This window comes from Paenibacillus sp. FSL R5-0810, from assembly GCF_038002285.1.
Taxonomy (GTDB): Bacteria; Bacillota; Bacilli; order Paenibacillales; family Paenibacillaceae; genus Paenibacillus_AQ; species Paenibacillus_AQ lactis.
In genome coordinates this window covers 5,365,583-5,423,253 of the sequence record NZ_JBBOCF010000001.1, presented here as the reverse complement: position 1 = coordinate 5,423,253, position 57,671 = coordinate 5,365,583, and the positions used below count along the sequence as shown (strand labels likewise).

Below are 57,671 nucleotides of genomic sequence, written 5' to 3'. Positions count from 1 at the left end.
TCACCCTTTCTGTCACACTTCTACATTATAAACCACGAAAACGCCCTGCCACACCTTAAAGATAGGTTCTTATCCCGGAGGACAAATGGATCAATTTTTCATTTCTCTATGCTTTTATCTCTTACACCTGATCCTTCAAATATTCTACGATCAAGAAGAAGTCGTTCTGATAAAAAAAGGAGTTGACGCAAATTGCCGATCAAGGACCAGCTGACGATCACCGTGGAGAAAGGCAGCCACCGGTATTCCTTAACCTCCCCGCTTGGCGGGATCGAACGGTTTACCGTCGTCGTGAATGATCAATTCACCAATGCGCCGAACACGACGCAAATCGCAAGCGGGGCAGGCAAGAGCAGCGCTGCCGGGAACAATGCCGCAATCCGCTCTCCGTTTACGTACCAGCAGCAAAGCGTCGGCGCAGGCGGCATCGCCAAAAACCTCGGCCTTAAGAACCCGCTGCATCATGGTGTCAGACCGGATGGTAAGCATCCTAAGTCCAAGAAACATCAGAAAGAAGTGGTCTTCGTCATTAATAAGCAGGTGGTCAGATTGCCGAGATCAAGTCGGAACGCCTCGGCCACCCAGATTGCGAGCGGCGCCGGAGACTTCAGTACAGGCGGCACCAACTCGGCGATTGAAAGCCGGGGCACCCGGCAGCAGCACGCCGTCGGTGGAGGGAGCGGCAGCAAAGCGATCAATCGGGATGTTCGCCGCAAGAAGGTTCAGTCCAAGCACCGCCGTCCGCATCACGGAAAGTGAAGCGTTTAGTGGCTGCATTCCAACAAAGAAGGGACCCTGATCAGGGTCCCTCTCGTATTGATATCAAGGATAGCCGTGCCTGTTGTCACGTGTTACACGGATTCTCCTTGGCCTGTCCGTTCTTTGCCCTTCGCGGTGGCCGCGAAGGATCTTGTCATCGTCTTGATCTGCTCCACCTTCCGGTAGCGGAGGGCCGACCAATCCTCGTCGATGGCGATCTGCCGCACCGGCTCATAGCCTTCATCCGCCAAAATGCCGGCGATGCTGTCCCGGCTGCAGTCGGAATTCTTGTAAGTTTTGGACGTCTTCTTCGGATAGCAGAGCCAGAGCAAGCCGTTATCCGCTACGGCGCTCGCTGCAATCTTGGCCAGCTCCCGCAGCTGCCCGTTGCTTGTTCCGAATGCCTGAACGAAATCATAGGGAGCTTGCACCGGCTCCGTATGAACCTCCCCTTGAAGCGAGCGAATAACCTCCTGATAGGCCTCCGGCGCGTTCAAGATCAGCACGGGCTGGCCCAAGTCTTTATACTGCAGCTTTTTCACAACCGGATGGGTTTCCAGCATATTGGTTCATTCCTTTCCGCCTGATGTGTCAGGGTCAATAGCAATCGAGGGCTCTCTAGCAGAAAAAAGCATACCGCTTCGTGAGGATATGCTTTTCCTACTACCCTAAGGCGAGCAGCTCTCCAGTTACTGCGCCTTCTTGATCTGCTTGCTCCGCAATTGGCCGCAGGCGGCATCGATATCGGTGCCGTGCTCTAGCCGTACGCTAACGCTGATGCCCTGCTTCTTCAATGTATCGTAGAATGCAGTGATCGTCTCCTTGGAGCTCCGCTGATATTGACTATGCTCATCCACCGGATTGTAAGGGATGAGATTGACGTTCGCCAGGCTGCGACGATCGCCGACCAGCTCCGCAAGCTCAAGCGCATGCTCTCGCTGATCATTGACATCCTTCAGCAGAATGTATTCGAGCGTAATGCGGCGCTTCGTTTTTTCCAAATAATAATCGATGGCCTCCATCAGCTTCTCGATCGGGATGGCCTTGTTAATCTTCATGATTCTCGTGCGCAGCTCATTGTTCGGCGCATGCAGGGAGATCGCCAGATTCGTATTCAGATCGCTGTCCGCGAACTCAATAATTTTGTTGGCCAGCCCGCTTGTGGACACCGTGATATGGCGTGGTCCGATAGCAAGTCCCTTATGGTCCTTGATCACCCGGATAAAGTTCGCCATGTTGTCATAGTTATCGAACGGCTCGCCGATCCCCATCACGACCAGGTGACTCACCCGCTCATCCTGGCCTCTGCGGTCCAGATGAAGCTGAACCTGCATCACCTGCTCGACGATTTCCGCAGCCGTCAGATCCCGGCTCTTCTTCAGAAGGCCGCTGGCACAGAAGCTGCAGCCAATGTTGCAGCCAACTTGGGTTGTTACGCAAACGGACAACCCGAATTTATGGCGCATGAGCACCGTCTCGATCAGGTTGCCGTCAGCAAGCCTGAACAGAAACTTGACCGTCCCGTCAATCGACTCCTGCTTCGTATGCTCCTCCAGCGTCACAATCGCAAAGTGCTCCTCCAGCAGCTCAAGGCATGAAGGATGCACGTCGGTCATCTCCGAAAATGCCGTAACCCGTGAGCGGTACAGCCATTCCCACACCCGGGTCGCCCGGGACTTCTTATGGCCCCGCTGGCCGAGCCAATCGACCAGCTGATCTAATGTCAATCCATAAATGGATGGTTTATTCATGATGGATATCCTCTTTCTATAAACAACATTTATTATGAGGCATATTGCAAAAATCCAAAGGGCGACTTTCAATCAGCAATATATAGACCGAATGGTTTAGTTCGTCTGTGTATTGTACCTGGAAGCGACCGGAATCGAATTTTGCAAATTCCTGATATATCAAACCTTACGGCGAGAAACGGACACCTGATAGCCCACTCTGTATTGTCCCAAAATTTCAACACGAACACAAGGGGAGTTATAGGCAATTCACGCTTCTTATACGCAAATCAGGATTGACATATCCAATAAATACCTTTATGTTTATCATTGACTGACTTAATCAATCATAAATATCTATAAGAGAAGGGAGACACTCAACACTCATTTCGTTATGGACGATCACCGCTATTTGTCCTGCACCTGTAATCTAAATTTGAATTTCAGAAGATATTTTTCGTTTATCATTGACTGATTAAATCAATCTATATTTGGAGGTTTCGTATGAAAACAAAAGGCAAAGCGCTCATTCTAGGCGGAGGCATAGCCGGACTATTCACTGCAACCGTGTTATCCAAGCATTATGAAGAGGTGATCATCACGGATCGGGATGAGTTTCCGGCAGGACCGGAAAATCGGTCGGGTACGCCGCAGGCCTATCATCCGCACCGTTTCCTTGCGCGCGGCAAAATGATCGTTGAAAGCTGGTTCCCTGGCATAACCGAGGAATTGCTTCAGCAAGGGGCGCATCCTCGAGAAATGAAATCCGTTAAGATGACCAATCGCTACGGCACGCTGGAAATGCCCGATGAGCCCAATGCAGGGTGCAGCAGATCCCTGTTTGAGTGGACCCTCCGCAACAGAGTGATCCAAATGCCTAATGTGACTCTCTTACCAAAGCTTGCAGCGCAGGAATTACTGCATGACGCGGACAGGAATGCCGTTACCGGCGTTGTTTTCCGGGACAAAAACGTCAGGGAATCAACGCTTGTTCAAATAAATGCGAATCTGGTCGTGGATGCAAGCGGACGCGGTTCCAAGCTCGCTGATTGGTTGCAGAACCTTGGTTACGCGGTACCGGAAGCAGAGAAACTGCACGTATCCCTAGGATATAGTACGCGGCACTATAGGGTTCCAGAAGAAATCCAGGCTGTATGGAGCACCATCCTGAATGATGGAGATCCCTCCCTTGGTATCGGCACGGCTGTGTTCAATCCGATCGAGAACCACATCGCAGAGGTTGTTCTGTACCGCGCGGGAGGAGCTTCCTATCCGACAACCGACCATCAGTTGTACGACCAGGAGGCGCAAAATCTGTTCGGTTCCACCATCGGAGATTTGCTTCAGCAGCTTGAACCAATCTCAAGCCCGCGGGGCTACCGGATTGAGGAATGCGTGAGACAGCATTTCGAGCAGATGGAGGATTGGCCTTCCGGTCTGCTGGTGCTCGGCGATGCCTTCTGCAGCTTCGATCCGATATTCGGCCAAGGCATGACGGTGGCGGCCATCCAGGCAGATGCGCTGGACCAGTACTTGCAATCGAGGCAAAATGAAGTCCTGCTTGAGGAGGGATTCGAACGCTTCGCCCTTCTAAAGATGCAATCCGCCATGGAGCCTGCATGGTGGCTTAGCACTGCCGCGGATCTCAGATGGCCGGGGGTGACATACGAAGGCCACCTGTCCGCCCAAGGGTTTTCTTTTGCCCAGAGGCTGTTCGATATATGCCAGGAGCTGGCTTATGCTCATAACGATATGGCCGTATTCGAACAGTATATGATGGTAACGGGTCTTTTCGCTTCGCCGCAGGCTTTGTTTAATGCAGAGTATATCAACTCGCTTGTGAATGCGGATCTATCGGGAAAAGGCAAAGCTTGGCTCCATCAGGTATTACAGGAGGTGAATTTGCCGCTGGAGGAACTACTCGCGCGGATCATCCCGGTTTTTAATAACGAATTTCTGCCCTTATCCATGGGATTGCCCGAATAAATCAAATGCGTTATTGTTGTTATCAGCACGAGAATACCAGGATGAGGGATGGACGCAATGACCCCTTTAAACGAAGAACAATTGCATCAAATACGCGACGAACGAAAAGAACAAATCATGCGAGCTGCCATCAAAGTATTTTCTAAAAGAGGAATCTTCGGAACCAAAATGAGCATGATTGCCAGCGAAGCCGGAGTCAGCCACGGCCTTCTCTATCACTACTTCAAATCCAAAGACGAGTTGTTCATCACGCTCGTTCAATGGTCGATGGAGGAAGCTCGGCAAGCGTTCTCCGAAATCTATAACGTACCCGGTACCCCTCTTGAGAAAATCGCTCTGCTAACCTCAATGATTCTCCAAGAGGATGATAATTCGCACTTTATGCTGATTCAGCAAGCACGCACCTCGGATGGCGTGCCCGAAGAGGCCAAGCGGATTATCGAGAACTATTCCATCCATGCTTTTGTTGACCAGTTGATGCCGCTGTTCGAAGCAGGGCAGGATGCCGGGGAGATTGCGGCTGGCGATCTGAGAGAGCTCGTAGCCTGTTATTTATCCGTGTTATCAGGATTAATGACGCTGAAGTCCCAAGAGGACCCGAGCTATACGCCCCCGAAGGCGGAGCTGCTGCTGCGACTGCTTAGGAACGGATAAGGATCATAACGCAAACCAAACACACCTCCCATGAAACCACCGGATCTTTTCCGCACATTTCATAAAAGGTGTGTTTTTGACTATTATCGTGTATCAGAGGGGCGTCTCGGGTTCATGCTTCTCCTGTTCCCGAATCTGCGAGCCGTCGCTCAGCGTAATCCAAGTGTCGAACTGCCGCTGTCCTTCATGCAGGCGAATAACCCTCGCACCACGGAGCATGCCTTCCCGGCCATATGTACCATAACCGGTAGCTCTGCCGTAGCAAAGCCGGATGCCGTAGAGCTCGCCCCAGTAATCGTTAATATGATCATGGCCCGCAAAGGTGCCCATGACATCCCCTCTTTCGAGCATCGCCGCAAACAAACCGGTGTTCAGCTGCGGGCAACACACCGCCTCAAACTTGTTTCCGTAACACGTCTTGCGTTCCCATACATCCCTGTACTCCGGAAGCGGGATGTGGAAGAAGGCCAATGCCGGCATGGATTCGCCGCCACGCTTCACGCCGTATGCGGCGAACGCCATCTCATACCAACGGATCTGATCGCGCCGGATCCAATCATACCCTTCGACGGCCGGATGCTTTGACATCTCGCCCGAATCGAAAAAATACAGCACGGCTTCAGCCGTATCTCCCCTCTTTCCGTATATAGGAAGTGTATAGTTGCCGACACCGCTAATTTCCGTCGGCCCGGGCTCCGCGCAGCAGCCGGGAATATCCATGGCAGCCTTCAATAATTCCTCCCGCGTAATATCGCCTTCCGTATCATGATTGCCGAATACGAATGCCCAGCGAATCCCCCGAGATGCCACCGCGAATACGGCATCCTTGAAAGCCTGAACGGGGTCCAGGCAGCTTGCGGAGCTATCCCCTGTCTCCCCTGTATAGATAATATCTCCAGTAAACACAACGAGATCGGGCTGTTCCAGGTCCAGCACCGTCTCCATGCACTGCCGGCTCGCCAAGTCTTGCGCATCGCCATTCCTCCAGTGAATGTCGGTAAACTGTACGATCTTAAACGTCTGATCTTCTTTAAAGCGGAGTATGGACTTCATATTGCAGCCTCCCTTAATTTCGGTTTGCGGTTTCTGTGTGAATTGTTGTTGTTTTATGTGTATATTAGAGGGGGTTTCATGATTCCGTCAATGATTTTTGTTGACATGATGAGGAAACTGCCATAATAATTAGTTGAAATCAACAACAATGGTCAATATCAGTCATACGTATGTGAGGTGAATCCGCAATGTCCGTAACCTATGAAGACCGGCGGCAAAAAATCCTGCATCAATTGGAGCTTGAAGGCAAGGTCCAGGTTCACGCCCTCGCGAAGCAGCTGGATGTATCTGCCGAAACGATCCGCAGGGATTTGGACCGATTGGAGAAAGAAGGCAGGCTCCGCAAAGTTTACGGCGGTGCCGTAAAATCTCGCTCCGGACAGATCGAACCATCCTTTCTAAGCCGCTCGCAGACGCATACGGAAGAAAAGGCCGCGATCGGCAAGCTGGCAGCTTCCCTTGTTAAAGACGGGGAGACCATTCTGCTGGATAACGGGACGACCACCATCGAAGTGGTACGTTACCTTCAGGACCGCCCGCATGTCACGCTCATCACGCACTCGGTGCCTATTCTCAATCTGGCGATGGAGATTTTTCAGGGGAAGATTATTTTTATCGGCGGGGATATGGACCGGACCAAACAAGCCGCAACCGGCCCGCTTACCGAAATGCTGCTGGAACAGTTCAAGGTGAATAAGGCGTTCATCTCTGTCGGGGGCATCTCGTTAACCGACGGCATTACCGATTATGATGTGGATGAAGCCTACATATCCCGAAAAATGCTGGAGCGTGCGGAGGAAGGCATCGTTCTCGCCGATCATTCGAAGCTCGGGGTAACCACATTCTCGAAGCTCGCGAAGCTGGAGGACATCTCCATGCTCATCACGGATCCAGGCTGCCCGCAGGAATGGGTGGATAATCTGTCTGCTCGCGGGATCGAAGTTCTTACCGGGCCGATCTGATGGAGCTTCTGGCCCTTCTTCTGGTCCTGTCATCCGGTCTGACGCATGCGCTCTGGAATCTGTTTACGAAGCGAAGCATTCATAAATCGGTATTTCTGTGGTGCATTCATTCGGTAACCTTAATCATTCTAATGCCTTATTTCTGGATCGAAATGTCGCAGCTCACGCTGAGCCCGAAAGTGTATGGCTTCATTCTGCTGTCCATGACCATACAAGGAGGCTACATCCTCCTGCTCTCCAAAGCTTATACGCATGGGGATATGTCCCAGGTCTATCCGTTTATGCGGGGACTCGGCGCCATGCTGACTTCCCTTTGCAGCCTGGTTCTATTTCACGAGCAAATGAGCACCGCCGGCGTCCTTGGGCTATCCGCCATTATTTTCTCTTTATTCGCTTTATCCGGAATCCGGGCCGGCTCACATCACAATGTGAATGGAAAAGCGCTTATTTACGCCTGTCTGGTGGGGCTCTGCATTTCAGGCTATACGCTCACGGACAAGGCGATTCTGGATGCCGGAGTTTCCCCCGTGCTGTTAATCCAGTTATCGAATATCAGCTATTTCATCGCGCTTATCATCCCTGTCCTGCGATCCGGACAACTGAAGCGGGAATGGTCCGTCAACTGGCGCACCATACTGCTCGGCTCTGTTCTGGCGCCAGGCTCGTACCTGTTATTTCTGTTCGCCATGAGGCTTACGCCGCTTGCCCATATTGCACCGATCCGTGAGATCAGCACCGTATTCGGCACGATATTCGGCATTCTCATACTCCGGGAACAGCAGGGCTCGCGCCGAATCGTGATGTCTGCGCTGATCACATTAGGCATCATCACCATCGCTATCTGGGGTTAGCTCTCATTCCGTCGGTAAGTCAACCATGTATGAGTCCTGAATCCAACACTGCCATTGTATGTATCATCAAAATGTACCGATCATGTACATAACAAGGAGGCTGCCACCTATGGCACAACGAGTCGTCATTCTTGGAATCGACGGGGCGGGGGGATTCATCCGTCAAGCAGACGCCCCACATCTGCATGCGCTTCTGCAAAGCGGAGCCTACACCTATGAGGCACGGACCGTGTATCCCAGCATCAGCGCAGAGTGCTGGGGCTCGCTCTTATACGGCGTGAGCCCGGAGCGTCACGGGCTTAACAACGACAAAGCGATTCATCGCAAGACCCCTTCCGACTTCCCTTACGCCTCGCTCTTCAAGCTGGCCCGCCGGAAGTGGCCGGATGCACCGTTAGCCGCGTTCAGCTGCTGGGAGCCGATCAACAGAGGGATCATTGAAAACGATCTGGGCGTCCACATGGAATCCATGCCGGACCCTGAGCTCGCGGAAGCCATCACCGCTTATGTACATCAGCATCCCGATTTCAAGCTGATGTTCATCCAGCTTGACCATCCGGACGCCGCCGGCCATCAACACGGCTTCGGCACTTCCGGTCAGCTCGCGCAGATTGCCGTCACGGATCAATACGTACAAAGGATTATGGACGGCTTGCGCAAGGAAGGACTGCTGGAGGATACCTGGGTCATCACCGTGAGCGACCACGGCGGAGGCGGTGCTCATTCGCATGATCACGGCAGCGACCATCCGATGGATATGACCATCACCTGGGGAATTACGGGCCCTGCCGTAAACGCCGGCCCTATCCAAACGCCGGTCGGCATTATGGATACGGCTGCCGTTACGGCGCATGTGCTGGGATTGCCCGTACAAGAATGCTGGGAAGGAACCATTCCCGGAGGACTGTTTTCATCAAATTTATGAATCGGCCAAACCTTTTTTAAATAGCCAACAGACCAAAAGCCGGCGATTACACGCCGGCTTCTTCGTGGAAATCGATCTCTTCCGTCCGTCGAATTGCCGCAAACCATCGCAGGACGTCATTATGATGATCTATAATCTGCTGGGCGGTCAGGGCCGAATTATTCCAGGTGCTGTGGGCGTCTCTTACCAGCGTGACCCGGTAGCCCAGGCTTACCGCCCTTCTGCATGTCGTATCCACGCACAGATCGGTCTGCATTCCGGCAAGCACGAGATGCTCGACGCCGTGACGCTTCAATTCATCCTCAAGCGTCGTTTGATAGAATGAATCCGGCTTCGTCTTGTGAACGATCGCATCCATCTTTGCAGGTGCAATATCGGCATGAATCTTCCATGCCTCCGACCCCTTCTCCAAGCCCTCATCGCTGTGTTGTATGTAGACCACGGGAACATTGTCCTTCCTGGCCTTAGCTATAAGCTGCTTGATGTTTGTCAGCAGCCGTTCTCCCTCAAATACCGGATCCCCTTCCTCAAACATCGCATTCTGAACGTCAATGACCAACAACGCCGTTTTCCCCATCCCGCCAGCCTCCCTGTTCATATTCCAATCTTTCTCCAATATAGAACGTATATTCCCGTTTTACAATACATAAAAGTATATTTCGGAAAACTCCCGGACATTTGAGCAGCAGAGCTGGCTAACCGGAAATGATAAGGGATCATTGAAAAACGGATTGAATAATCCGCGCCCCCTCAATTTGATATAACAACTGATACAAACTAAAATACCACAAATAAAGCAATACCACGCCCGCTCACCGTCCATCGAGGAAAAATGAAGTACTAAAACATTAGATTTCCCTCTTCCACCGACTTTTCAGGTTCGACATACCAACTTAAATGATGTAATATTAACCTATCGATTTTTCTGACGAATCCCGCATATATGATATATCAAATTATAAGGGGATATTCATGGAACAATTTCCGCTATACCAGCAAATCGCGAATGCGTTACGGGCAAAGATTGAATCCGGGGAGCTTCAGAGCGGGGATCAACTGCCAACCGAAGCTGAAATCTCGAAGACTTATAACGTAAGCCGCATCACATCCAAGCGGGCGCTGACCGAGCTTGAGAATGAGAAACTGATCTATCGGATCCAAGGGAAGGGCAGCTTCGTCAGTACATCGCCGCCTCCCCGCCAAGCTTTCGGCGGAAGCGGCAAGGACGTTCTGCTGATCCTGCCGTTTGCCCATAATCCCGGGCTCGGCGATTACGAGAAAGGGATTAATGAATATCTGGCTGCGACGGATTATACGCTGAACATCCAGTCGAATACGATTGTCGGGCAGCGCAGATTGCTGCAAAGCGCCCTTCAATCCTCCCACTCGGGCCTGATCTTCTACCCGGTTAACAGCGTATCGGATCTCGGGATTTTGTATCAGTATCATCTTTCCGACTATCCGCTCGTCACGATGGATAAATGCATCCAAGGGATTCCGTTCCTCTCCGTGGTCGCCGATAACTTCGACGGCGGCTACCAGGCTGCCCGCCATCTGATCGAGAACAATCACAAACGAATTGCCTTCCTCTCGTCCCAGAAGATCGAGGACTCATCGTCGCTCCGGGAGCGCTATTTCGGCTATTTGAAGGCGCTGTTCGAGGCAGGCCTGACCGATCCCGGCATGCATGATCTTACCGAACAGGGTCTGGCCCATGACAATCCTGCGTCGCAGGAATATTTCCTCCGGCTCCTCGAATCCGTGATGGAGCAAGGCATCACCGGCATCGTAGCCGAGAATGACCTCATGGCCATCGAGATCATTCAAGCTGCCAAAGAACGGGGGCTGTCCGTCCCGGACCATTTCTCCATCGTGGGCTTTGACGATATTCAGCTTGCCGGTCTCATCGAGCCGAAGCTGACCACCATCTCGCAGGATTTCGAGCGGATGGGGTACCTTGCGGCCGAAAGCCTGATCGGGCTCATCGAGCAGCAGCCCCGGGTTCAAGCCAAGGAGAATGTTGTGGTTCCGGTACGGCTCATTAAGCGCCAGACCGTCAAGAAGCTGTAACCTGCCATCTATTTTCAATTGATTAAAAAAGGAGATGTTACATATGCTGCAATACATCGATACACGACAAGGCTCCAACAGCAGATATCCTTATTCCAACGGAAACACGCTTCCTTATACAGGCGTGCCTTTCGGCATGAACCATTTCGTTGTGCAGACCCACAATGAAGGCAGCTGGTTCTTTAACCCGCATGACCGCATCTTCCAAGGCATTCGGCTGACGCATCAGCCAAGTCCTTGGATGGGCGATTTCACCCACTTTCTGATGACACCGATCGCCGATGACAAGATCAAAGGCTCCGTCTTCACTTGTCAGAGCTCGTACCGCCCGGAAGAGGCCGTATTTAAGCCGCACTATGTGCGGGTTAAGCAGCAGCGCTACAACATTACAACCGAACTGGTTCCGACCTGTTACGGAGCGGCGATGCGCATAAGGTACAATTCCAAGCAACAGGCCGGATTGGTGCTGAACGTGAGCAATAAGAGCGAGTTCCGTCTGGATGCTGCGGGGCGCAGGCTCACCGGATACGTCAGCAATTTTGCCGACTGCCACGACAAGGATTTCAGGATGTATGTGGCCATGAGCTTCAGCAAAGATGTGGACCTCTCCGCGTCCGGTTATTATGACGAAGAAGGCGCGTTCACTCCCGAGGTCTCACTGGGCGGCACCGATCAGCATACCGTCATTCGGTTCAAGGATTGCGAGCGGGAGGTCTTGGACGTGAAGCTGGCAACCTCTTTTATCAGCATTGAGCAAGCCGAGCTTAACCTTCAGCGCGAAGTAACGGGCACCTTGGATGAGCTGAAAGACCGCGCTGCCGAGGCATGGAATCATTACCTTGGCAAGATTAAGGTCACGCATTCTAATGAAGAGTATTTGCGCACATTCTATACCTGTCTGTACCGCATGTTCCTGTTCCCGCAGAAATTCTATGAACTGGATGCCGATTTGCAGCCGGTCCATTACGATACGACGGCCAAGGCGGTCAAGAGAGGGATTTTGTACACCAATAACGGATTTTGGGATACATACAAAACGGTATATCCGCTGTACTCCATCATTGCTCCGAGAGAGTATGAGGAAATGCTCGAGGGCTTCCTGAATTCCTACCGCGAGGCCGGATTTCTGCCGAAATGGCTCTCTCCGGACGAGCGCGGCCTGATGCCGGGGACGCTGATCGATGCCGTTATCGCAGATGCGGCCGCCAAAGGAATCGGCATGCACCTGATGCCTGAGCTGCTGCAGGCCATGCTGAAGGCGGCCACGACGCAGAGCGAGCAGAATTGCTACGGGCGCCAAGGGACGCTTGATTACCTCCAATACGGGTATGTGCCAAGCAGCTACCACGAAAGCGTGAACCATACCCTGGACTACGCCTACAGCGATTATTGCATCAGCCGTGTTGCCGACGTGCTCGGCGAGGAGGGAATTGCTAAGAAATACCAGAAAAGCGCATTGAATTACCGGAACATCTTCGATTCCGACACCGGCTTTATGCGGGCGAAGGATAAGAACGGACAGTTCCGCCAGGAATTCGACGATACAGCTTGGGGCCGAGATTATGCCGAAGGCAGTGCTTGGCAGAACAGCTTCGCCGTATTCCAGGATTTCGAGGGTCTGATTCGGGCGTACGGTTCAAAAGAACGCTTTTTCGACAAAATCACTGAATTATGCAACAAAGCGCCGGATTTCGACGTGCTCGGGTACGGCTTTGAAATCCATGAGATGAGTGAGATGGCCGCGATCGATTACGGGCAGCTGGCGATCTCCAATCAGCCGAGCTTCCATATTCCGTATCTGTTTAATTATGTAGGGCAGCCAGCCTCGTCCCAGGTCGTTCTGAAGCAGCTGATGAGCAATCTGTTCAACAGCGGCTATGACGGCTTCCCGGGGGATGAAGATAACGGCAGCATGTCGGGTTGGTACGTATTCAGCTCAATGGGCTTCTACCCGGTCTGTCCCGGCAGCAATGAATATGTGCTCGGTATTCCACTCTTCGACAGCGTCACCATTGAGCTGCCGGACGGGAAGCAAATGCGTATTCATACCGACAACAACAATCCGCAATCCAATTTTGTATCGAAAGTGGAGCTCGAGGGCGAGGAATACACCAAGCTGTTTATTACGCATGAGGATATCTTGGCAGGAAAGACCCTTGATTTCCGGCTTGGTTTGGCACCCAGCTACCGTTCCTATACTCCCGAGGAGCTCCCATTCTCCTTATCCAAGCAAGAGCGCTAAAGGTTCGCTTGTAACTGATACAAGGGACATCCTCAAGGCCGGATTCACGGCCTCCGGGATGTCCCTTTTCTTCGTTTGGGTTCACTTCTCTGAAAATGAAAAAAACGGAATGTTCAGTGCCGCGTCGGGTAACAATACACTTGATCTTCATTTATGACCGATAATCAGAGGAACTATGGGGGTGATATTGTTGTGGTCGACCATTTTGTACTACGTTCCAAAGTGGACTGTTTTTGCTCAAGCCTTTCTGCTCTTGTTAATCCCTCTCCTGCTCATACCCATGTTCAAGATGATCCGAAAATCCTTAAACTCCAGCTTTTCGTTGAAGCCGGACAAGTATTCCCCTCCTAGAACAAAAAGTCCGCTGGAGGGTATCCGGATGACAGGACAGTTCGATAAAGACGTAAAGGTCATCCGGAACGCTATCGGAAATCAAGCGGATGTTCGTTTCCGCGAGATTATGATTAAGGGAACGAAGTCGAGGGCCGTGATTCTCTATGTTGAGGGGTTGACGGACATCGACCTGATTGATTCCCATATTCTCAGGCCGTTGATGCTTCAAGGTGTACAGGAAGAACAGCGAAATTCCTTTTTCCACTCAAAAAATATAATGAAAAATTATGTAACTGAACAACTGATGACCGTCAGTGAACTTCAGCCTGAACCTAGCCTGAAGAAGTTCGTGGAATCGGTTCTTTTCGGCAAAACCGGATTAATCGTCGAAGGGATGCAGGAAGCTCTTATTATCGGAGCCGCGAAAGGAAAAAGCAGGAGCATCGAGGACCCGATCTCGGAGGCGCTTCTGCGCGGCCCCCGTTTCGGCTTTACCGAGCGCCTCGGAGATAACACGGGCCTGCTCCGGCTCCACGGACAGAACGAAAGTCTCGTCCTGACGAAGTTCGAAGTGGGGAACCGTGTAAAGAAGGACCTGGTTTTGGCCTACATGAGGGACATTGCCAATCCAAAGCTGGTTGAAGAAGTATCCTCCCGGATTCAGAAGATCGAAATCGATGATCCTATGGAGTCGGGATATATTGAGCAGCTCATTGAAGATAACGTGCTTAGTCCGTTTCAGCAGGTGCAGAACACCGAAAGACCGGACAGGGTGATTGCCGGATTGCTGGAAGGGAGAGTTGCCATTCTGCTGGACGGTACTCCATTTGCTCTCATCCTCCCGGTTACCTTCAGCATGCTGCTCCAATCGCCGGAGGATTACTATGATCGATGGCTGCCGGGCACTTTTATACGTGTGTTGCGGTTTCTGGCTGCTATGCTCGCCCTCCTTGCCCCGGCGCTCTATATCTCATTCATTTCGTATCACCCCGGCTTGATTCCGACCAAGCTGGCGCTTTCCATTACCGAGACTAGACAAGGCGTACCGTTTCCCTCGATCATCGAGGCGCTCATCATGGAGATCTCGATTGAAATCTTGCGGGAAGCCGGAATCCGGCTCCCGAAACCGATCGGGCCTGCGATGGGCATCGTCGGCGGTCTGATCATCGGCGATGCGGCCGTCAACGCGGGGATCGTCAGTCCGTTCCTGGTGATCGTCGTTGCCGTTACCGCGATCTCGTCCTTTACCATTCCGGTATACAGCGCCGGGATCACCCTTCGCATCCTTCGTTTCACCGGGATGTTCAGCGCCGCAGTACTGGGACTGTTCGGCGTCGTCTTGTTCTTCCTGTTAGTCTGCAGCCATCTGGTACGACTAAAGAGCTTCGGTGTTCCGTATGTCAGTCCTATGACACCTTACAACATCAGCGAGTGGAAGGACTTTATTATTAGGGCTCCGCTCAAAATGATGAAGAAACGGCCTTCTATGTTAAAACCGAATGACAGCGACCGAAGAAACTGAAGATATCCAAGCAGTGAAAAGAGGTTAGAACGATGAGCAGCTCCAACACGGGTCCGAAAGAGAATATCTCCACTTCGCAAGCGGCCGTAATGGTTATCAACTATATGCTTGGGGCTGGTATTCTTACTCTTCCCAGAACAACCGCAGAGGCCGTTCGAACGCCGGACGCATGGATCTCCATCATCGTGTCCGGACTTATCGTTTTGGCAGCAGGCTGGATCTTAGTATCGCTGTGCAAAAGATTCCAAGGAAAGACATGGTTTCAATTCGTCCCGGAAATTACGGGGAAATGGATTGCATTCCTCCTAAGCCTGCTGGTCATCGGATATTTCATGATCATAGCGGCTTCTGAGATTAGAATTTTGGCCGAGGTGACGGGGTTATTCCTACTGGAGGGCACTCCCATCTGGGCAATTGTCTTACCCTTCATGTGGATCGGCCTGTATTTGACGCTTGGGGGCATCAACTGCATCGCCCGTCTCTATGAAATCATTCTGCCAATCACGCTTGTGTTTTTGGTTCTCGCCCTCCTGCTAAGTAGTAAGATTTTTGACGCGGATAACCTGAAACCAGTACTTGGATCGGGGATTATGCCTGTATTGCGGGGAATAAAGCCAACGCTTCTCTCCTTTACAGGCTATGAAATTATGCTCGTAGCCACAGCATTCATGAAATTTCCCAAAAAGGCCACCAGAGCAGTGATCACCGGCATTTCGGTACCCGTCGTGATCTACACCTTTACCGTCGTTATGGTCATCGGGGGAATGTCAATTAACGGCGTGGAGAAGAGAACCTGGCCCACATTGGACCTGATGCGCAGCTTCGAAGTGCAGGGCTTGCTCTTTGAACGGTTCGAATCCCTGCTGCTTGTGATCTGGATCATGCAGATTTTCTCTACCTTTACAGTCACGCTTTATGCGGCTTCTCTCGGGTGGTCGCAAATATTAAACAGAAAATTCCGCACCTTTGTGTTTGCACTGCTTCCTGTCATGTTCCTGATCGCAATGATTCCTAAAGACGTTACGGAAGCCTTTAAGCTCGGCGATACGGTCGGTTATGCCTCCGTCTTTTTGTTCGGAGTTATTCCGCTGATATTGCTGCTCGTCAGCCTTGTCCGCAAGAAAGGAGCGAAGCCCAAATGAACAGACGGGTCCGCCAATCGCTGCGGATTATTGCAGCCATGCTGCTCGTCCTTAATACCGGATGCTGGAGCAGCCAGGAAATTGAAGATTTGAGCATTGTCGTAGGACTCGGACTGGATGTTGCAAACGAGTCGAAATTCGAGCGCGATCTTGCTAAACAAGGAGGAGCATACCCGAAGAGGAATGTGTTAACCGCGACGGTACAGATCGTTCCGCCTATATCCGGCCGGGGACAGCGACAGGGACAGGGGCAGGGACAGAGCCAGGGAGGCTCGTCGGGAGGCAAGGCCTATTTAAACGAAAAGCTGACGGGAGATTCCATTTTCCAGATTTTCCGCCAGTTCTCGGTCCGTAGAGACCGCCCGCTGATCGGAGACCATCTCAAGGTAATCGTCGTTGCATCCGAGTTGGCAAAAAAGTACAGCCTGGAGCAAATCTTCGATTTCATCCTGCGCGATAACGCCATACGTCCCAGCTGTCTTGTCGTCGTAAGCCACCAGGCCGCAATCGAGGCACTGAGCTCGACCGAGCCCGGGGAAGTCCCCGCCTTCTATTTGACGGGACTCGTCGATAACCGGAGCCGATCTAACAAAATCCTTCCTCCGGTGACCTTGATCAAGCTGGACAGCACCATGCAGTCGGGCACCAGCTTTCTGCTGCAAAATGTGGTTACATCTCAGGGGGAACACAAGTTTTCGGGGGCTGCCATTATTAAAGGCAGCTCCAAGAAGTGGATCGGGGAATTAACCCAGTTCGACGTGGAAGGCTTGTCCTGGATCAGAGGGGAAGCCCGGGGCGGAGCGCTTAAGGCATATGCTCCAGGCGGGTATACGGTATCCTATGAAATAGAGGATTCCAGCAGCAAGATCATTCCCAAGGTTAAGGATGGCGAGATTTCCTTTCATATTAAGATGGAATCGGAGGGTCGATTAATTGAGGACTGGAGTTTTCCGGAGATCCCCTCCACCGAAGGTTATCTTAAGGAGATGGAGAAGGTATTTGAGAAACAAGCCTCCAAGCAAATCGATCAGGTGCTGCACAAGATGCAGCATGTATACCATGTCGACGTTGGAGGATTCGATAAGGAGCTTCAGATCAAGCATCCAAAACTGTGGAAGAAGATCAAAGATCAGTGGGATGATACCTTTAGCCGCATCCCGATCACCTATGAGATCGATATAAAGATAACGGATGCCGGATCATCCACGGATTGAAAAGAGCGGAGCGCGGAGCTGACAGGCCCGCGCTTGTTTACGTTTCCCACATAGCCAATGCAGAGTATGCCTAGCGCTACGGCCCTGCCAATGATTGCTGCAGCAATTGTGCTGCAAATAGCAGATGCTCAGCAATACCCTTATATGAGGAACATCGCTACGCCCGTTGTGGCCGCAAGACCGATCAGCACAGGCTTCAGATTGCGTCTGGCCAGCTCGAACGGACTGACGCCGCATATAGCTGCCGCCGGAATAAGGGCCCAAGGAATCAGCGTGCCGCCTCCAACCCAGATGGCAGCCACCTGGCCGAGTGCAGTCAGCGTCTCGGCGCCGGAGCCGATCGCAGCAGCGAACAGCTGCGCAACCGAACCGGCCAGCGAGATCCCGGAGAAGCCGGAGCCGTCCAGACCGGTAATGATGCCGGTAATGGTCAAGGTAACCGCACCCGCCGCACCATTGAGCGGCACCACATGGGCAAGGGCAACCCCCAGATCGTTCACGATGCCGTGCGAGGCGGATGGCAGAACGGTTCCGAACAACTCCGCGAAAGCTGCATCGCCCAGGTAGAAGAAGGCCGCGATCGGGATCACGGGCCCGAAGACTTTGAAGCCGAACATAAGACCCTCGATTAAATATGAGGTGACTTTCTCAAGTCCCCGGTTACGGTGAGCGATCAAGGTAATGGCACCAAGAATGAGGACGGCCGTGCCGCCAACGAGAGCGGTTGCATCCCCTCCCTGCAGCTTCAGGAGGAACATCGCCGCAACATCTGCAGCGAACAGCAGCAGGATCGCAATCGCCAGCCATTTCTTCATCCCCGGCGATATAACCGCCGTCGCATGCTCCTCATCCGAATGGGTCGTGAGCGCATCTCCCGTGCTTTTAATCGTGACGAGTCCATCCCGCCAAGTGCCGTTTCTTAAATCCCTTCGCATCATCCAGAACGCGGTCACGGTTGTAACGGCTCCCATCACGATAACAAGCGGCACGCTGGCGGCCATGACACTGGCTACGGGCAGCCCTGCCGCATCGGCCGTCAGCTTCGGTGCTCCCTGGATAATATAGTCGCCCGATAGCGCGATACCATGACCGAACAGATTCATGGCTACCGCGGCCCCGAGGGCAGGGAGTCCGACCCGAATCGCCACCGGCAGCAGAACGGCGCCGATTAACGCCACGGCAGGCGAAGGCCAGAAGAAGAAGGAAGTGATCATCATAATGATGCCGATCCCCCAATAGGCCATCGCCGGCGTGCGGAGAAAGCGCGTTAACGGCGCCACCATCGTCTCGTTAATCCCGGTCTTGATCAGCACCCTGCTCATTGCCACAATAATGGATATAATCATGATCGTGCCCATCAGCTCTTTCGTTGCATAAATGAACGATTGGAACACGCCCGAGACCGAGCCGCTGATTGTCTCCGTCGCCAGCAGGCCGAGCGCAAAGATGCCGGTCACGCAAATCAGCGTCGTGTCGCGGCGCCGGATCAGCAGCGTCAAGATCAGCACGATAAACGCCAGGTACACCCAGTGAATCGCGGTCAGTTGAATTCCCATATGCCGTCACGCCCTTTCCAGGCAGTTGGTTTATTTGTGACTACATCTTATGCATGGGCCTGGGCAAGGGTTCAATGACCCGTACGACCGGACGTTTACGAAATCTGCACGATGCGTATGGTATATTGAATGCGAGCGGTGTTTTGCGAGGAAAGGAGTTGAATCGATGTACACCATTCTGATCGTGGAAGACGATGAACGCATCGCGGATAAATTAAGCTCGGCCATCTCCAAATATGATTTTAATGCACGCATCATTGATGATTTCAGCCGCGTCATGGACATCTTTACGGATACGAAGCCGGATCTGGTGCTGCTGGATGTTAATCTGCCGAAATACGACGGTTTCTATTGGTGCCGGCAAATCCGAACCCAGTCCCACTGTCCGATTATTTTCATCTCGGCACGCGACAGCGGCATGGATCAGATCATGGCGCTGGAAAACGGGGCCGATGATTATATTACGAAGCCGTTTGACATGGAACTCGTTCTGGCCAAAATCCGCAGCCATCTGCGCCGTGCGGTTGGCGCTTATGCGACCGGCCAAGAGGAGGAACATACCGTTGAAGGCGCCGGTCTCATCCTGTATCCGGAGCGATTCGTCGTGGCCTATGGGGACCGGTCAGCCGAGCTTACCCAAAAGGAGACGGCCCTGCTGATGATGCTGATGGAAAAGGACGGCCGCGTGGTCAGCCGCGAGCGGCTGCTGGATCTGATGTGGGAGGATCAGCATTTCATCGATGACAATACGTTAAATGTCTATATCACAAGGGTTCGCCGCAAGCTTCGCGAATTGGGCGCCGGAGACCTCATTGAGACCGTTCGGGGAGCAGGCTACCGGTTCGTGACGGGCAGGGAGCCCTTATGAGACTGTTCCTGCGGGAGCATCTCCCGCTCATCTTGTTTTTTACCGTGCAAATGCTGCTTGTCCCCCTCCTGTATTGGCTTACCGGGGAGGGCAGGCCCTTTGCCATCGTGCTGTACGGGATTCTGCTGGGCAGCGTCGTGCTGCTCGCCTATCTTGCGTACCGTTATCTTTCCCACCGCACGATGTATCAGGAGCTTTCTTCCGAGGATCTTTCGGAGGAGTTCTCCAACCCTCCCTTGGGTGAAGCGCCCCTGCCGGAGGCGATGCATGAGCGGATCAGCCATTATGAACGTTTATATCGCGAGCAGCTGTACCGGCATCAAAGCCAGACCGACCAGCATCTCGCCTTCATGAACCGCTGGGTGCATCAAATGAAGACCCCGCTGTCCGTGATTCAGCTCACTCTCGATGAAGTCGGAGAAGCACCCGCCGAGCACATTCGGGAAGAGCTCGAACGGATACGCAAAGGCCTGGAAATGGTGCTGTACACCGCCCGCTTAGACCGGTTCGAGCAGGACTTCGCCGTAGAATCCATCGGACTCCGTGCCGTGGTAAGCGAATCGGTCGTCGAGAACCGCAGGCTGTTCATTCGTAAAGGCATTACGCCGGTGTTCCAAATCGATGATCAGATCTCCGTCTATACGGATGCCAAATGGTTCAGGTTCATGCTGGGGCAGATTCTGACGAATGCCGTGAACTATTCGGGCAGCCCCGGTAAGAAGATTCATTTGACAGCCGAAGCGTCAGGAGCATTCGTTAAGCTGCACATATGCGATGAGGGGATCGGCATCGCGCCGGAGGATATCAACCGGGTGTTCCACCCCTACTTCACCGGAGAGCGCGGGAGGCAATACCATGAATCCACCGGCATGGGCCTTTATCTTGTCCGTGAAATCGCCCATAAGCTTGATCATTCCGTACAGCTGGAGTCCACGCTCGGTGAAGGAACCACCGTTACCTTGACGCTGCGCCGAGCTGATAACCAAGGCACACCTCGAGACTAGGTGTGTCTTCTTTGTATAGGCATAGGATATCGTGAGATCCATCGTCTAAAGAATACGAACAAAAAATACGAACATAACCTTATGGCAGATGTAAGCTCCGTTTCACCTAAATCCATAGCAGGGCCAGGGCAATATGCGATAGAGTTAGGTTACACTAAGAGGATGTTCAAAAAGTCGTCTTTTGATCACGTAGGGAGTCAAGAAGTAACTCGGCATCGAATCTTGAATTCAGCCGGGCCTTCCGGTGCTCACGTACCCAAAACGTACGCTCCGCTCCTCACTCCCTAGCTTCATCCAACCTTCTCGGTGCTGAAAATCCGACTTTTTGAACTCGCACACTAATTAGGCATATAGAAAGGAGCTTACGGGTTATGGCTATTCTTGAAGTCACAGCATTAAACAAAGTATATACGGGCAAAGTGGCGACACAAGCTCTTACCGATATTCACCTCACCATCGATGAAGGGGAATTCGTCGGCATCATGGGCCCTTCGGGCAGCGGCAAAACCACGCTGCTGAACATGGTATCCACCATCGATCGGCCAAGCTCCGGCGAGGTCAAAATCGGGGGAAAGAATCCGTACACCATGAAAAAGGGCGAGCTTGCCCACTTCCGCCGGAGACAGCTCGGCTTCGTATTCCAGGATTTCAATCTGCTCGATACGTTAACCGTTGCCGAGAATATTGTGCTTCCGCTGACGCTGGACCGTCGTCCGCTCAAGGACATGGAGAAGCAACTGCAGCAGACCGCCTCGCGGCTTGGCATCCGCGAAATTCTCAATAGACGCGTATACGAGATTTCAGGAGGCCAAAGGCAGCGTACCGCGATTGCCAGAGCGATCATCGGCGCGCCTCTGCTGCTCCTTGCGGATGAGCCGACAGGAGCGCTCGACTCGAATTCCTCGCGGATTGTGATGGAGTCGCTCGCCGAGATCAATGAGCGGGACCGTACCACCTTGATGCTGGTTACGCACGATCCTTTGGCCGCAAGCTATTGCAACCGCATCGTTTTTATTAAGGACGGCAAGCTTGCCGCCGAAATTCACCGCGGCGAGAACCGGCAGGCCTTTTTCCAAAAAATCATCGATACGCTATCGTTCTGGGGAGGGAATACAAGTGAACTTTCCTCAATTCGCGTTTAACAACGTCCGGCGGAATGCACGTCAGTATTTTGCCTATCTCTTAAGCAGCTCGTTCATGGTCATGATCTTCTTTACCTATGCCGTATTTATCTATCATCCGGCTATCGAGAATTCGCCAATGGGCGCCATGACGCGTACGGGCATGACCATTGCCACCGTAATCGTGTATGTGTTTGCCTTCTTGTTCGTGCTGTATTCGATCAGCGTCTTTCTGAAGTCGCGGAACCGGGAGTTCGGTATTCTTACGATCCTCGGGGCCGAAGCCAAACAGATCAATTGGCTGATCTTCCTGGAGAACACGCTGATTGGCGCCATTGCCATCGTGACGGGCATTGCCAGCGGAATGCTGTTATCGAAGGTGTTCTTGCTCATCAGCACCAAAGTGATTGATATGGACGAGCTGCCGTTCTATTGGCCGGTCAAAGCGATCCTGCTGACCGCCGGTGCGTTCGCCGCGCTGTTTCTCGTCATTTCGCTCTTCACCTTGCTGTTTATCCGGAAGAATCAAGTTTTGGAGCTTCTCAAAGGCACCAGCAAACCAAAGACCGAACCGAAAGCCAATCTGTTCCTGGTCCTCTTGGGCGTGATCCTGCTGACCATCGGCTTCTCCGTCCTTCGCGTCAAGGAGTTAGACCCTACAGGACTGATGATTGCTGCGGTTACCGGCATTCTGGGCACGTATTTCTTCTACTCCCAACTATCCGTATGGGTGGTTCGCATGCTGCAGCGAAATCGAACGACCACTTGGAGAGGGACGAACCTGCTATGGATCTCCGAAATGAGTTACAAGATCAAGGACAATGCCCGCATGCTGTTCCTGGTCACGGTTGTCGTGGCTCTGGCCTCCATGAGCACCGGCTTCGTGCTGGCCATGCAGCAATCGATTCGATCGGTATATTTGGATAACCCCTACGCGCTTAGCTACACCTACTACAGCAATGCCGACGAGACTAAGGTGCAGGATGAGTTGGCCCTGATTGAACAGCGACTCCAGTCAGAAGGGCTTAAGTATAAACGTGCGGAGGTCGAGACCATCTACTATCGCTTGTCAGCGAATGGGGAGGACTCCTTACACATCATGCCGCAGTCCCAATACGATCGTTTGGCTGCCATGATGAATACCAAGCCGGCTGGGACACTCGGCGAGAATGAAGCCTTATTGACGGAAACCCCGAATGCAGCGAAGAAGAGTAAAGGGAAGCTAATGGAAGCGGATATCGATTTATCCGGTCAGCCCTACTCATTCAGCTTGGAGAACCGCACAGACCGGATCGCGGCTTTGGTGTATAGCGGCAGATTGATGGTCGTTACGGACACCATGTTTGAAGAGCTGCGGAGCGGGAATAAAGCAGATAGAATCAGTGTGAATCATACGTATCCGTTTATTTTTCCCGATTCCCAAGGGCTCCCCCAGAAGGATGATCCTGAAACCAAGCTCGGTCTGGAGCTGTCGGAATGGAACGGAAGCGCAATCAGTGAAGGTTATATAGAATCCAGAGCGGAGAACTATTACACCAATAAACAGGGCTTCTCATTATTCAGCTTTATCGGGGTGTTTGTCGCCTTGATCTTCTCGATTTCAACCGCCAGCTTCCTGTATTTCAAGCTGCATACGGAGCTTTCAGCGGACCAGGCGATGTACCGTTCCCTGTCCAAAATCGGACTCAGCGCCCGGGAGATGAATATCTCCGCAACAATTCAGATTGCCGTACTGTTCCTTATCCCGATCTTGGTTGCCTCCGTACAGTCCTTGGTCGTGCTCGGTCCCGTTCTTGGATATCTGGATGCTCCGTATGTTAGCGGTCCTGTATTGGCGGCCTCATCGGCATTCTTGGCTGCCCAAACGATCTATTTTCTAATCGCCAGAGCCCGTTACATCAAGTCTGTGAATAGAATGATGGTGTAACACAATGGCTACAGTAAAAAATGAGACCGTGATGAAACGCCAGCCTGCCACTGGAACGGGACGATTACAATTTCTAGACCAGTTCAGGGGATTCGCTCTGCTTGGCCTGCCGTTTGTTAACGTACTGGCGCTCTGGCTGATCGCCACGCCTATCGTGTCCTTATTTTATCTAAGCTCGCTCTTGATGCTCGGACATACCCGCATAGGCGCCAAGGTCTTGCATCCGTTACAGGCGTACGGCAGGATGGCGCTTACCAATTACATTGGCCAAACGGTTTTTTTGGTCGGAATTCAACGTTTAATATTGAATGGATCCCCGAGCACGTATGTCGTCTCCACGCTCGTTTCCCTAGGGATTGTGGTCTTCCAGATCATCATCAGCAACCTGTGGATGCGTTGGTTCCAATACGGGCCTCTGGAATGGTTGTGGCGGTGCGGGACCTATTGGACCCTGGTGCCGATTCGCCAAAAAACAGGAAACCCGCAGGCCTGAGGCCTATAGGTCTCCTGTTTTTTCTTGTAGATGCCGCCCAGTGATCATGTAAATCCCGAAAAGTATCGTCCATATAAACACAGGGCCTGCGATGACCGGGTAGATGAACACGCTTAATTTCGGAAGCAGCAGTGCAACAGGTATTCCAATCGCCCCCCACACTCCTGCCGCTATGCCAATCCATGCCAAGACGGGCTTCATATTGCCTCCAGCAAGCAGCGCAAGGCCAAGCAGGCTTACTCCGATCCAGGCCAGCATCATGGCAAAGTCGCCGGCCATAATGCCGAAAGCAAATAATCCCACACCCAAGGCGGCTGTCCCAGGGTCCTGCACCGAACCCCACTCCTTGGCCAGGACCGGAAGAACGGTTAACTCCATCGCAAGTACGAGCACCCATATCGTGATCGCCGCAATGAACAAGCGGGATGCCAACATCGCAGCAGGGCGCCTGCTGGCGACGGCCTCCCCGAGCGACAGTCCTCCCAGCCACAATAATATGGCCGCCAGCATCAGGCTGTGATCCCATTGCCAATAGGTCAGCATGTCCGGAATCATCGATATGACATGGTGACCCGTCCACGGATCCGTAGCCGGCGGGTGCATCAGCGTAGCTGTAACAAACAACGCCCCGCCCAATAAAATGCTGATTCCCGCATAGCGGCTAATCCGCGATGCATCCTTCCATTTGCTCATGGGGGGTTCCCTCCTTGCTTCTTCGTCTACCTATCCTTATACTTCCCGCTCTGCGTTGAAACTAGAAGTTTAATATTTTGTCGCGGACATTCAAGCAGATATGCCTGATTCCACTGAAACCGGGCCATTTACGTCCGTTGAAGAGCGGGATATGATATCTTTATCCACACGGTTAAAAAACCTACATCGCAAGGAGGCGGCATATTGGATGATGAAGATCAGCGCTTTTGCCAAGGTCAGCGGACTGTCCATCAAAGCACTGCGCTATTATGACGAGCTGGGCCTGCTCAAGCCGGCCCATGTGGACGAACAAAGCGGATACCGTTATTACGCCGAGGAGCAGCTTCTGACCGTCAAGCGGATTGCCGCCTACAAGGAACAGGGGTTTACATTAGAACAGCTTAGGCCGTTTTTGGAAGACAATATAAGAGCCGATGCCGTTAGAGACAAGCTTTCCGAGAAAATGAAGGAGCTTCAGGAGACGGTGCAAAGTCTCCAGCTGCAGCTGGATGAGGTGAACAGCAGACTATCTCACCTGGAGCACATCGGGACGGGTGATCCCGAGGAGTCCATCCGGACCCGGAAAGTCCCGTCTCAACGCGTCGCTTCCCTTCGTGACCAGGTCCCCCGCAGCCAGCTATGTCTCTTGCTCGATGAGGTTATGAAATATGCGGCTCTACAAGGGGAAGAGGAGGCCGGGCAGCTCATCATCCTTTGGCATGACGACGGCAATGGGAATGCCGATGTGGCAGACATTGAAGTTGCCCTCCCTTTATCCAGGGATATACCTGCCAATGGCCGGGTGCGTGTGCATGTCCTGCCAGAGCTGGAGTCAGCCGCATCCCTTATCCATCATTGTGATCCGTACGGCTATGGCTGCCCCGTCATACCCGAGCTCAAGGCATGGATTTCGTCCCAAGGTCTCGTTCAATCGGACCGGGAGCCGATCCGCGAGATGTATCTCACTTCGGACAAAGATATCTATGGCAAGAAGCGCCCCTCGGAACTGCTTATCCCCTTACAAGCTAATGCGAAGTAACCATAACGTGATCGGATACCGCAGGAGCGCCGCGGCCCACCCTTCATCGCCTCAACTCGTACTTGGTGTGGTAGTAATCTGGCTTGTTTTTCATGAGAGCTCAAAAAAATGCTCCCCCTCTTGACTCTCCCCTTAACAGGAGAGTGTACAGTAGCTTTAAATCAAACAAGAGGAGTGGGATTTTCATGAAACGATTGGAAGACAAAATTGCATTGGTTACAGGCGGAAGCCGAGGCATCGGCAAAGGAATCGCGCTTCGGCTGGCGGAAGAAGGGGCACTGGTCGCTGTTCATTACGGAACACGCCGGGATGCAGCGGAGGAGGTTGTCCAGACCATACAGAATCAGGGCGGGCGGGCTATCGCCTTAGGCGCCAACCTGGAATCGGTAGACGGAGCCAAAGGGCTTATTCATTCGCTGGAAGAGGAACTTCTTCGCGCAACGGGGGACAACCGCTTCGATATTCTGGTGAATAACGCAGGCATCGGAACCTCCAAGACCTTTGAAGAGACGACCGATGAAAGCTTCGATGAGCTGATTGCCGTAAATGTAAAAGCACCGTTCTTCCTGGTGCAACAGGCCCTGCCGCTCCTGCGTGATGATGGGCGCATCGTCAACATCTCCTCCGGCGTGACGCGGATCGCTTATCCGCATATTATGGCCTACAACATCACCAAGGGAGCCATCAATACGTTTACCTTGCATCTTGCCAAGCTGCTGGGCCCGCGCGGAATTACGGTGAACGCGGTGCTTCCAGGGATTGTGGACACGGATGTGAACGCATCTTGGCTGCATACGCCGGAAGGACAGCAGCATGCCGCGGAGATGTCCGCGCTTGGCCGAATCGGTCAGCCTTCGGATATTGCGGATGTCGTAGCGTTTCTCGCATCAAGCGACGGGCGCTGGGTCACGGGACAAATGATTGACGCAACCGGCGGCTCTCATCTGTAACTGTGAAGAAGGGCTATCCTTGCTCGGCAGTAACGCCAAGAATGATAGCCCTTATGCTATATATACTGCTGTTAATTGGATCTGTTAGTATGCTGCTCAATCAAGGTAGCTCTTTCCCTCAATTCGTTGTTCCATCGGATTCGCCCATCCGCACAACCGACTTTCGCTCCGGGTCCCAGCGCAGTGACAGAGCCTCACCTTGCACATGCAGGCCTCCCACCCATTTGTCGATGATACCGGTGCGGGCATCGCCGGCCTTTCCGGCTAATACCTCCCGGCCCAGATTCGTGACTTGCAGGACCTGATCTTGGAAATGCGGGGCGGCCTGCTTGAAGTCCGGAAACGGTGCTGTGCCATCAGTAACCAGCAGCGGGTCCGGCCCCTCCGTCAGCTTCGCAAGGTAAAACCAGAATTCCAGGTCCCCCATGCCGAGCATATGGAGCTGGTCTCCTACCCTTCGGAACAACTCATACGGCTGATGAACTCCATCCGCTACAGCCTCTAACGTCGTCTGCTCGATGATTCCGAGCCCATTGCCCACAGAGGGCAGCCGGGCAAGATGGGCCTCGAATGCATCCCTTGCAAAAGGCAGTGCCGGGGAATCCACCTCCAGCATGCGCTGATGTTGCTCCGGCCGATCCGAGGTATAGGCTTCCCACAACATGCTGCCGAGTGCAAGCTCGTCTTCTCCGATCGCATGCCATGTGCCCGATAAAGTCTCGAGCTGCTCGGTGCTGAGCTGCCCCAACCCGCGAAAAAGCTCAATGCCCGGGTAGGCGCCAATGCACAGCAGGCTCAGCTTCGTATTTCCCAATGACTGCTCCTTAAACCAATGCAGCAAATAGGACAGCATGGTCTGGTCAAACAGGTCATGCTCAAACCAGAGCACGATTTCATCATATTTATGAAAATCCCGAAGCTTCCTCTCCTGCGACTCGCAGGTCTCGATATATTCCTTCTGCGGAATCCCGAGCGTTTGCTCCAAATAGCGAGCCCTCGTTCTGCGATTATCCGGCTCGTCCATTCTCGGAAAGACCGGACCAAACGAATAAAGCTCTCTCCACACCAGGATATCTCCTTGAATGTTCCCTTGCTTCAGCTTATCCCCCACTGAATCTCCGTTGACAATATGCAGCATACGCCTGCCTCCCTCATATAGATCGGTGAACACCGATACAAAGTCGGCTACATGAAGCGTGTTCTTCAGCTTCCGCCGGGCATCAAAGAGCCGCTTCTTCAAAGCTGCCAGAGATATATCCAGATATTGCGAAATCTCCTGCAGGCTGTAGCCTTGAAAATAATAGAGCTGAACCGCAATCCGCATGCCCGGCGGCAAATCCGCGATCGTGGCATGCAGCTGGCCGATCAATTCTTTCTTTTCCACAACCGTCTCCAGGCTCCGCTGGTCGCCAGCCGGCAATTCCATCTCGTGCAGCGGTAACGTCTGCAGCTGCTTGCGGCGCAGGTCCCTGTAGCACTGCCGCTCAACAATCACTTTGAACCATCCGGGAAAACGCCGGGGATCCTGCAGCTTATGCAGATTTGCAAAAGCCTCCGTAAAGGCCTCCTGCACGGCATCCTCCGCCGAGTGGGGATCCTGCAATTTATCGTAGGCTACGGCCAGCGCCATTCCGGTATAATGCCGGACCAGGCTTTCCTGAGCCTCCGCACTGCCCTGCCGGGCTGCCTCAATCCACTGAAGCACGTTCATCTAACCCTCCTTTCCCGGTGTCTCTATCCCTTAAGTGCCGATCTGAATGAAAAAGGTTACCTTCCTTCAAGAAATTATCGTTTGAACCGGATGGATGATCGATCGGAAATTCTCCATCGCCTTCGCCGGCGCTTCCGAAACACGGTTCCAATGGTGATAGAAGCTGCATGGAAATTTAAACAGATGGCCGAAGTCCCAGTCGATCGCAGCTCCGTCAATGCCCGCCCAGTACTCCGGCTGATGCGGCAGCCAGACCGATCTTGGAGCCTCCGCGAGAGGCAGCCGATTCCACCGGGGATATGAGCCGGATCGGTTCCGCAGGGTCCAGCCGGCGGCTGGCACGGAGCACCTTCACGATTTTGAGCAAGCCCGGCAAGCCTCTATGGAAGTAAGTATGGTGGCCTAAATCGTACAACAGGTTTAAGGCATGGGAATAGGTCAGCATATGCCCCAGCAAGTCATGATGGGCTTCCGCGCGGTAGATCACCGAATAAGCGGCCAGTTCGTTCAAAATAAAAGCCGACAGCTGATCGCCGTCCGTTATTTCAGGTATCCCGTCAAGCTCATCCAGAGTCAGCCGTTTAACCTCGGCTGCTGAATATCCGATCCAGGACCTTCCCGGGATCGTCTTCGCGAAAGAGCCAATTAATTCCGCAATATCGGCAGCTTCATGCCGTAGACCGCCTCCAAGCTCATGGAGTGCAGCCAGGCTTATTGCGGAATAGATCACGTTGTGACCTACCCAGTGCAAGCCATCAATCGTAGCGTCTAGGGCCGCGAGAATCCGTGCTTCCGCGTCTTTCACGCTTATGCTGTCCTCTGCCGCCGCCCTTCCCGGCTGCAAGTATTTGCCGACCATCCTCCGATTCTCCACCGCCACGGCCTCTTCAACCTTCCCGGTCAACCGGTTTGCCTTTGCGAAAAAATAACCCGCAATCGCGGCCGCTCCGTAATGGGCCTGCCAAATATCCCCCGTTTGCCGTCTGCACTGCGACAGTATGGTTAATCCGTCAGCGAGAATCACCGTCTCCTGATCCCTCAACATGAATCCCCCCATAACGCTTGACATTAACCTAACACCTGTGTGATGATACTCATCAAATCATCTTGTTCTCTCTTCCATTCGAAAAAGAGCTGCGCAGATGATTTCAAGAACAACATACCACACGGCTAGGAGAAGAAATAGTAGCTTATCTTTCGAGGTCCAAGCGAACCGGCGAATGGTGCGAGGCCCGGTACCCCGGAATAAGTGAATGGATCTTCTCGCTTCAACCCCAACCTTCGGCTAATGCCGGGGCAGTAGGCCTTGACGGCTCTCCTCCGTTATCATGGGAGATATGACAGGAAGCATGGCGTTGTCCCCCTTCCCCATTCCTCCCGTGTCATGGATAAGAGCGGCTGTACGGTCGAATTCGGGTGGTACCGCGGAGTTACACTTCGTCCCATAGAGGGATGAGGTGTTTTTGTGTTGTTCGCAAACGATCAGGAGGTGTGTTATGAAACGATTATTGTCTGGCATCAAGCCAAGCGGGGATTTGAATATTGGCGGGTATGGAGGCGCGCTCCGTCAATATGTGAAGCTGCAGCATGAGTATGACTCCTATTTCTTTGTGCCGGATCTGCATGCAGTGACCGTCTATCAGGATCCCAAGGAGCTGCATCAGCGCTCGCGGGACATTGCAGCGCTGTATATCGCATCGGGGATCGATCCCGATAAAGCGACGATTTTTCTGCAATCGCAGGTCCCTGAACATGCCCAGCTGGGATGGTTGCTGGAGACGCAGGCGCATTTCGGCGAATTAAAGCGGATGACCCAGTTCAAGGAGAAATCCGCCGGGCAGGATACGGTAAGCTCTGCCCTGTTCACGTATCCGGTCCTGATGGCTGCCGATGTGCTGCTCTATCAGGCAACGCATGTGCCGGTCGGTGACGATCAGAAGCAGCATCTGGAGTTGACCCGTGATGTGGCCGAGCGGTTCAATAACCGGTATGGCCGCACGTTTACGATGCCCGAGCCGATCATTCAGGATATTGGCTCCCGCGTCATGGGCCTTGACGATCCGTCCAAGAAAATGAGCAAGAGCAATCCGAATAGAAATAGCTGCATCCACATGATGGATACGCCAGAGGATATCCGCAAGAAATTCTCCAAGGCCGTTACCGACTCGGACGGACAGGTCCGGTACGACTGGGAGAATAAGCCGGCGGTCAGCAATCTGATCGAGATTTATTCCGTATTCTCCGAGGAGGAAATCCCCTTCATCGAGAAACGGTATGAGGGCCAAGGATACGGTACGTTCAAGAAAGAATTGGCCGAAGTGGTCATCGAGAAACTTCAACCGATCCAGGAGAAGTTCCATCAAATCGTGAATTCCTCCGAGCTTGATCGCATTTTGATGGACGGAGCGAAGCGTGCTTCCGAAACCGCAGGCACAACACTGCTTGCCGCCAAGAAAGCGATGGGATTCGTCACGTTCTGAAAGCACCGCAGGGCGTCCCCTTGGTATCTGCATCCTGCTATTAGGATTGAGATCAAGGGGCGCCCTGCACCATTCATCCATTACATCGTGCCTTATCCACCGTCAATAACCTCTTATGAAGGCCCACTCCGTAATCCAGTAATCCATCGTACAGTTTCCTTTTCCATGTGCTATTTCGGGCGCTCATCCACTTATGTTACGATGCCGCAACCGACTTTCCTTTATCCGAGCGTTTTCCCTTCTTCACCACCGAAGCTAAGTGCAATACCAAGAAACCGCCGGCGATCGCCCATAGTACCGTATGATTTGCCGTTGCGGATGCCGATCCGTCAAAATACATCACATCCCGAAGCGCCGAAGCGGCAAAGCGCAGGGGGATCCACGAGTACAGCCAATCCTGCGTGGCCTGCGGCAGAAACTCCGGCGCCATATTGAGAAGCGGCATCGAGAAGAACATCAGGAGCACCAGGATCCCCATCGCCGGAAGTCCGAGCCAGTTAAGCAGCGTGGACTGCAGGAGGAAAAATGCGGACCCTGCCAGCCACAGCATCAGCCATACGTTGCCCCCGTTCGTTAGCTCCATGCCATACCAGGAGGAAGCCATCCATACCAGGAAACCGGAGGCCAAACCCGCCAGCAGTAAACCAACAGCACCTTGAAGCACGATCGCGATCCCCCTGCTGCCATCACCAGCTGCTGCTGTCCGAAGCGCCTGGAACAAGGACAAGCTAATAATCAGGCATCCGATCCATAGAATTTGCGTCAGCAGCCCCGGCGCATTGCCGCTTGCATGATTAGCTCCGACCGGGTGGACAATCTTTTCTTGAACCTCAAACGGGGTAAGAAGAGCCTGTGCTGTTGTTACGGGCACCAATTCCGCCTGCGCGCCAATCATGGTCAATGCCTGTTTGGATAGCTCGGAGCCTGCCATCTTGAGCACCTGCCCAAGCATCTGCTTGACCACGGCGGACGCTTGGGCATTCATCCCCTCGTTTACCAGTATGTGAATGACAGCCGGGTTGGGAGCCGGAGACTGAAGGGTCAGCATGCCTGAGCTGAGATTCTCCGGAAGCACCAGCGCTCCGTAATATTTCTGCGCATCCATCCCTTCTCTCGCTTCCGCCTCCGAAGCTACGATCTCCCACCGAACGGGCAGCTGCGTGTTTTGCTCCAGCATTCCCTTCATCTTCTCCCCCACAGCAAGCGTCTCCCCGTTCGGAAGCGCTGCAGGCTGATCCAGCACGACCAGCGCCACTGGCAGAGATTTTGGCTTTGCGCCTACGATCGAGCCCATCATGGCAACGCCAAAGACGGTTAACACCAGAAGGACTGCCAATGCGCCAATCCACAGCATTTTTTGCCTTAAGAACACCATATCCACCACTCCTCATTATAATGAACAAACTGTTGATTAATGATCACACCGTTAATTATAATGGGGAAAGAATGCAGTTCAATCATCAGCTTTATTCCGAGTGTTCATTACTCATCATGTTCAAGATAGGTGTTCATTAATTGGGATAAAATCATCGGTCAGGGGGAGAACACGCTTTGCCTAGAAAAACGGACCGCAGGCAGATTCGAACGAATCAGCTGCTGCGCAAAACGTTGTTTGAGCTTATGCAGGAGAAGTCCGTCAATGCCATCACCGTGACGGATATAACGAGCCGCGCGGATATTAACCGGGGGACGTTCTATCTTCACTACAGGGACGTGCCGGACATGCTGGAGAAGTTGAAGGAAGAAGTGATGGCGGAAATCCACAGCATCGTCCTGGAAATCGACCCGAGGGATACCAGGATTTATGCGGAGAAAGGCGAGCCATATCCGCCCTCCATCCAGATATTCGAGGTGCTCATCAAACACGGCGACTTTATCAAAGCCGTCCTCGGGCCTAACGGAGATATGTCTTTCGTGCGTCAATTCCGGCAGTTCATGACCGAGAATATGTACGACAAGCAGGCCTTTCGAATGGCAGCACAGAATAGCCGGATTCCAAGCGACTATCTGATTGCTTACATGACCTCGGCCAATATCGGGCTGGTCATCCACTGGATCGAGTCAGGGATGAATCTGTCCGCAGAAGAGATGGGCGCCCTGATGACGCAGCTGATCAATTACGGGCCGCTGATCACATCCGGCCTCGTAAGCAAGGCATAACGAAGAGGGATCCATTCGCTGGATCCCTCTTTCATCATTACCATGCAGCTGCCGCTATTTAATCATCTGCTTCACGAGCTCGCGGTTGCGCTCCTTGAACACCTCGTTGTGCGACGATACCATCGCGCTGCGGTGCGCCTCCGGCTCGATAAAGCGCTTGGCGCTGTTGACCGCATTGGCCGCATCCTGGAACGCGCCGGCAATCAGATGCAGCTTCCCGTCGTAATGCAGAATATCCCCTGCGGCATACAGTCCGGGCACGGAGGATTGGCAGTGTCCGTTCCCGGCAATGTAATAATCGTCCACGCGTTCGATCCCAAGCCCGCTGTTCTCAAGCAGGGAAATGTCGCGTTCATAGCCGTGGTTGATAATGACTTCGTCGACCTCAATGACATTTACCTCGCCGGTCTTGCTGTTCGTGAGTTCCACCCGCTCGATTGTTTCGTGGTTCTCCGAAGCGATCAGCTTCGTAATCTGCGTATGGAAAAAGCAGCTGGCCGAGCTGTTCAGCAGCTGCTCGACCTGGGCCTCGTGGCCGCTCAGCTCTTCTTTCCGGTAAGCCAAGTATACCTTCTTCGCGACCGGCTCGAGTTCATTCGCCCAGTCGATGGCGGAGTTGCCGCCGCCGGATATAATCACGGTCTTATCCTTGAAATGCTGCAGCGATTTGACGGTATAGTTGAGGTTCGACACCTCGAACCGTTCGGCTCCTTCAATCTGCAGCTTCTGCGGATTGAGAATGCCCCCGCCAACGGCAACGATGACCGTTCTCGAGAGGTGGGTGCCGGAGTTCGCGGTATGTAATTCGAAGATCCCTTCCTCGTTACGGGAAATGGATTCCACCTTCTCATTCAGCAGCACTTCCGGACTGAAGGTCAGGCCCTGCTGAACCATCTGCTCGATGAGCTTGGCGCCGGTAATCGGAGTCTGGCCTCCGACATCCCATATCATTTTTTCCGGATAGACGTGAACCTTCCCGCCCAGCACCGGCTGGTATTCAATAATCTTGGTCTTCATTCCGCGAAGCCCGCTGTAGAAAGCCGAATATAAGCCAGCCGGCCCGCCGCCAATAACCGTCACATCAAAAATTTCGTTCCCTGCCACGAATTACACCTCCGGGATATATCGGTAAAAGGTTATGTCCATAACCTATACTTGGACGTAAATGATTATCATTATCATTTAGTATACGTTGCCTTCATTTATTTTACAATCGCGGATTTTATTTTTTTCGTTTTTTTATGATTTTATCTATATATAGTAATCCTATTCGGATTTTAGCTATATATTGAACAATAGTGTTGTGTGCATGAAAATTATTTAAATATTCCATGAAGATACTTATTGACAAAGAGAGGTCCCCATATTATATTATGGCTGATATTGAGAATCATTATCGTTTAAAAAGCGAACTTTCCCCAGGAGGTGAACCTATATGATTCGTCTTTGCACAGATCGATTAACTGTCGGTTACGGTGAGAACGTCATATTAGACCGGCTGAACGTCGATATTCCCGATAAAAAAATCACAACGATCATCGGTCCGAACGGCTGCGGCAAATCCACGCTGCTGAAGGCAATGACGCGCATTATCCCGTATCAATCCGGGGCCGCCATTATCGATGGTCAGGAAATCGCGCGCATCAATACGAAGGAGCTGGCCAAGAAGCTGGCCATTCTCCCCCAAACACCGGAGGGTCCGGGCGGATTGACGGTAGGTGAGCTGGTGTCCTATGGACGCTATCCCCATCAGCGAGGGTTCGGACGTTTAACGAAGCAGGATATGGAGGTTATTGACTGGGCGCTTTCCGTCACCGGAACCCAGGATTATAAATATCGTTCCGTGGATGCCTTGTCCGGCGGCCAGCGGCAGCGGGTATGGATCGCGATGGCACTCGCTCAAGAGACCGAGATGATCTTCCTCGACGAACCGACCACCTACCTGGATATGGCTCACCAGCTTGAGATTCTGGAGCTGCTTGAGCAGCTGAACGTCATGCAAGAGCGCACCATCGTGATGGTGCTCCATGATCTGAACCAAGCGGCCAGATTCGCCGATTACATCATCGCTATGAAAGACGGAAGCGTTATTCAGGCCGGTGATCCCGAGAACGTCATCTCGCGCGAGGTGCTGAAGAAGGTATTTAACATTGATGCGGAGATCGGACGCGACCCCCGCACCGGCAAACCGTTATGCATCACATACAATCTATTAAGAGGAGAGCAAGAACATGAACCCCAATTGGAAGCAAAACCTGAACTTGAGGAAGCTGATCATCCCGTTTATCGCGCTGCTGTTCATTCTTAGCGCTTGCAGCAGCCAGCCGAAGGATACCGGAAGCAACGGAAGTGGGACCGCTGCGCCGGAAACTCCAGCAACCAACGACAAAGACAGCGCCTCCGGCACGATTACATACCAGTCCGAGAACGGGCCGGTCGAGGTACCCGCTAATCCGCAGCGTGTTATCGTACTTTCCACCTTTGCCGGGGACCTGATCCATCTTGGCGTCAATATGGTCGGCGTCGATTCCTGGTCCAAGTTAAATCCCGCGTTTGCCGACAAGCTTAAGGATGCCGAAGAGGTATCCGATGAGAATCTGGAGAAGATCATTGAACTGAACCCGGATCTCATTATCGGACTATCGACAATCAAGAACGTCGATAAATTGAAAGAAATCGCTCCTACCGTTACGTTCACGTACGGCAAAGTCGATTACCTTACCCAGCATCTTGAAATCGGCAAGCTTGTGAATAAAGAGAAGGAAGCTCAAGCCTGGATCGACGATTTTAAACAGCGTGCGGAGAAGGCCGGTGAAGAAATTCGCGCCAAGATCGGTGAGGACGCGACCGTATCCGTAATCGAAAGCTTCGAGAAGCAGCTCTATGTATACGGAAACAACTGGGGCCGCGGGACTGAGATTTTGTATCAGGCCATGAAGCTGAAGATGCCTGAGAAAGTAAAGGAAACCGCGCTGAAGGAAGGCTACTACGCCATTTCAACCGAGGTGCTGCCGGAATTTGCCGGCGACTATATCATTCTCAGTAAGTTCAACGATGCGGACACCTCCTTCCAGCAAACCGATACGTATAAGCAAATCCCTGCCGTCAAGAACGGCCGCGTATTCGAAGCGGACGGGAACCGGATCTATTTCAACGATGCGACCACGCTCGAATACCAGCTTGAGTTTATTACCGAGCATTTCTTGGGCCAGAAGTAAACTGCCCATCATCCAAACTTAAGGAAAGATGATTCCATGACTAAGCCTACTCAGCGATCCATCCCTTTCTCCGTCAAGCTTGTTGCCGGTCTCATCGCCTTTGCGGCCATGTTCGTCATTGCGATGGTATTCGGAGCGGCGGAGACCAGTATAAAGGACGTGTGGCTCGCCTTGGCCACCAAGGCCGAAGGCGAGAAATTGTCCGTCCTGAGAGATATCCGTCTCCCCCGCGAGATTGCAGCCATCCTGGTCGGAGCCGCGCTGGCGGTCTCCGGCGCGATCATGCAGGGCCTTACGCGCAACCCGCTGGCGGATCCGGGCCTCTTGGGCCTCACCAGCGGCGCCAATGCGGCGCTCGCATTCACGATGGCCTTTATCCCCGCGGCCAATTATTTCGGCATTATGGTGGCCTGCTTTATCGGGGCCGCCGTGGGGACCATCATGGTGTTCGGCATCGGCGCGATGCGCAAAGGCGGCTTCTCGCCGCTCCAGATGGTGCTTGCAGGCTCCGCGGTCTCGGCCTTTCTGTACGCCATCGCCGAAGGGATCGGCATCTATTTTAAAATATCCAAGGATATCTCCATGTGGACGGCAGGGGGCGTCATCGGAACGTCTTGGGGCCAGCTTCAGACGATCTTCCCGTTCATTCTGATCGGAATCCTGATTGCGATCCTCTTGTCGAGACAGCTGACCATCCTCAGCCTGAGCGAAGAGGTGGCGACCGGGCTCGGACAAAATATCGCGGTCATCAAATTCGTTTTATTCGTGGTTATTATTCTGCTGGCCGGCACATCCGTAGCTCTGGTGGGCAATCTGGCCTTCCTCGGCTTAATGGTGCCCCATATCGTCCGGGGGATCGTCGGCACCGATTATCGCCATGTCATTCCGATGTCGGCTACGGCCGGTGCGGTGTTCATGCTGTTTGCCGATACCGTTGGCCGGACGCTGAATGCCCCGTACGAGACACCGGTAGCCGCGCTGATTGCAGTCATGGGCCTGCCCTTCTTCCTGTTTATCGTGCGTAAAGGAGGGCGAGGAATGGCATGATCCATCCATCATTAGTGAAAAAGCAGCGAATTACGTTTCTTATCCTGTTCATCCTAACCGTGTGCACCGTCCTGGTAGGTTTAGGGCTAGGGTATTCTTCGGTCAGCTATGACCGGATTATTCCGACCCTGCTTGGACAAGGAAGCTTCAAGGAAGAGTTCATTATTTTCTCGGTGCGTCTGCCGCGCATGTTGATTACCCTGCTGGCCGGAATGGCCTTGGCGCTGTCCGGCGCCATCCTGCAGAACATCACGCGCAACGACCTGGCGGATCCCGGCATCATCGGGATCAACTCGGGAGCCGGCGTCGGCGTGGCCGTGTTCTTTCTGTTCTTCCCGATCGAGGCCGGCTCCTTTATTTACATGCTGCCCATCGCCGCCTTTATAGGAGCCGTGCTGACTGCGGCATTCATCTACATGTTCGCTTACCGGAAAGGCGAAGGCCTTCAGCCCGTCAAGCTGGTGCTCACCGGTGTCGGCTTCTCTATGGCACTCTCCGGCGTCATGATCGTGCTCACCTCGTCGGCTGAACGGGAGAAGGTTGATTTTATCGCCAAATGGCTGGCCGGCGGCATCTGGGGCACGGACTGGCCGTTCATTCTAGCGCTGCTGCCATGGCTGATCGTCCTCGTTCCGTTCACGCTGTATAAAGCGCAGCGCATGAATCTGCTCGGACTCAGTGATCCGGTCGGCATCGGTGTCGGCGTGTCCATTGAACGGGAGCGGATCGTCCTGCTCCTGGCCGCCGTAGCGCTGGCGGGATCCGCCGTATCCGTGACCGGCGGCATCACGTTCATCGGTCTGATGGGCCCGCATATTGCCAAGGCGCTGGTCGGCCCCCGCAATCAGCTGTACATTCCGATTGCGGTCCTGATCGGAGGCTGGCTCCTGCTGCTGGCCGACACAATCGGGCGCAACATCGTGGACCCCGACGGCATTGCGGCCGGCATCATGGTCGCCATTATCGGCGCACCGTATTTCGTCTACTTGCTGTTAAAGCGAAGTTAATCGTGCCTAAACCTTAATAGGAAAGGCTTTAATTTAAGCCCATCCCCTGAATTGTAAAGAGCCCTGAGACATTTCACGTGTCCTCAGGGCTTTATTCATAACGGCTTATTCATACGTCACTTTCTCCCCTTATTCGCCGCTTCCTCCAAACGGCGGAACCGTTTGAGATCAGCCTTTCGTACAGGCAGCGGCTCATGGGCCATCAGCCTGACCACCGCGACGATCAGCAGCAGCAGAAGCACCGTAAACGGCAGCGCTGCGATCAGGGAGGCGGTCTGAAGGGCCTCTAGTCCCCCGGCATACAGCAGCACGCCCGCGATGCCGGCCATCAGCGTACCCCACACGATTTTGACCATCAGGGAAGGGTTCAGGCTGCCGAAGGTCGTCATACTGGATAGAATATACGTCGCTGAATCTGCTGATGTCACCAGAAACGTCAGAATCAGAATGATCGCCAGCACGTTCATCACGGAAGAGAAAGGCAGCTGATTAAACAGCTGGAACAGCGCCGAGGTGACATCCGCATTGACGGCTGCTGCTATCCCGGTATTCTCATGCAAGTCATACCAGAGCGCGGTCCCGCCGAATACGGCAATCCACAGACAGGCGATGAGCGGCGGAACGACCATAACCCCGACAATAAACTCCCGCACGGTCCGTCCTCTGGACACTCTGGCTACGAAAGCACCGACATATGGTGACCAGGCAATCGCCCAAGCCCAATAAAAAATCGTCCATTCCCGTACCCACGAGCCTTCGGCGTATGGCTGCAGCCGCAAGCTGTACGACACGAAATTCGAGATATAATCGCCCAGCGCCATGGTGAAGGTCTCCAGAATGAATACCGAGGGCCCGGTGACAAACACAAACAGCAAAAATATGAGCGCCATCGCCAGATTCAAATTACTTAAGTACTTGATCCCCTTATCCAGGCCAGTCGTGGAAGAGATCATATAAGCGACAAAAATAATCGCCAAAATCCCCAGCTGAAGGCCAACACCGTTATGAATCCCCGTAATGGTATTCAATCCGCCGCTCATCTGCAGCACCCCGAGTCCGATCGAGGTCGCGATTCCCATCACGGTGGCAATGACCGCCAAGATATCAATGCTGTTCTTGACTGCAGGTTTGGAGCCGGTTACCGGTTCGAGGGCCGTGGATACAAGCCCATTCTTGTTCTTGCGAAACTGCAGGAATGCAATCACCAGCCCGACGAGGGCAAATACCGACCATTGGCTGATCCCCCAGTGGAAAAAGGAATACCCCATTGCGACACGGGCTGCATCCACGCCTTGGGCCTCGACGCCTGCAAAGGGGGTTTTGAAGAAATGGCTCATCGGCTCCGCCACGCCCCAGAATACAAGCCCGACGCCGAAGCCGGCCGAGAACAGCATGCCGATCCAGGTGAAGAACGGATATTCCGGCTTTTCCTTCTCGCCGCCCAGGCGAATCGTCCCGTACTTGCTGGCGGCAACCCAAATCAGAAAGATGATGATAGCAAAAATCGAGAGCAGATAGAACCATCCGAAATTCGTGGTCGTGAACCTATACAGATGTCCCGCTACTTCACCAAAGGCGCCCGGCATGACCGCTCCCAAAACAGCGAGCACCGCAATGATGACAGCCGAAACCGAGAACACGACATTTTTCAATATATTCTGTTTCACAATGCTCACCCCAACCTGCTTAGTCATCAATCCCTATACAGTATTTGTATTTAAACCGAAATTCATGTACTTAACCGCGGGGCGGGTGTGCAGGCTAGGGTCTATGGGAAAAAAGAAGCCTTGTTTAAGATTCATGCTCGTCCTTGCGCGATGCGATATATGCTTCACCCAGGTGAACTAGTGCTTCAAGGACCGGTTCAAAGCTTCGGCCGTATTCCGTCATCGTGTATTCCACCTTCGGCGGAACCTCAGCATAAACCGTTCTGCTGACGATGCCGCCATGCTCCAGCTCCCTCAGATGGACCGTGAGTACATGCCGCGATACATCCGGGATCGCCCTTTGCAGCTCGCCGAATCTCCGTGTTCCTTGAAACAGCTCATATAAAATGCGGGGCTTCCACTTTCCGCTGATCATCTGCAGGCCGACATCGGCGGGACAGCCGTAAACCTCGTCTTCATAAGGCATGGTGCTCGACAACCTCCTCGGTCATTTTTAGATGACTATGTTATGAATTACTGCGTACTTCCTGCGCAGCTCTTATTTCGATAAGCTGTGACTATAACCATCATAACGAAAGAGGAGATCCAATGAAATCACCGTTTCCAGACAAGCCTGTCCTTCGGCCGGAAGAGATGAATGCGGCTTTTGCCGACGCCTATAATTCAGGAGAGCTTAAACGGCTGCTTGCGCTGTATGAGCCCGGGAGCATTCACGTGCACCCAAGCGGAGCCTTGGAGATCGGTCTCGAGTCCTTCCGTGCGAGCCTCAAGGAGCTGCTTCAGCTTGGAGGCACCATGACCTCAACCAATGTGTACTGTATCCCCTTTGAAAATATGGCGCTTTTGCGTGCGCACTTCACATTGCATTCGACAGGACCGGACCGAGAGCCCTTGCTGCTGCAAGGCCATACCTCGGAAATCTTCAGGCAGCAGCCGGAAGGTCACTGGCTTTACCTTGTCGACCATCCCTTTGGGTCCGGACCGCTGGAGCTTCTCCCAAGCAAATGACATCACTTGAGCGAAAAAGAAGCCGCCCTGACTCGTTAAACGAGCCGAAGACGGCTTTTCGCTGCTGCAACATTCATTCTATTATTCCTTCACGAGTTCCTTCGTGCTGCGCACCGTATCAATCGGCCGCACCAGCTGCTCGATCTGCTCCCGCTGCGGTTCAAGGAACGGCGGCAGCGACAGCTTCTCGCCCAGTGTCTCATACGGCTCGTCGCCCATGAAGCCTGGGCCGTCCGTGGCAAATTCGAACAAAATTTGCGGAGCGACGCGGGCATAGAGCGATTGGAAGAAGTAGCGGTCGACGAAGCCGGAGGTATGGAACTGGAATTGATCCAGCCGTTGAATCCAATGCTCCAGGACCGACCGGTCCTCGACCCGGAAGGCCGCATGGTGGACCGTACCGAATCCCTGCTGGGCCCGTGGAAGCACGGCGTTATACTCGACAATCACTTGGGCGCCATTGCCGCCTTCGCCAACATCGAACAGATGAAGCGAGCCTTCCTTCGCAATCTCCTTGAATTCCAGAACCTTCTCCATCATTTCCTTGAAGTATTCGAAATTCGAGACCCTGACGAAGATCGGTCCAAGTCCGGTAATGGCATATTCCAGCGGAATCGGGCCCTTCTGCCAAGGCGTGCCGGAGGCAATGCCTTCGTTCAATTCATCGGACACAAGCTGATACTGCTGATCGTCGAAGTCGACGAAGGAGAGTCTTTTTTTGCCGAAAAGCTCTTGAATGCCTTGGTGCTTCACCTTCATCCGGTCAAACCGCTTCACCCAGTATTCCAGCGCCGCATCGCTCGGCACGCGGAACGAGGTTCTGTAGATCTCATCGGTTCCGTGCGTGCCCTTCCGGATGCCGGGAAAATCGAAGAACGTCATATCCGTTCCCGGGCTTCCCGTATCATCGGCAAAGAACAAGTGGTACGTCTGGATATCATCCTGATTGACCGTCTTCTTCACAAGGCGCATCCCCAGAACATATGTGAAGAACTCATAGTTCTTCTCGGCGCTGCTGGTTATGGCTGTGACATGATGTATTCCTTTTAATCCATTCATGGTTTCTATTCCTCCATCTCATATGTTAGGCAGTGTGTACAACACGACAACGATTTATTATTTCTAATTCATATATCTTTAATTTAAGATAATTGTAGCACGGATGCGATCTGCCGTCAACATGAACACCGAAACCAATTATATCGTTAAACAAAAAATAGATGACTCCCGCCCATTACCGGTACAGGAATCATCTTGAATCCCTTACCTAGAAACATGCTTATTCTATTTATACAACCCCCGAATTGGTCAGCCTGATCACGGGCAGCAGCTCGATTCTGCGGTTCGTCTCTTCATGATACAGCCAGCCGTCTTGAACGTGATCGACAAACAGGATTCCGTTCAAATGGTCAATCTCATGCTGCATGCACCGGGCCAGATAGCCCTCTCCTTCCAAAATGACCGTCTCGCCCTGCCGATTGAGCGTCTTCACCTTCACGTGGTCCGCCCGCTTCACATATCCGTAGTAGCCCGGATAGGACAGGCACGCCTCGGGCCCTGTCTGCTCCCCGTCCATCTCCACGATTTCAGGGTTGATGAGCTCGATCAGCCCTTCGCCGCAATCCATGACCAGCAATCGGCGCAAAATCCCGATCTGGGGCGCGGCAAGACCAGCGCGGCCTTCCTCATCATACAGCGTCTCCACGAGATCATCCAAAATTTTCAGTGTTCTTTCATTCACCGCTTCAACGGGCCTCGCCGTCTTGCGCAGAATGGGATCGCCAAATGGCACAATCGGTTTTACCGCCATGGTGTTACGCCTCCTTTATCTTTGAAGGTGTCGGTGTATGGACCCATAAGTCGCTCGGCGTACATTCCAGTGCCGTGCACAGGGCATCCAATGTCTCCACCTTCATCTGCTTGGGCCGGTCCGACAGCAAGGCACTGATGGAAGCCGCTGAAAGACGGTAGTCCGCCTTCTCTTGCAGCAGTCTCGCCAAAGCTGCGCCCGACCAGATTCCGCGCTGGGCCATAACGCTTCGCAGCATCCATTCAAGCAAATGCTCCACCTCCCCATCCAACATTCACAAAATATTAGGTATTACCTAATTTTATTAGGCAGCGCCTAATTCGGCAACCCCAAAGTCATCTTACTCCTCACACAAACGGGCTTAGCCATTTATGAAGCAGTCAGCCAAGGCCGATCTACTGTTCCTGAGCACCTTCGTCAATAGCACAACACGCCTTTTTGATATACACTGAAAGAAACAAGCCGAATACATAAAGTGTGGTGACTCCTTTGTTCAAAATTATGCTGATCGAAGACGATGCGACCCTGTTCCATGAAGTCAAGGAACGTCTGACCCAGTGGTCGTACGACGTATACGGAATCCATGATTTCGGGAGCGTGCTTCAGGAATTTACGGCCGTGCAGCCGGATCTGGTGATCATCGATATTCAGCTTCCGAAATATGACGGCTTTCACTGGTGCCGTATGATTCGTTCCCATTCGAACGTGCCGATTATTTTTCTGTCCTCGCGCGACCATCCGACCGATATGGTCATGTCCATGCAGCTTGGAGCCGATGACTTCATCCAGAAGCCGTTCCACTTCGAGGTTCTTATCGCCAAAATTCAAGCTACGCTCCGCCGTGTGTACAACTACAACACCGAACGCACAGAGCTGAGAACCTGGCGCGGAGCTACGGTTGAATATGTGAAAAACATGGTTACGAGCCCTTCGGGATCCGTGGAATTAACGAAGAACGAGATGTTCATTTTGAAAATGCTGATTGAGCGCAAAAATCAGATCATCAGCCGGGAAGATTTGATCAAGAGCCTATGGGACAACGAGCATTTCGTCAGCGATAACACCTTGACGGTGAACGTGAACCGGCTGCGCAAAAAGCTGGAGCCGCTTGGGCTTGACGCCTATATTGAAACCAAGGTCGGGCAAGGCTATATGGCAACGGAAGAGGTTCATTCATGATCCGTGCCTATTTGAGAGAACGGCTGAGCTGGATTCTGCTGTTTGTGTGCCTGCAGGTGCTGCTCCTGTTCGTTGCCGCGATCGACAACGCCATTCCCTTCCAGCCGATCCTTTACATCGCCTTCCTGTCCACGCTGGTGTTCATCGTGTTTCTGGCCGTGCGCTACAACCGGGAGACGAGGTTCTACAAGAGCCTGGAGGCGTGGGACGACACTTATGACTTGGCCGCAATCGATCAGCCGGAGCTTCCGTTCGAAACGCTCGCTATGGAGATGCTCACGCTGCAGACTGAACGCTTCAAGCGTGAATCCTCCATGCGCCGCATGGAGATGGAGCAGGAGAAGGACGAAATCATGTCCTGGATTCACGAGGTGAAGACTCCGCTGACCACGATGCAATTAATCATTGAACGCATGGAAGATGAAACGCTTAAGTCCCGGCTCATGTACGAATGGCTCCGCATCCACCTGCTGCTGGATCAACAGCTGCATCAGAAGCGCATCCCGTTCATCGAGAACGATCTGTTTATCGAAACCGCGCTTTTGGAGCCGATCACCCACAATGAAATCCGGGCGCTCAAATCCTGGTGCCTCCAAAAGGGCATCGGCTTTGATGTCTCCCTGGAGGTTACGGAAGTGCTGACCGATGCCAAATGGCTTGGCTTCATGATCCGGCAGCTGCTGACCAATGCCGTCAAATACAGCGAAGCTTCGGACATTATCATTGAAAGCGTCCTGGTCGATGGCCATGCACAGCTGACCATTCAGGATTTCGGCCGCGGCATCGATCCGAAGGATTTGCCCCGCATTTTCGACAAGGGCTTCACCTCTACGACCCAGCACCATGACAGCGCGGCAACGGGCATGGGCTTGTATTTGACGCAAAAGGTAGCGGATGCTCTCTTCATCCGCATTCGCGTCGTATCCACGCCCGGAGAAGGGAGTATCTTCACGCTCATCTTCCCGAAGAAGAATGAAATCGTCCATATTACCGGCATGTGACAACAATGTCACATGCTTTTGCGCTTTGTTCGCCGAATCGAAGGAAAAGCCCTGCCTCCTCCTTTATGATAAGGACAACAAGGAAATAACCGGCGGCCGATCGGTGTGGAAAATGCTCCGGGCGCAACGGCCAGGTTATTTTCCACGGGAGACCCGGCTGGGCTTTCTCTAGCGCTGAGCTCTAAAGCCCCCCGGTATCCATACGACAAAGGAGTGAAGAAAAACGTGGCCATTCTTGAAGCACATCAAATCCATAAAAGCTACGGGAACAAATTCAATAAACAGGAAGTTCTGAAGGGCATCGACATCAACGTGGACAAAGGAGAGTTCGTCAGCATCATGGGCGCCTCCGGTTCCGGGAAAACAACGCTGCTCAACGTGCTGTCCTCTATCGATAAAGTCAGCCTCGGCAGCATCAAAATCGAGGGTAAGGAATTTACCGGCATGAAGGAGAAGGAGCTTGCAGAGTTCCGGAAGCATCACTTGGGCTTTATTTTCCAGGATTACAATCTGCTCGATACCCTGACCGTCAAGGAAAATGTCCTACTCCCGCTGTCCATCAAGAAGGTATCCAAGAAGGAGGCCGATCAGAAATTCCAGCGGATTGCGACAGAGCTTGGAATCTATGACCTCAAGGATAAATATCCGAACCAAATTTCCGGCGGCCAGAAGCAGCGGACCTCGGCGGCGCGGGCGTTCATCCATGATCCGAGCATTATATTCGCCGATGAGCCGACCGGGGCGCTGGATTCCAAATCGGCCTCGGACCTGCTCAACAAGCTGAGCGATTTGAACCAGAAGATCCACTCGACGATCATCATGGTGACCCATGATCCAGGCGCAGCCAGCTACTGCAGCCGGGTCGTCTTTATCAAAGACGGTCAAATCTATACGCAGCTGAACAAGGGCGAGCAGTCGAGACAAGCGTTCTTCAACGATATTATCAAAACCCAAGGCGTGCTGGGCGGTGTGCAGCATGAACATTAATTATCTGATCTACCGTAATTTGAAGAAAAATATTAAAAATTATTATCTGTACGTTTTCGCATTGATTTTCAGCGTTGGCCTGTACTTCTCCTTCGTTACGCTGCAGTACGATCCGTCCATGGATGAAGTGAAGGGCTCGATGAAAGGGGCTGCCGGACTCGGGGCCGCCTCGGTGCTGCTGGTAGCAATTGTCGCCATCTTCCTGCTCTACGCCAATACGATATTCATCAAACGCCGAAGCAAGGAGATCGGGCTGTTCCAGCTGATTGGGCTCACCAAGGGAAAAATCTTCCGGATCCTGAGCGCGGAAAATCTGATCCTGTATTTCGGCTCGATGGTGATTGGCGTTCTTGCCGGCTTCGCCGCTTCCCGGCTGATCCTGATGATTTTGTTCAAGGTGACCGGCGTCGAAAGCGAGGCCACCCTTAGATTTTCCAGCCAAGCCTTGATCCAGACGGCCATCGTATTCGCCGCCATCTACATTCTGATCATGGTCATGAATTTCACATTCATTAAGGGGCAGAGCATTCTGTCGCTCTTCCGGGTCGTATCGACCACCGAGAACCGCGTCCGGAAAATGTCGCTTGTCGAGGTGATCCTCGGGCTCCTCGGCATCGGACTCATCCTGGTCGGATACTATGTATCCACCAAGCTGTTCAGCGGCGATTTCACAAACATGAATGAATTGTTTATGGCGATGGTCTTCATTCTAGGGTCGGTCATTATCGGAACCTACCTGTTCTATAAGGGCTCGGTCAGCTTTATTTTCAATCTGATCCGCAAGAGCAAAGGCGGATATCTGTCGGTGAACGAGGTGCTCTCGCTCTCCTCGATCATGTTCCGGATGAAGTCGAACGCCCTGCTGCTCACCATTATTACGACGGTCTCAGCGCTCGCCATCGGGCTGCTGTCGCTGAGCTACATCTCTTATTATTCGGCGGAGAAGTCAGCGAAGCAAGGCGTCCCGAATCATTTTGCCATCGCGGTACAGGACGATCTTGCTGCCTTCACGCATGCGCTTGCGGAAGCGGATATCGAATTCAAGCAGACCGATCGGAACGTGATTCAGGTGGACGCGGATGTCTCCAAGATTATCGGGTCCAGCTTTGAAGAAACGGGACAAAACGGCTCTATGATCATCGCAGTCATCAGTGATGAAGGCATTAAAGACGTTGACGTATCCCCGGAAGAAACGCTGTTTACGGGTTCAAGCGATGCGGTCCAGCAGTTCATGTCCATTCAGGCCACGGGACAGATTGAGCTTCGCGGAAGCAAGGAGAGCATTCCGCAACAGCTGATCGGAACGAACAAGGACGCCTACATCTCGTATAATTTTGCCAACAATGGCCTGCCGACCGCCATTGTCGACCAAACCGTATTTGAACGGTTAAAGCAGGATCTCGATCCCAAGATCCAGAAGGAAACGAATGTCTACCATGGCGTCGATATCGTAGATCCTGCGGCCATCAATCAAGCGAACGAAATATTTATGGATCTCGGTATCGGGGAACATACGGGAAATCTGTCCCAAATCACGATGATCACGGACCAGAAGAGCAACATGGGACTCATCATGTTCATCGTCGGATTCCTTGGCCTGACCTTCCTTATTACTTCAGGTTGTATCCTGTACTTTAAACAGATGGATGAGGGCGAGGAAGAGAAGCCGACGTACACGATCCTCCGTAAGCTCGGGTATACCCAAGGCAATCTGCTCCGGGGCATTCAGTTCAAGCAGCTCTTTAACTTCGGCATTCCGCTGATCGTGGGGCTATCCCATAGCTATTTCGCAGTCAAATCCGGCTGGTTCTTCTTTGGCACCGAGCTGTGGGCACCTATGGTCATCGTAATGCTGCTATACACGGCGTTGTACTCCATCTTCGGCCTGCTGTCCGTGATGTTCTACAAGCGGGTCATTAAAGAGGCGCTTTAAGTAGGGGAACAATATACAAGCAAGTTTGAGGGTTCTTCGAGCGTTTGGGTTTGTTCAAGTTAATAGAATGAAGAAGGTTAGCTAAATCATATAGAAAGCCAGTTTCGGTTGAGCCCGAAGCTGGCTTTATTTTCGCTTGAAGGTTCATTTTTTCAAGTTAAGAATCATTAGAAGCGGAGCGTTCCCCTTTATCCCCTGACTTCAGCAAACGAAATGGGATTAGAGGAAACCCGGGGATAAGAGGGATCGGAAGTACAATCCGCATGTGCAGTGCTGAGAACACCCCTCCTCTAACATTACCAATCCAGCGCCCTGCAGCTCTTCTGCAGCTTGCGGATGTAAACAATCTGGCCGATATGATAAGCATTATGTGTTGCAGCGTTGCTGATGATCTCCCACCACTTGGCCGGCTCCGGAAAACCGCTAACATCCTTCTCCAGGGTATCCGCAGACTCGGACAGCAGCGGCTGCCATCCTAGTAAAACCTCCAGCAGTCGTTTCCTTAGCTCGGCAAACGTCACATGATCCGGAAGGAGAAAGCTGAGATTATTGTCTTCAATTGCAGGCACCGCATCCATACGTTCTTCCCTGTACCGGGTCTGCCACGTTTCATTCCAATAGAGCAGATGCTGAACGATCTCTGCAATGCTGTGACTGTCGTTCGCCGGCGTCCAGAACGCCTCGTCCTCCGTCAGATCCCGGGTGGACTGCTGGAAGGGAATATACCAGCTCGGATCATTCGCACCCGCGAGCAGCTGATTTCTTAACACCTCACTTGCATGCGCCATAAATGCCTCACTCCTCCACGAAAAAATAAATGAGACGCACAGACAATCATTATTCATTGTATAACAGGTCATGTGTGCGGAGATCGGATGAAACGACTATAAACGTTTTTTCCTGAAGAGCTACCACTTAAGCCACAACCCCCTTGTTTACTTTCCTTATGCATCCCGGTTAGGACATGGGGTACAACAGAAAAAGCCTGCAGATCTGCTCCTTACGGAGGTTAATCTACAGGCTTAAGACGGCTCTAAGTGGGCCAGAGAGTGTTTAATGGCGAGCGTCTGGAACTGGAACCTTGTCGTGCCAAATCCAAGGCCAAGGAGCCGTCACCTAAGCTTCTCTGAATACGAATCTTGGTTAGGCAGCCGTTCGGGCAGCCTTCTCTCGGCTTTCTCGTTTCCCGACGAGGAAATAATACAGAATCACCGACAGCGCCAGCAGGACCGCTATGGTCATGTACATGCCCCGGAACCCTGCCAGCGGCGTAAGGAAGCCAAGAAGGAGCGGACCGAACCCGATGCCGACGTCCACAAAAATGTAAAAGGTCGATGTTGCAAGACCGATCCGGTGCGCCGGAGAGCGTTTAATGGCGAGCGCCTGGGAGCTGGACTGTGTCGTGCCGTATCCGAGGCCTACGAACACCGCGGACAGCAGAAGGGTTATTCCATGATGTGCCAGACCGAGCAGCAGGATCCCGATCGCAAAGGATACGATAGCCGGATACATCACAACATTCGCTCCCCGGTGGTCAAACCAGCGTCCGGTAAACGGCCGGGACAGAATCACCACGATCGCATACACGATGAAGAAGTAGGTTGCCGCTTCCACCAGCCCGATTTCCCCCGCAAAGATCTTCAGGTACGACAAAATGCTCGAATATCCAAAGCCCATCACAAAGCTTATGATCGAAATCGGAAGCGCCTTGAGCTCAATGAAGTTGGATAGCCGGAAGCCCTTCATCTCCCGTGCCTGTTCGGCGGTGAGCACCAGCTTCGGAATGCGCATGAATAACGAGGATACCAATGAGAGCACGCCCAGGATTGCACAAAGGACAAAATTGCCTGTCATGGAGGCATGCTCCAGAATCATAAGTCCGATGAAAGGGCCGATTGCCGATGCAATGATGATGCTGACACCATAATAACCTGTCCCTTCACCCCTTCTCGAGTTTGGAATCAAGCTCGCGGCAATCGTGCCGGTCGCGGTAGAGGCCAGCGCGAAGGCCAGGCCGTGGAGGAAACGGACGATGAGCAGCACCGCTAAGCTGTTAATGATGAAATACAAACCGATTAAGACGCTGAATGAGACCAATCCGGTCAACAGCAGCGGTCTTCGTCCGACCCTCTCGATAATGCTGCCTCCGATCAGCCGCCCGATCAGCGCCCCCACCACGAAGATACTGGAAGCAAAGCCGGCCATTCCAGTCGATGCATGGAATTCCTCAGCTGCATAAGTGGGCATAATAACAACCAATAGATAAAAACAAAGAAAGAGCAGGAAATTGACGCCGAACACAATCAAAAAGTCCTTGCTCCATAAACGATCTTGGGAGTTTTCTTGCTGCAAGTTAATCACCTTTTCTTATAATGTTATCCCTGACTGTCTCCATGACACGGATGACGCTGGCTTGTTCCTCAGCGGAGACACCTTCCATAATCTCCATCTCGTAGTCATCGAATAATTGACGAATCTGCAACGCGACATCGATGCCCTTACTTGATAAACGGATTCGCTTCTCCCGCTTGTCCGATGCCGGGATCTGCTCCACATAACCCAACTTGATCAATGCGTTCACCGTTCTAGTCACCGTGGGCTTCTCTACATACAAAACTTTGGACAATTCCACCAAGGTCATCGATTGGTTCGCGTCCAGATAATACATGATCGACCACTGGGCATAATACAGCCCAAAAACCTCGAGCCGCCGGTTCAGTTCATTGACGAACGGGCGGTACAGTCTGAAGTACTGCTGAAAAAAATGTCGGTGGGTGCTCATGGGGAAACCTCCATCCAATTGGTTACTCAAGGTAACTATTTGATTATAGAGTAGTGTTCCGAAAATGTCCAGACATAATGTCTGGTATTCTGATCCTTTTACTCGACGATGCATCAGTTCACCTAACAATGCCCATCGACCGTTTTTCAACACAGGTTATTCAGAATATATTCAGATTCATATGATTTAATTGGTATATTCCATCCGTCTTCTAGACAGATATTACAGGATTTGTGTGGTGAGGATGAATTGACGTTATCGGAAATACAACAAGAAGCGCTGGAACAGGCCAAGAAGCATGGGAGACTTGTCCGCTGGAAGAAAGGCGGATACTGGACGTATGAGGGTGTCTTGACGAAGGCAAGCGGTGATTCGCCATCTGTACCCAACTTGGAATGGTATTGCCGAACCAATACGATTTTCGCGCTTGTTAGGCGCGGGTACATTACAATGGATAATTGGAGCAGCTGTTCGCTCGTACAGAAAAATGATTGAATCCAAGCACCTGACTTGAAATGGCTTCCCTTAAAGCTGGAAGCACCATATCTTTAAGCAAATAACCCCAGAAGGTCGAGAATCGACATCCGGGGTTCTATTTTTTATGGAGGACTTATTACTCATGGCTTGGTTTATTTAACTTTGCGCACTTTCTATTGATCTCTTCCTCATGGCTTTTTAATTCCATGTAACGGACAATCAGCTTATCGAACGACTGCGAAAGTGCGACAACATCTTGATGTACGAATTCAAGACTGCCGGCCATTCGCTCAAGTTCCCTCCTGAGATATTCGAGCTCGTCGGATACATGCTTCAGTTCGTTCTCTATAGAAACCATCACATCCACCCACCCCCATCGTAGCAAGTGATTTATGACAGCTGCCAACGTTTTTGCGGCAAACCTTCTCAAACAGAGAGTTGATCGCTCATTCCTAAACGAACAAACCGTTAAAGCATGCTCCTCTTCATGAAATGTTGAAGGCTACCCGATTCAGTTTCTGCAGCGGCGTCAGGTCAGCAGGGTTATCTAAAATAAACAGTTCCCTATTCAATCGTTGTCGCATGGCGGATCAGAGGTTTCCGTCGTATTCGGCCAATTGCAGGGATCGTGGTTGCATATGAGCGTCCACAACAGCCTCTGCAGCTTCGCGTCACCACCCTTTCGATGGGTTTGCGATAGATTGTACGAATTATGAATTAGTTTAAATTTTAACTATCTGTCATCAGTGGCTTGCCTATAATTATAAAATTTTACTTTAATAAATAAAATACCCATAATTGGGTAATTAGTGCTTGTGTATTGCCTATATCTTCATGTAAATTTTCTTAGGAATGCCCCTTTATGATTGACTCTCGTTTTGGCGTATATCTTTTTGATGAAAGTACGGACCGTGCTTTGACTGATTCCATAAATATCCGCAATTTCAGGCACGTTTTTATTTTCCAGCCATTCGTAGGCGATTTCTTTCTCGCGGTTTGTTAATTCATATTGGTCAAAGAGTGAGTAGGTCAGCTCTTTTTGTAGCATGGGATCCTTTTGGGGTAACTTTTCTTCAATATTTTTGGCCAGATGTTCAATGAGGGGCAGTACAAATGTAACCTCGTGAAAGTAATGAAAACAGAGGCTGAGGTAGCCTATAATAACATGATTTATTCGTATTGGCGTGCAAACGCAGGACAGCTCTGCAAACAATTTATTGCTGTGCTCGGCGCCGATTACGACTGAGACCGATTGATTTTCCATGGATAACGCAATGGCATTGATTCCCGCCTTGTTCATAGCAGAAGATGTTCCGATTTTCAAATGATTTCTTTCAAAATAACCTTTTAACAGCTCCGTCCCGCAATAATCGATAACGGTTCCCTCTGGGTCCGCAATCACAAATAAATAAGGTATAGACAGCAAATCGTTCATATTCCTGGTTTCCTCTTGCAACAGATACAGGATTTCTTTTCGCTCGATCAGCCTTTCTTTAATTTCAGAGATGCTGAGGATATTAGGAAAATGATCGTTTACTTTCAGCAATGTTCTTTGGCCCATTATTTTCCCTTCTTCCTTGTTAAGAATAAGTGATTAATAATGAAATCGATCTCCTATTTATCGCCGCTGTGAAGATTCGGTAGCTCTTAGCGAAAAATAAAAAACCTCCATCCATGAAGATTACCATAGCAAAATAGGACGGAGGCTTCCGTCGTATTCGGCAACTGGCTGGCATCACGTATCTTAGCAGATTCGCATTAGCCCCTATAGCTTTGCGTCGCCACTTTTCAGTGGGTTTGCTATTATCGTACGAAACGATTCGATTGGTTTGCTGTCAAAGACGCTGCCGCATGAATATTCCTTGTTATCCGCTGAGAGTCGAACTGCTGTAGTTATACCGCGCTGCGGGAAATCATGTTCCGCATCATTCACCTCCTTTCAGGCAATTGACCGTAACTTTTAAGGAACAGGCAGTTACTGCAGGAGCCTCCCTATAAAAATTTGTGAACAACAAATAGCCTCCGTCAGCTTGTAGACATAGGTAGTAACTAGCAAGAAGTGACGGAGGCTTCCGTCGTATTCGGCAACTGGCTGGCATCGCGGTTCTATGCAGAACCCCATTAGCCCCTATAGCTTTGCGTCGCCACTTTTCAGTGGGTTTGCGATTATCGTACGAACGATTCAATTGTCGAAAGATACAACATATAGTTCTGAATGAATGACCTAATCAAACTATAACTTACATTGTTTTTCATTGAATATAGGCTTCATGACTCAAATTCCCGACAATTTCCTGCTGGATTTTGTAATTTTTTGTCACAAAGTAACTAGCAGAGCGTGTAATATGTCAAAATAACCAGCTTCTCCATGATTTAAAAAAGCTTTGCCGCTTCGGCTGCCCGCCGAAGGCCTTCCTCAATGATTTCCTCGCTTCGATCCCGGAATTGATTATGCCCCTCAATGATAATCGTAGTAATGTCGGTAATCCCGAACACGTTGAGATGATTTTTTACGAAGCTGACCGCCATCTCGGATGGATCGCCCTCCGCATAGATCCCGCCTCTAGCATTCAGCAGTGCTGCTTTTTTGTCACCCAACAGACCGACCAAGCCCTGCTCCGTATATTTGAACGTTTTACGCGGATGATGCATGTAGTCCAGGTAGGCATGCAGCACTGCAGGAACCGTCAGATTCCAGAGCGGGAAGGCAAACACCAATTTGTCGGCGGCAAGAAATTGCTCCAAGTGCCGGTTGACGATGTCCCGAACGGCCTGCTCTTCCTCCGAAAGCTCCATGCCCATGGCTGACTTGAAATTCCCGCTAATCATAATGTCGTCCAGAAGGGGAATGCGTTCCTGATACAGGTCGACCTCAACCACCGCATCATTCGGATGTGCCTCGCGGTAGCTATTGAAAAATGCGTCGTATAATCTGCTTGTGACGGCCCCTTGGCGGTTGTTGGCTTTAATGAATAAAGTGGTTGTCATTAGAATCTCCTCCTATATTTCCTATTTGTAATGAATGGACTCGAAAGCATGCGATATCAGCTTCCCGCCGCTCTTATATGACCGTGCTCCGTTTTCCCGAACCGTAGGGAATAGAACATCAGCATGGCGAGCAGCAGCCCGGCTAGCACCAAATAAATATTGCTGTAAACCTGCCCCTCGGCATAGGCATACAAGGGGTTCCACGATACCTCGGAGCGGATATCGAGCATTGTTCCGTACACACCGGAAGCGATCCCCGCCGAAATAAAATTCAGCATCTGCATCAATCCCATCCCGATGCCGGCTTGCTCTTTCGCTAAGCTAAGGGAGACGGAGTTGGATAGTGCAATCATCCCGAACGTCTGCCCGACATTACCTAGAATCAGGAAGAGAGCAACCGCGACGGCTGAAATGGCGGAGAACGTGGATAAGAGTACAAAGCAAGCGACCAACATAATCATGGCGGTTAGAAACAGATCCGTGTTCCCTTTGGCATCGGCCAGCTTTCCCCCTGTCTTCCCGAGCAGAGCGGAGGCCGCGGCGGCCGGCACCATGACAAATCCGATCCAACCTGGAGGCAGCGCATGAATCTCTGCCAGCAGCAACGGGCTTAGAAAATGCAGCGCAAAGGCCGCGCCGCTGAACAGAAACATGATGACAAGCCTAACCGAATACTCTTGATTCCGGAACAAAACCGGGCTCACGAACGGGACGGATGCACGATGAATCCGGACAATGAACAACGCGGCTACCAGCAGTCCGGCTAGCGGAAGCCACCAGATTCCGTTCGTTATTCCCAGCAGCAGACAAGTGATCGCGACAGCCAGCAGGCCGCCTCCCAGCAGGTCGAATGATCCTGGAAACTGAGGGTCTTCGTCCTTCAGATATTTCCGGTAAAAAGGAAGCGTGATGAGAATCAGCAAAGGGATGCTGAACAGCCAGCGCCAATGAGCAAAGCCGGCCACTAGCGAGGACACCACCGGCCCAAGCGCGCTGCCGATGGACAATCCAATAAAGGCTGTCGCCATGGCTGCTCCTCTTCGCTCCGGCGGGAAGTAGCGAATCGGTATAAGCGTTGCCGCCGCCGGTATCGCCGCCGCGCCGATCGCCTGAAGGCATCTTGCGGCAAGGACCATCCAGAATGCCTGGGAGACGAGGCCGACCAGAGAGCCGGCCGCGAACAGCAGCAGACCGAATGACAGCAAATTTTTGAGCTGGTAGCGTTCCGTCAGCTTCCCGTACAGAACCGTGCCGATCCCGTACAGCAGGGAATACGAGGAAGTTACCCAGCTAACCTGAGCGGTGCTCAAGCTGAATTCCTCCCGCATGTCCGGCAGGACAAAGTTAAACATCAATCCGCTCATAGCGGACAGACACAGCGTGAACATGAGGACACGCATCAGCTTCCGAGTCTCCATTAAAGCTTCACCCTCCTTGTGAGTAGAAAATTTTAAACAGCGAGATTAGCATGTCTGTCAGTACTTACTGACGTATGCTTTGAAAAAAACTAGGGGGTTAACGCCCTAGCAAAAATCCGCACACTCTCCTCAATAAAGTCATCCAGCGTTACGGAAGGAAATATCTCCTTGGAATCCAGCTCGTTCATGAACGCGCCAAAGTTCATCATCATAAACGAGATCGCCCGCAGCTCGGGATCTCCGGCAACCAGCTTCCCCTTCTCCGTCATGATCGTAAAATATTTCGTCAACACGTCCAGAAACTGCTTCGGATGCTTGCTGGTCATCTCTCGAAGTCCCGGGAGATGATCACTCTCCTTGATGCTGATCGTGATCAGCTTGCGGTTCCGGATCATCAAGTCATGGTACGTCCGGCTGATCAGAATCAGATCCGCAGTAAGCTCTCCCGTGAGCTTCTCCGCGAAAAGCTTCGTCATTTCTTGACCGTAATGATAGCGTTCGAACGCCATCTCCAGGAGATTTCGCTTGCTGCCGAACTTTCGGAATAGAGTCTTCTCGCTGAGCCCGGCTGCCGAGGCAATCTCCTGCGTCGTGACGCCGTTGTAGCCCTTCCGGGATATCAGATCGATTGCGGCCTGCAGCAGCTTGTCGTCACTGCTTATATGTTGATCTCTACTCATGAAAGTCCCCCCTTCCTACATGAATGTCAGTACTGACTGTCATTCGATGGACTTATCATATTTTACATTGTCTGATTTGTCAAACGGAATTTTAATTGGATTTGCTTGCTTACTCCGCCGGCTCGCCGGCCGCTTCCCACCGGTCGATCTCGGAACGAACCCGAGGCGCAACCTCCGTACCGAGCAGCTCGATCGCCCTCATGACCTCTTCATGCGGCATCGAGCCGACCGGCACGTGCAGCATAAACCGGGTAATACCCACATGCTTGCGAAGATGGATGATCTTCTGAGCGACCGTCTCCGGATCGCCTACATAGAGGGCTCCCTCGAAGCTGCGTGCAGCATCGAAACGGGCGCGATCATAGTAACCCCAGCCGCGCTCCCGGCCGAGCACGTTCATGGCCGCCTGGGTGGAGGGAAAGAACTTATCCGCGGCAAGCTCCGTATCCTCCGCGATAAATCCATGGGAATGCGAGGCGACCGGAAGCTTCGATACATCATGCCCTGCATGGGCGGCCGCTTCTTTATACAGCTTCACGAGCGGGGCGAACTGCAGCGGGCTCCCGCCAATGATCGCCAGCACGAGCGGCAGGCCGAGCAGGCCGGCCCGGACGACGGATTCGGAGTTGCCGCCGCTGCCGATCCATACGGGCAGGGGGTTCTGCACAGGACGCGGATATACGCCCAGATTATGGATGGCCGGGCGATGCCGGCCCTCCCAGGTCACCCGCTCCGACTCCCGAATTTTTAACAACAGCTCCAGCTTCTCTTCAAACAGCTCATCGTAATCATGAAGATCATAGCCGAACAAAGGAAAGGATTCGATGAATGAGCCCCGCCCGGCCATGATTTCCGCGCGTCCGTTCGAAATCGCGTCCAGCGTGGCGAAGTCCTGGAATACCCGTACCGGATCCGCTGATGACAGCACCGTCACCGCGCTTGTCAGCCGGATCCACTTGGTCCGGGAGGCAGCAGCCGCAAGCACGACCGCAGGGGACGAGGCCGCATAATCTTGGCGATGATG

Annotated in this window: 54 protein-coding genes, 2 riboswitches and 1 other annotated feature (1 of these 57 cut by a window edge); of the genes, 30 read left to right on the top strand and 24 right to left on the bottom strand. The window is 52.3% G+C overall.

Features of this window, described 5'->3' with window-relative positions; translation table 11 throughout:
• Positions 1–192 precede the first annotated feature (192 nt).
• A complete protein-coding gene (locus tag MKX76_RS24080) occupies positions 193–759 on the top strand; it encodes a hypothetical protein (RefSeq protein ID WP_007128976.1) in 567 nt (188 codons plus the stop codon).
• Between the two features lie 92 nt (positions 760–851).
• On the opposite strand, the gene MKX76_RS24075 is transcribed toward MKX76_RS24080, so the two are convergent.
• Complete coding sequence (locus MKX76_RS24075; protein ID WP_007128977.1) at positions 852–1,322, bottom strand: hypothetical protein; 471 nt, start codon at positions 1,320–1,322, stop codon at positions 852–854.
• 126 nt (positions 1,323–1,448) lie between these two features.
• The gene (rlmN, locus tag MKX76_RS24070) at positions 1,449–2,510 is read right to left on the bottom strand and encodes a 23S rRNA (adenine(2503)-C(2))-methyltransferase RlmN (protein WP_210094069.1); all 1,062 of its coding nucleotides are present in this window, start codon (positions 2,508–2,510) and stop codon (positions 1,449–1,451) included.
• Between the two features lie 483 nt (positions 2,511–2,993).
• Between rlmN and MKX76_RS24065 the strand changes: the two genes are divergently transcribed.
• Positions 2,994–4,475: an NAD(P)/FAD-dependent oxidoreductase gene (locus MKX76_RS24065; protein WP_210094070.1), complete on the top strand. Its 1,482-nt coding sequence runs from the start codon at positions 2,994–2,996 to the stop codon at positions 4,473–4,475.
• Positions 4,476–4,532: 57 nt separating this feature from the next.
• Positions 4,533–5,129 (top strand): TetR/AcrR family transcriptional regulator, encoded by a 597-nt coding sequence (locus MKX76_RS24060; protein ID WP_210094071.1) that lies wholly within the window; start codon positions 4,533–4,535, stop codon positions 5,127–5,129.
• Positions 5,130–5,222: 93 nt separating this feature from the next.
• Here MKX76_RS24060 and MKX76_RS24055 read toward each other — a convergent pair whose 3' ends face one another.
• Complete coding sequence (locus MKX76_RS24055; protein WP_341034736.1) at positions 5,223–6,182, bottom strand: metallophosphoesterase family protein; 960 nt, start codon at positions 6,180–6,182, stop codon at positions 5,223–5,225.
• A gap of 188 nt (positions 6,183–6,370) precedes the next feature.
• Here MKX76_RS24055 and MKX76_RS24050 point away from each other — a divergent pair, with 188 nt between their 5' ends.
• The 3 genes from MKX76_RS24050 to MKX76_RS24040 all read left to right on the top strand — a co-directional run bounded on the left by MKX76_RS24050 (position 6,371) and on the right by MKX76_RS24040 (position 8,920).
• A complete protein-coding gene (locus tag MKX76_RS24050; RefSeq protein ID WP_341034735.1) occupies positions 6,371–7,144 on the top strand; it encodes a DeoR/GlpR family DNA-binding transcription regulator in 774 nt (257 codons plus the stop codon).
• Positions 7,144–7,995 (top strand): DMT family transporter, encoded by an 852-nt coding sequence (locus MKX76_RS24045; protein ID WP_341034734.1) that lies wholly within the window; start codon positions 7,144–7,146, stop codon positions 7,993–7,995. Before MKX76_RS24050 ends, MKX76_RS24045 begins: the two co-directional genes overlap by 1 nt.
• A gap of 109 nt (positions 7,996–8,104) precedes the next feature.
• Positions 8,105–8,920, top strand: a complete 816-nt coding sequence (locus MKX76_RS24040) for an alkaline phosphatase family protein (protein WP_341034733.1) — start codon at positions 8,105–8,107, stop codon at positions 8,918–8,920.
• Positions 8,921–8,966: 46 nt separating this feature from the next.
• Here the strand turns inward: MKX76_RS24040 and MKX76_RS24035 are convergent, their stop codons facing one another.
• A complete protein-coding gene (locus MKX76_RS24035) occupies positions 8,967–9,497 on the bottom strand; it encodes a cysteine hydrolase family protein (RefSeq protein ID WP_007128985.1) in 531 nt (176 codons plus the stop codon).
• A gap of 395 nt (positions 9,498–9,892) precedes the next feature.
• Between MKX76_RS24035 and MKX76_RS24030 the strand changes: the two genes are divergently transcribed.
• The 5 genes from MKX76_RS24030 to MKX76_RS24010 all read left to right on the top strand — a co-directional run bounded on the left by MKX76_RS24030 (position 9,893) and on the right by MKX76_RS24010 (position 17,443).
• Positions 9,893–10,990 carry a GntR family transcriptional regulator gene (locus MKX76_RS24030; RefSeq protein WP_007128986.1) on the top strand — a complete coding sequence of 366 codons (1,098 nt, stop codon included), beginning with the start codon at positions 9,893–9,895 and terminating at the stop codon, positions 10,988–10,990.
• Positions 10,991–11,033: 43 nt separating this feature from the next.
• Positions 11,034–13,232 carry a GH92 family glycosyl hydrolase gene (locus MKX76_RS24025; protein ID WP_341034732.1) on the top strand — a complete coding sequence of 733 codons (2,199 nt, stop codon included), beginning with the start codon at positions 11,034–11,036 and terminating at the stop codon, positions 13,230–13,232.
• A gap of 175 nt (positions 13,233–13,407) precedes the next feature.
• The gene (locus MKX76_RS24020; protein ID WP_445669850.1) at positions 13,408–15,087 is read left to right on the top strand and encodes a spore germination protein; all 1,680 of its coding nucleotides are present in this window, start codon (positions 13,408–13,410) and stop codon (positions 15,085–15,087) included.
• A 32-nt stretch (positions 15,088–15,119) separates the two neighbouring features.
• Positions 15,120–16,229 carry a spore germination protein gene (locus MKX76_RS24015; RefSeq protein ID WP_341034730.1) on the top strand — a complete coding sequence of 370 codons (1,110 nt, stop codon included), beginning with the start codon at positions 15,120–15,122 and terminating at the stop codon, positions 16,227–16,229.
• Positions 16,226–17,443 carry a Ger(x)C family spore germination protein gene (locus tag MKX76_RS24010; protein ID WP_341034729.1) on the top strand — a complete coding sequence of 406 codons (1,218 nt, stop codon included), beginning with the start codon at positions 16,226–16,228 and terminating at the stop codon, positions 17,441–17,443. The genes MKX76_RS24015 and MKX76_RS24010 overlap by 4 nt, the downstream gene beginning before the upstream one ends.
• A gap of 140 nt (positions 17,444–17,583) precedes the next feature.
• Here MKX76_RS24010 and MKX76_RS24005 read toward each other — a convergent pair whose 3' ends face one another.
• Positions 17,584–18,999 (bottom strand): hypothetical protein, encoded by a 1,416-nt coding sequence (locus MKX76_RS24005; RefSeq protein ID WP_341034728.1) that lies wholly within the window; start codon positions 18,997–18,999, stop codon positions 17,584–17,586.
• Positions 19,000–19,165: 166 nt separating this feature from the next.
• Between MKX76_RS24005 and MKX76_RS24000 the strand changes: the two genes are divergently transcribed.
• From MKX76_RS24000 to MKX76_RS23980, 5 genes are all read left to right on the top strand, one after another.
• Entirely contained in the window at positions 19,166–19,867 is a 702-nt protein-coding gene (locus MKX76_RS24000) for a response regulator transcription factor (RefSeq protein ID WP_251535816.1), read from the top strand.
• Positions 19,864–20,871, top strand: coding sequence for a sensor histidine kinase (locus tag MKX76_RS23995; protein WP_341034727.1), 1,008 nt, complete (start codon positions 19,864–19,866; stop codon positions 20,869–20,871). The genes MKX76_RS24000 and MKX76_RS23995 overlap by 4 nt, the downstream gene beginning before the upstream one ends.
• 371 nt (positions 20,872–21,242) lie before the next feature.
• Positions 21,243–22,013 (top strand): ABC transporter ATP-binding protein, encoded by a 771-nt coding sequence (locus MKX76_RS23990; protein WP_251535818.1) that lies wholly within the window; start codon positions 21,243–21,245, stop codon positions 22,011–22,013.
• Positions 21,988–23,919 carry an FtsX-like permease family protein gene (locus tag MKX76_RS23985; protein WP_251535819.1) on the top strand — a complete coding sequence of 644 codons (1,932 nt, stop codon included), beginning with the start codon at positions 21,988–21,990 and terminating at the stop codon, positions 23,917–23,919. Before MKX76_RS23990 ends, MKX76_RS23985 begins: the two co-directional genes overlap by 26 nt.
• A 4-nt stretch (positions 23,920–23,923) precedes the next feature.
• Positions 23,924–24,412 carry a DUF418 domain-containing protein gene (locus tag MKX76_RS23980; protein ID WP_341034726.1) on the top strand — a complete coding sequence of 163 codons (489 nt, stop codon included), beginning with the start codon at positions 23,924–23,926 and terminating at the stop codon, positions 24,410–24,412.
• Positions 24,413–24,415: 3 nt separating this feature from the next.
• Here MKX76_RS23980 and MKX76_RS23975 read toward each other — a convergent pair whose 3' ends face one another.
• Positions 24,416–25,105 carry a hypothetical protein gene (locus MKX76_RS23975; RefSeq protein WP_341034725.1) on the bottom strand — a complete coding sequence of 230 codons (690 nt, stop codon included), beginning with the start codon at positions 25,103–25,105 and terminating at the stop codon, positions 24,416–24,418.
• Between the two features lie 208 nt (positions 25,106–25,313).
• Between MKX76_RS23975 and MKX76_RS23970 the strand changes: the two genes are divergently transcribed.
• Positions 25,314–26,144, top strand: a complete 831-nt coding sequence (locus MKX76_RS23970) for a MerR family transcriptional regulator (RefSeq protein WP_341034724.1) — start codon at positions 25,314–25,316, stop codon at positions 26,142–26,144.
• A gap of 185 nt (positions 26,145–26,329) precedes the next feature.
• Positions 26,330–27,094 (top strand): SDR family oxidoreductase, encoded by a 765-nt coding sequence (locus MKX76_RS23965; RefSeq protein ID WP_251535823.1) that lies wholly within the window; start codon positions 26,330–26,332, stop codon positions 27,092–27,094.
• Positions 27,095–27,212: 118 nt separating this feature from the next.
• Here the strand turns inward: MKX76_RS23965 and MKX76_RS23960 are convergent, their stop codons facing one another.
• The gene (locus tag MKX76_RS23960; protein WP_251535824.1) at positions 27,213–28,805 is read right to left on the bottom strand and encodes a sigma-70 family RNA polymerase sigma factor; all 1,593 of its coding nucleotides are present in this window, start codon (positions 28,803–28,805) and stop codon (positions 27,213–27,215) included.
• A gap of 214 nt (positions 28,806–29,019) precedes the next feature.
• Complete coding sequence (locus tag MKX76_RS23955; protein ID WP_251535825.1) at positions 29,020–29,850, bottom strand: hypothetical protein; 831 nt, start codon at positions 29,848–29,850, stop codon at positions 29,020–29,022.
• Between the two features lie 118 nt (positions 29,851–29,968).
• Positions 29,969–30,253 (top strand) — a binding site (T-box leader).
• A 48-nt stretch (positions 30,254–30,301) separates the two neighbouring features.
• Here MKX76_RS23955 and trpS point away from each other — a divergent pair.
• Complete coding sequence (trpS, locus tag MKX76_RS23950) at positions 30,302–31,285, top strand: tryptophan--tRNA ligase (RefSeq protein WP_007129002.1); 984 nt, start codon at positions 30,302–30,304, stop codon at positions 31,283–31,285.
• 196 nt (positions 31,286–31,481) lie between these two features.
• On the opposite strand, the gene MKX76_RS23945 is transcribed toward trpS, so the two are convergent.
• Positions 31,482–32,660: a YhgE/Pip domain-containing protein gene (locus MKX76_RS23945; protein WP_213616100.1), complete on the bottom strand. Its 1,179-nt coding sequence runs from the start codon at positions 32,658–32,660 to the stop codon at positions 31,482–31,484.
• Between the two features lie 176 nt (positions 32,661–32,836).
• Between MKX76_RS23945 and MKX76_RS23940 the strand changes: the two genes are divergently transcribed.
• Positions 32,837–33,445, top strand: a complete 609-nt coding sequence (locus MKX76_RS23940) for a TetR/AcrR family transcriptional regulator (protein WP_213616098.1) — start codon at positions 32,837–32,839, stop codon at positions 33,443–33,445.
• 54 nt (positions 33,446–33,499) lie between these two features.
• Here MKX76_RS23940 and MKX76_RS23935 read toward each other — a convergent pair whose 3' ends face one another.
• A complete protein-coding gene (locus MKX76_RS23935; protein WP_007129005.1) occupies positions 33,500–34,549 on the bottom strand; it encodes an NAD(P)/FAD-dependent oxidoreductase in 1,050 nt (349 codons plus the stop codon).
• Positions 34,550–34,880: 331 nt separating this feature from the next.
• Between MKX76_RS23935 and MKX76_RS23930 the strand changes: the two genes are divergently transcribed.
• Genes MKX76_RS23930 through MKX76_RS23915 form a run of 4 tightly spaced genes read left to right on the top strand, consistent with a single transcriptional unit; the run spans position 34,881 to position 38,717 of the window.
• Positions 34,881–35,753: an ABC transporter ATP-binding protein gene (locus MKX76_RS23930; protein WP_007129006.1), complete on the top strand. Its 873-nt coding sequence runs from the start codon at positions 34,881–34,883 to the stop codon at positions 35,751–35,753.
• Complete coding sequence (locus tag MKX76_RS23925) at positions 35,707–36,663, top strand: iron-hydroxamate ABC transporter substrate-binding protein (RefSeq protein WP_210094174.1); 957 nt, start codon at positions 35,707–35,709, stop codon at positions 36,661–36,663. Before MKX76_RS23930 ends, MKX76_RS23925 begins: the two co-directional genes overlap by 47 nt.
• A gap of 36 nt (positions 36,664–36,699) precedes the next feature.
• On the top strand, positions 36,700–37,710 hold the full coding sequence (locus MKX76_RS23920; protein ID WP_210094074.1) for a FecCD family ABC transporter permease: 1,011 nt from the start codon (positions 36,700–36,702) through the stop codon (positions 37,708–37,710).
• Positions 37,707–38,717 (top strand): FecCD family ABC transporter permease, encoded by a 1,011-nt coding sequence (locus MKX76_RS23915; RefSeq protein ID WP_007129009.1) that lies wholly within the window; start codon positions 37,707–37,709, stop codon positions 38,715–38,717. Before MKX76_RS23920 ends, MKX76_RS23915 begins: the two co-directional genes overlap by 4 nt.
• A 116-nt stretch (positions 38,718–38,833) precedes the next feature.
• Here the strand turns inward: MKX76_RS23915 and MKX76_RS23910 are convergent, their stop codons facing one another.
• Positions 38,834–40,411, bottom strand: a complete 1,578-nt coding sequence (locus MKX76_RS23910) for a BCCT family transporter (protein ID WP_007129010.1) — start codon at positions 40,409–40,411, stop codon at positions 38,834–38,836.
• A gap of 97 nt (positions 40,412–40,508) precedes the next feature.
• Complete coding sequence (locus MKX76_RS23905; protein ID WP_007129011.1) at positions 40,509–40,850, bottom strand: winged helix-turn-helix transcriptional regulator; 342 nt, start codon at positions 40,848–40,850, stop codon at positions 40,509–40,511.
• A 122-nt stretch (positions 40,851–40,972) separates the two neighbouring features.
• Between MKX76_RS23905 and MKX76_RS23900 the strand changes: the two genes are divergently transcribed.
• Positions 40,973–41,392 (top strand): YybH family protein, encoded by a 420-nt coding sequence (locus MKX76_RS23900; RefSeq protein WP_341034723.1) that lies wholly within the window; start codon positions 40,973–40,975, stop codon positions 41,390–41,392.
• Positions 41,393–41,473: 81 nt separating this feature from the next.
• Here the strand turns inward: MKX76_RS23900 and MKX76_RS23895 are convergent, their stop codons facing one another.
• From MKX76_RS23895 to MKX76_RS23885, 3 genes are all read right to left on the bottom strand, one after another.
• The gene (locus MKX76_RS23895; RefSeq protein ID WP_213616848.1) at positions 41,474–42,451 is read right to left on the bottom strand and encodes a ring-cleaving dioxygenase; all 978 of its coding nucleotides are present in this window, start codon (positions 42,449–42,451) and stop codon (positions 41,474–41,476) included.
• Between the two features lie 229 nt (positions 42,452–42,680).
• A complete protein-coding gene (def, locus tag MKX76_RS23890; RefSeq protein ID WP_007129014.1) occupies positions 42,681–43,202 on the bottom strand; it encodes a peptide deformylase in 522 nt (173 codons plus the stop codon).
• Between the two features lie 4 nt (positions 43,203–43,206).
• The gene (locus MKX76_RS23885) at positions 43,207–43,452 is read right to left on the bottom strand and encodes a helix-turn-helix domain-containing protein (RefSeq protein ID WP_007129015.1); all 246 of its coding nucleotides are present in this window, start codon (positions 43,450–43,452) and stop codon (positions 43,207–43,209) included.
• Between the two features lie 239 nt (positions 43,453–43,691).
• Between MKX76_RS23885 and MKX76_RS23880 the strand changes: the two genes are divergently transcribed.
• From MKX76_RS23880 to MKX76_RS23865, 4 genes are all read left to right on the top strand, one after another.
• Positions 43,692–44,381: a response regulator transcription factor gene (locus MKX76_RS23880; protein ID WP_077568729.1), complete on the top strand. Its 690-nt coding sequence runs from the start codon at positions 43,692–43,694 to the stop codon at positions 44,379–44,381.
• Positions 44,378–45,382: a sensor histidine kinase gene (locus tag MKX76_RS23875; RefSeq protein ID WP_341034722.1), complete on the top strand. Its 1,005-nt coding sequence runs from the start codon at positions 44,378–44,380 to the stop codon at positions 45,380–45,382. The genes MKX76_RS23880 and MKX76_RS23875 overlap by 4 nt, the downstream gene beginning before the upstream one ends.
• 225 nt (positions 45,383–45,607) lie before the next feature.
• Positions 45,608–46,369 (top strand): ABC transporter ATP-binding protein, encoded by a 762-nt coding sequence (locus tag MKX76_RS23870; RefSeq protein WP_007129018.1) that lies wholly within the window; start codon positions 45,608–45,610, stop codon positions 46,367–46,369.
• The gene (locus tag MKX76_RS23865; RefSeq protein ID WP_341034721.1) at positions 46,359–48,302 is read left to right on the top strand and encodes an ABC transporter permease; all 1,944 of its coding nucleotides are present in this window, start codon (positions 46,359–46,361) and stop codon (positions 48,300–48,302) included. Before MKX76_RS23870 ends, MKX76_RS23865 begins: the two co-directional genes overlap by 11 nt.
• Positions 48,303–48,598: 296 nt before the next feature.
• Here MKX76_RS23865 and MKX76_RS23860 read toward each other — a convergent pair whose 3' ends face one another.
• The 3 genes from MKX76_RS23860 to MKX76_RS23850 form a co-directional block, all read right to left on the bottom strand.
• A complete protein-coding gene (locus MKX76_RS23860; protein ID WP_007129020.1) occupies positions 48,599–49,090 on the bottom strand; it encodes a DinB family protein in 492 nt (163 codons plus the stop codon).
• Positions 49,091–49,445: 355 nt separating this feature from the next.
• Complete coding sequence (locus MKX76_RS23855) at positions 49,446–50,663, bottom strand: MFS transporter (protein ID WP_100085199.1); 1,218 nt, start codon at positions 50,661–50,663, stop codon at positions 49,446–49,448.
• A complete protein-coding gene (locus MKX76_RS23850) occupies positions 50,656–51,084 on the bottom strand; it encodes a MarR family winged helix-turn-helix transcriptional regulator (protein ID WP_007129022.1) in 429 nt (142 codons plus the stop codon). The genes MKX76_RS23855 and MKX76_RS23850 overlap by 8 nt, the downstream gene beginning before the upstream one ends.
• A gap of 249 nt (positions 51,085–51,333) precedes the next feature.
• Between MKX76_RS23850 and MKX76_RS23845 the strand changes: the two genes are divergently transcribed.
• Positions 51,334–51,579 (top strand): hypothetical protein, encoded by a 246-nt coding sequence (locus MKX76_RS23845; RefSeq protein ID WP_007129023.1) that lies wholly within the window; start codon positions 51,334–51,336, stop codon positions 51,577–51,579.
• A 118-nt stretch (positions 51,580–51,697) separates the two neighbouring features.
• Here MKX76_RS23845 and MKX76_RS23840 read toward each other — a convergent pair whose 3' ends face one another.
• The 6 genes from MKX76_RS23840 to MKX76_RS23815 all read right to left on the bottom strand — a co-directional run.
• Complete coding sequence (locus MKX76_RS23840; RefSeq protein ID WP_007129024.1) at positions 51,698–51,919, bottom strand: aspartyl-phosphate phosphatase Spo0E family protein; 222 nt, start codon at positions 51,917–51,919, stop codon at positions 51,698–51,700.
• Between the two features lie 474 nt (positions 51,920–52,393).
• On the bottom strand, positions 52,394–53,122 hold the full coding sequence (locus MKX76_RS23835; protein ID WP_007129025.1) for a helix-turn-helix transcriptional regulator: 729 nt from the start codon (positions 53,120–53,122) through the stop codon (positions 52,394–52,396).
• A 156-nt stretch (positions 53,123–53,278) separates the two neighbouring features.
• Positions 53,279–53,373, bottom strand: a riboswitch (cyclic di-GMP riboswitch).
• A 268-nt stretch (positions 53,374–53,641) separates the two neighbouring features.
• Positions 53,642–53,736, bottom strand: a riboswitch (cyclic di-GMP riboswitch).
• 198 nt (positions 53,737–53,934) lie between these two features.
• Positions 53,935–54,549: an FMN-dependent NADH-azoreductase gene (locus MKX76_RS23830; RefSeq protein ID WP_007129026.1), complete on the bottom strand. Its 615-nt coding sequence runs from the start codon at positions 54,547–54,549 to the stop codon at positions 53,935–53,937.
• Between the two features lie 56 nt (positions 54,550–54,605).
• The gene (locus MKX76_RS23825) at positions 54,606–55,967 is read right to left on the bottom strand and encodes an MFS transporter (protein WP_007129027.1); all 1,362 of its coding nucleotides are present in this window, start codon (positions 55,965–55,967) and stop codon (positions 54,606–54,608) included.
• An 89-nt stretch (positions 55,968–56,056) separates the two neighbouring features.
• Positions 56,057–56,647 (bottom strand): TetR/AcrR family transcriptional regulator, encoded by a 591-nt coding sequence (locus tag MKX76_RS23820; RefSeq protein ID WP_007129028.1) that lies wholly within the window; start codon positions 56,645–56,647, stop codon positions 56,057–56,059.
• Between the two features lie 109 nt (positions 56,648–56,756).
• On the bottom strand, positions 56,757–57,671 hold the 3' portion of the coding sequence (locus MKX76_RS23815) for an LLM class flavin-dependent oxidoreductase (protein ID WP_040738327.1). The gene runs 147 nt beyond the window's last position; 915 of the gene's 1,062 nt are visible here — the last part of the coding sequence; its start codon lies beyond the right edge, outside the window; it ends in the stop codon at positions 56,757–56,759.

Bases quoted from the DNA above. Each gene is read 5' to 3' on its own strand.
- MKX76_RS24075 (WP_007128977.1), bottom strand. From the start codon at position 1,322: ATGCTGGAAACCCATCCGGTTGTGAAAAAGCTGCAGTATAAAGACTTG.
- rlmN (WP_210094069.1), bottom strand. From the start codon at position 2,510: ATGAATAAACCATCCATTTATGGATTGACATTAGATCAGCTGGTCGAT.
- MKX76_RS24065 (WP_210094070.1), top strand. From the start codon at position 2,994: ATGAAAACAAAAGGCAAAGCGCTCATTCTAGGCGGAGGCATAGCCGGA.
- MKX76_RS24060 (WP_210094071.1), top strand. From the start codon at position 4,533: ATGACCCCTTTAAACGAAGAACAATTGCATCAAATACGCGACGAACGA.
- MKX76_RS24055 (WP_341034736.1), bottom strand. From the start codon at position 6,182: ATGAAGTCCATACTCCGCTTTAAAGAAGATCAGACGTTTAAGATCGTA.
- MKX76_RS24050 (WP_341034735.1), top strand. From the start codon at position 6,371: ATGTCCGTAACCTATGAAGACCGGCGGCAAAAAATCCTGCATCAATTG.
- MKX76_RS24045 (WP_341034734.1), top strand. From the start codon at position 7,144: ATGGAGCTTCTGGCCCTTCTTCTGGTCCTGTCATCCGGTCTGACGCAT.
- MKX76_RS24040 (WP_341034733.1), top strand. From the start codon at position 8,105: ATGGCACAACGAGTCGTCATTCTTGGAATCGACGGGGCGGGGGGATTC.
- MKX76_RS24035 (WP_007128985.1), bottom strand. From the start codon at position 9,497: ATGGGGAAAACGGCGTTGTTGGTCATTGACGTTCAGAATGCGATGTTT.
- MKX76_RS24030 (WP_007128986.1), top strand. From the start codon at position 9,893: ATGGAACAATTTCCGCTATACCAGCAAATCGCGAATGCGTTACGGGCA.
- MKX76_RS24025 (WP_341034732.1), top strand. From the start codon at position 11,034: ATGCTGCAATACATCGATACACGACAAGGCTCCAACAGCAGATATCCT.
- MKX76_RS24020 (WP_445669850.1), top strand. From the start codon at position 13,408: ATGGGGGTGATATTGTTGTGGTCGACCATTTTGTACTACGTTCCAAAG.
- MKX76_RS24015 (WP_341034730.1), top strand. From the start codon at position 15,120: ATGAGCAGCTCCAACACGGGTCCGAAAGAGAATATCTCCACTTCGCAA.
- MKX76_RS24010 (WP_341034729.1), top strand. From the start codon at position 16,226: ATGAACAGACGGGTCCGCCAATCGCTGCGGATTATTGCAGCCATGCTG.
- MKX76_RS24005 (WP_341034728.1), bottom strand. From the start codon at position 18,999: ATGGGAATTCAACTGACCGCGATTCACTGGGTGTACCTGGCGTTTATC.
- MKX76_RS24000 (WP_251535816.1), top strand. From the start codon at position 19,166: ATGTACACCATTCTGATCGTGGAAGACGATGAACGCATCGCGGATAAA.
- MKX76_RS23995 (WP_341034727.1), top strand. From the start codon at position 19,864: ATGAGACTGTTCCTGCGGGAGCATCTCCCGCTCATCTTGTTTTTTACC.
- MKX76_RS23990 (WP_251535818.1), top strand. From the start codon at position 21,243: ATGGCTATTCTTGAAGTCACAGCATTAAACAAAGTATATACGGGCAAA.
- MKX76_RS23980 (WP_341034726.1), top strand. From the start codon at position 23,924: ATGGCTACAGTAAAAAATGAGACCGTGATGAAACGCCAGCCTGCCACT.
- MKX76_RS23975 (WP_341034725.1), bottom strand. From the start codon at position 25,105: ATGAGCAAATGGAAGGATGCATCGCGGATTAGCCGCTATGCGGGAATC.
- MKX76_RS23970 (WP_341034724.1), top strand. From the start codon at position 25,314: ATGATGAAGATCAGCGCTTTTGCCAAGGTCAGCGGACTGTCCATCAAA.
- MKX76_RS23965 (WP_251535823.1), top strand. From the start codon at position 26,330: ATGAAACGATTGGAAGACAAAATTGCATTGGTTACAGGCGGAAGCCGA.
- MKX76_RS23960 (WP_251535824.1), bottom strand. From the start codon at position 28,805: ATGAACGTGCTTCAGTGGATTGAGGCAGCCCGGCAGGGCAGTGCGGAG.
- MKX76_RS23955 (WP_251535825.1), bottom strand. From the start codon at position 29,850: ATGTTGAGGGATCAGGAGACGGTGATTCTCGCTGACGGATTAACCATA.
- trpS (WP_007129002.1), top strand. From the start codon at position 30,302: ATGAAACGATTATTGTCTGGCATCAAGCCAAGCGGGGATTTGAATATT.
- MKX76_RS23945 (WP_213616100.1), bottom strand. From the start codon at position 32,660: ATGGTGTTCTTAAGGCAAAAAATGCTGTGGATTGGCGCATTGGCAGTC.
- MKX76_RS23930 (WP_007129006.1), top strand. From the start codon at position 34,881: ATGATTCGTCTTTGCACAGATCGATTAACTGTCGGTTACGGTGAGAAC.
- MKX76_RS23920 (WP_210094074.1), top strand. From the start codon at position 36,700: ATGACTAAGCCTACTCAGCGATCCATCCCTTTCTCCGTCAAGCTTGTT.
- MKX76_RS23915 (WP_007129009.1), top strand. From the start codon at position 37,707: ATGATCCATCCATCATTAGTGAAAAAGCAGCGAATTACGTTTCTTATC.
- MKX76_RS23910 (WP_007129010.1), bottom strand. From the start codon at position 40,411: ATGACTAAGCAGGTTGGGGTGAGCATTGTGAAACAGAATATATTGAAA.
- MKX76_RS23905 (WP_007129011.1), bottom strand. From the start codon at position 40,850: ATGCCTTATGAAGACGAGGTTTACGGCTGTCCCGCCGATGTCGGCCTG.
- MKX76_RS23900 (WP_341034723.1), top strand. From the start codon at position 40,973: ATGAAATCACCGTTTCCAGACAAGCCTGTCCTTCGGCCGGAAGAGATG.
- MKX76_RS23895 (WP_213616848.1), bottom strand. From the start codon at position 42,451: ATGAATGGATTAAAAGGAATACATCATGTCACAGCCATAACCAGCAGC.
- def (WP_007129014.1), bottom strand. From the start codon at position 43,202: ATGGCGGTAAAACCGATTGTGCCATTTGGCGATCCCATTCTGCGCAAG.
- MKX76_RS23875 (WP_341034722.1), top strand. From the start codon at position 44,378: ATGATCCGTGCCTATTTGAGAGAACGGCTGAGCTGGATTCTGCTGTTT.
- MKX76_RS23865 (WP_341034721.1), top strand. From the start codon at position 46,359: ATGAACATTAATTATCTGATCTACCGTAATTTGAAGAAAAATATTAAA.
- MKX76_RS23860 (WP_007129020.1), bottom strand. From the start codon at position 49,090: ATGGCGCATGCAAGTGAGGTGTTAAGAAATCAGCTGCTCGCGGGTGCG.
- MKX76_RS23850 (WP_007129022.1), bottom strand. From the start codon at position 51,084: ATGAGCACCCACCGACATTTTTTTCAGCAGTACTTCAGACTGTACCGC.
- MKX76_RS23840 (WP_007129024.1), bottom strand. From the start codon at position 51,919: ATGGTTTCTATAGAGAACGAACTGAAGCATGTATCCGACGAGCTCGAA.
- MKX76_RS23835 (WP_007129025.1), bottom strand. From the start codon at position 53,122: ATGGGCCAAAGAACATTGCTGAAAGTAAACGATCATTTTCCTAATATC.
- MKX76_RS23830 (WP_007129026.1), bottom strand. From the start codon at position 54,549: ATGACAACCACTTTATTCATTAAAGCCAACAACCGCCAAGGGGCCGTC.
- MKX76_RS23825 (WP_007129027.1), bottom strand. From the start codon at position 55,967: ATGGAGACTCGGAAGCTGATGCGTGTCCTCATGTTCACGCTGTGTCTG.
- MKX76_RS23820 (WP_007129028.1), bottom strand. From the start codon at position 56,647: ATGAGTAGAGATCAACATATAAGCAGTGACGACAAGCTGCTGCAGGCC.